The following is a 57,671-nucleotide window of genomic DNA, read 5'->3' on the forward strand; positions in this document are numbered from 1 at the left end:
CTCTTCCCTTCCCCTCAGACTCCCCATCCCATCACCCCTCCGCAAAATCTTTTGGCTGGGCGTTGCCCACGCTGATGGACCATTGTCCGGGCAAGGGCACCAGTCGGTTTGAGCGTTGGTCTGGTTAAGACAGTGTCCCTTCGTGGATTTCAGAACTCTTGGTTGGACGCGAAGCTCAGGCAAGGCCAAAGAGCATGCACACCGCGAAACCGCGCCGCAAAACCAAATTCGACATCGCAATCAGGAGACTCTTTATCCCCCTCACAGCCTATCCTCATAAGGCTTCTCAACACCATACCGTAACCATCGCCACCCGACTCCGCCGGACAGAAGAGGCCGCTGCGGGGACTGTCACGAAGTGCAGTTCTCGCAGCGGCCTCTTCTGTCCGGCAACCCAGGGATTGCAAAGGGGATTATCCCCTTTGCCGGGGTGCAGGGGCAGCGCCCTGCCCGCCGGAGGCATTAAAAAACCATCCCTACCCTTTCTTGGCGATCTTTGCCCAGCTGTCGCGCAGGGTTGCGGTTCGGTTGAAGACGAGCTTGTCGCCGGGTTTGTGGTCCTTGGCATCGGCGATGAAATAACCGGTGCGTTCGAACTGGAAGTGGGTTCCGGGCTGCATGTCGGCCAGCGCGGGTTCAACCCAACATTCGGTGCGAACTTCCTTGGAGTCGGGGTTGATGCAGTCGAGGAAGGTTTTGTCGCCGCCGGGATTGCCGGGGTTTTCCTCGGTGAAGAGGCGGTCGTAGAGGCGCACTTCGGCTTTGGCCGCGTGGCGGGCACTGACCCAGTGCATGGTGCCTTTGACCTTGCGGCCGTCGTCGGACCAGCCGCCCTTGGTGGCGGGGTCGTAGGTGGCGCGGATCTCGGTGATGTTGCCTTCGGCGTCTTTCTCGAAACCGGTGCAGGTCACATAGTAGGCGAAGCGCAGGCGCACTTCGCGACCGACGGACATGCGGAAGAACTTCTTGGGCGCGTCTTCCATGAAGTCTGCGCGCTCAATGTAGAGTTCACGGCAGAACGGCACCTTGCGGGTGCCCACGGACTCGTCTTCGGGGTGCAGGGGCATTTCGAAGACGTCTTCCTGATCTTCGGGGTAATTCTCGATGATGAGTTTGACGGGGTGGAGCACGCCGAGATAGCGCGGGGCGCGTTCGTTGAGGTCCTGACGCACGCAGTGTTCGAGCAGGGCGAAATCGACCATGGAGTCGGCCTTGGCCACGCCGATGCGGTCGCAGAAGTCGCGGATGGACTCGGGGGTGTAGCCGCGGCGTCTGAAGCCGGAGATGGTCGGCATGCGGGGGTCGTCCCAGCCGTCCACGTGGCCTTCCTGCACGAGCTGGATGAGCTTGCGCTTGGAAAGCACGGTGCCGGAGATGTTCAGGCGGGCGAACTCGTACTGATAGGGGCGCTCCTGCGGTGTTGCGCCGCCGCCGGTTACTGCGGTTGTGTCGTCGCCGCAGGCTCCGCTTCCTATGCATTCGATGAGGGCGTCGAGCACCCAGTCGTAGAGCGGGCGGTTGTTTTCGAATTCGAGGGTGCAGATGGAATGCGTAATGCCTTCGAAGTAGTCCGAGAGGCAGTGCGCGAAGTCGTACATGGGGTAGATGCACCATGCGTCACCGGTACGGTGGTGATCGGCGTGCTTGATGCGGTAGAGCGTGGGGTCGCGCAGGACCACGTTGGGCGCGGCCATGTCGATCTTGGCACGCAGGACGCGCTCGCCGTCGCCGAAATCGCCGTCGCGCATTTTGCGGAACAGCTCAAGGTTTTCTTCGGGCGTACGGTCGCGGTACGGGGAGTTCTTGCCCGGCTCCTTGAGGGTTCCGCGATACTCGCGAATCTCCTCGGCGCTCAGGTCGTCGACATAGGCCTTTCCGGCGCGAATGAAGAGTTCTGCCACTGCGTAGAAGCGCTCAAAGTAGTCGGAGGCGAAGAACTCGTTCTCTTTCCAGTCAAAGCCGAGCCAGTGGACGTCTTCCTTGATGGAGTCCACATACTCGGTGTCTTCCTTGACCGGGTTGGTGTCATCGAAGCGCAGGTTGCACCGGCCGTTGTAATCTTCTGCGATGCCGAAGTTCAGGCAGATGGACTTGGCGTGGCCGATGTGCAGGTACCCGTTGGGTTCGGGGGGGAACCGCGTCTGGACGCGGTCGCCGTACTTGCCGGTCTCGAGGTCCTTGTCGATGATCTGCCGGACAAAATCCTTGCCCTTTTCGGGTGCTTCGGGCTGGTTGCTCATGCGCTCTCCTGAAAAGCTCGTTGTTCTGCGTGAAATATCGGGGAAAACCGCCGTGGGGCGGGGAGATTCCGTTGCCCCGTGGATACGGGAAAACACCGTGTTGGTCAATGATGATGCGGGTTGCAGCCAAAGCCCGAAAGAGTTAGGGGGTGCTGCAAGAACGAACCAAGGAGTTTTCAATGACACTTTTCACCATAGACGAAAGCCTGTGCGCCCGGGACGGCCTATGCGCTCGGGAATGTCCCGTGTCGTGCATCGACTGGGAAAAGGGCGGCCTGCCTGCGGAGAACGAGCGTACCGCCTCGCGCTGCATCGACTGCGGCCACTGCATGGCGGTCTGCCCCAAGGGCGCGTTGCAGCTCACCACGTTCGGCAACCCGGCACGAGCATATTCAAGAAAGGATTTACCTTCTCCGGAGCAGGCGGAACTGCTGCTCGCCTCCCGCCGTTCGGTGCGGGAATATCGTGACGACCCGGTGGACCGCGACACGTTGACCCGCCTGCTGGACATCTCGGAATACGCACCTTCCGGGCACAACGCCCGCGTCGTGGACTGGAGCGTTGCCGACTCCCGCGAGAAGGTCGAGGCGGTGTGCGAATCTGTGGTTGAATGGATGGACATCGAGGTCAAGGCCAAGTCCGAAAAATCTCGCAAATACTTCCTGCCGGGACTTTTGCGGGCGTGGCGGCGCGGCAACGACCTCATCAGCCGGGGTGCGCCCGCGCTGGCGGTCTGTCATGCACCGGACGCCGGGGCCACACCGCTTGAGGATGCGGTCATCGCGCTCACCTACCTTGAGCTTGCCGCGCACTCCCACGGCCTCGGCGCGTGCTGGGGCGGACTCATAAACTTCGCCTGCGAAGGCCACGCCCCGCTTCGGGATATGCTCGGCGTTCCCGAAGGTAGCACCGTTCACGGCGTTCTGATGATCGGCCGCCCGAAGGTACGTTACTCGGCCGTGCCGCCACGACACCCCGCCGGAATCCATTGGCTTTAGCCGCACCATCAAGGGCCGCCCTTCGGGGCGGCCCTTTTTCTGTGCCATTATTTTTCACCAACCCGATACAGAAAATCATTCAGCAATATGCTTCCGTCGATTATTCATTGATGCATAACCGGAGAAAACACGACCGCACATCATGAAGCAGTATTGCAGATACACCCACACTCCCGAATTGGGCCCTGCCTTTCACCTCACCACATCCCCGATGCTCTGCTTCCGGGTGAACGAGGACGGCAGTCGCGGGAACATTCTTGCCATCAACGAAGCCTTCGAAAAACGCTACGGATACTCGATTGAGCAGGCCTGCGAGATGACCGTTGTGGATCTCGTTGCCCCGGAGTACCGGGTTGACTTACTGCCGCTTGATATCCGTTTCAGCGCTGACAGCATCCGCTCTTTCGAGACCATTCACGTGCTCGCTGACGGGACCCGGGTCAACGTCGCCGTACGGGCCAATCTTCTTGAAGACAGCGGACTCCACTACGTTCTCTACGCCATTACCATCCTAGGCGAAAGCGGGAAAAAGGATCAGAGCAGCAGCAACTTCGAAAGGCGCGTTCGACTTCGCACCCGAGAGCTTGAAGACGTCAACCAGACCCTTCGCGACAAGAACAGCGAACTGCATCGCCGGGAGATGCTTTTCGAGAGCGCACAGGAACTTGGCGGGCTCGGCAGTTGGTCATACAATTTCAGCACCGAAGAGCAGCTGTGCTCGCATGAGGTGTATCGCATCCTCGGCCTGCCGGAGGATACGCACCTCAGCCCTTCGCTCTTGCTGGACATGGTCCCGGAAGAGCAACGAAAGACCGTGTTGCAGGGGTTCAAACGCAGCCTGCAAACACGCGAGCCGACCGACATCCGGGTGTCCGTCGACGCGGGGGACGGACTTCGCAAGGACATCCACGTCCGGGGAATCGTGGAACAGGACTCCTTTGGCAGGCAAATGGAAATCCACGGATTCATCCGTGACCTCTCCGCCGAAGTGGAGCGTTCATCGCGGGCCCGGCTGGGTGAGGACATCTTCCGGTCCATCTTCCTGAGCAGCACCTCGGTAATGCTTATCATCGACGCGGACAGCAAGCAGATCGTCCGGGCGAACGAGGCCGCATGCAGGTTCTACGGCTACTCCCGTCAGCAGCTCGAAGGCATGCACATCACCTTCATCAACACCATGTCCAACGAGGAAATATGCAGGCGCATGACGCAGGCGAAAAAGCAGAAGCAGAACCATTTTTCCTTTATCCACCGCCTGAGCAACGGCGAGGAACGCGATGTAGAGGTCTACTCGGGGCCCGTGAACATGCTGGGCAAAAACGTGCTCTACTCCATCGTCATTGACGTCACCGAAAAACGCCGGGCCGAAGAAGCGCTTCTTCAGGCAAAGGCGGACGCGGAGCGGGCCAGCCATGCAAAGAGCCAGTTCCTTGCAAACATGAGCCACGAAATCCGGACCCCGCTCAACGGGGTGCTGGGCATGCTCCAACTCTTGCGGCAGACCGTAAAGAGACCTGAGGAGATAGGCTATGTGGACACCGCGCTGGACTCGGGCCGCAACCTGTTAAGACTCATCTCGGACATCCTCGACCTCTCGCGGGTGGAGGCCGGACGAATGGACGTGGACCGCGTCCGATTCGACATGAACGAACTGCTCCAGCGGGCCGTGGAGCTGTTCCGGCGCACTGCGGAAGAAAAGAATCTCACTCTCCGGCTCCGCACTCACAAGGACCTCCCGCCCTACGCCCATGGAGACGAGGTCAGAATCCGGCAGATTCTGTTCAACCTCATCGGCAACGCCATCAAGTTCACCCATGTGGGCGGCGTGTCGATATGGGTCGAAGTCATCCGGGACGGCAAGGGCCCCCTTCTGCTGTTCACTGTGGAGGACTCGGGGATTGGCATCCCGCCGGAAATGCTGGACGAAATCTTCAGCCCTTTCACGCAGGCAGACAACTCGCACACCCGGAAATATCAAGGATCGGGCCTTGGCCTCAGCATCGTCCAGCGGCTGGCGCATCTCCTTGGCGGAACACTCAGCGTTGAATCCGAGCCCGGTGAAGGCACCAGCATCGCATTTACCGTCCGAATAGACCTGCCCGAGGAGGACAGGAAGCGACCCCCAAAAAGCAGAAAGCATGTCAATGTGGAGCGCAAGACCCTGAACGTCCTGCTTGTGGAAGATGAACGCGTCAACCGCATCACTGCCCAGCGGATGCTTGAAAAAGCCGGGCATCAGGTCATCTGCGCGGAAAACGGGGAGCAGGCCCTGACCATGCTCAACGAAAACTGTGTGGATTGCGTGCTCATGGACATCCAGATGCCGGTGATGGACGGCGTGGAAGCCCTGCGGCACATCCGGGACGGCAAGACCACGGCGTCGCCCAAGATACCGATCATCGCCCTCACGGCCCATGCCATGGCCGGAGACCGTGAACGGCTGCTGGGCGAGGGCATGAACGCATACCTGACCAAGCCGATCTCGGCCGTGGAACTGCTCCGCACCGTGGACGAGTTCGGCAACGCCCCGTCCAACGGCAGCAGAAGCTAGGACTGCTTCCAGTACGGAGAGGACATGTCCTCAAACGCGCTCATGGCCGCGATGGACCCTTCGGCGATGGCCGTGACAATCTGCTGCAACCCGCCGGTGATGTCTCCGGCTGCGTACACCCTCGGGATACTGGTTCGCATCCTGCCGTCCACCTTCACGAAACCGCCCCCGTCCATGTTGAGGCCGATCATCTGCGCAAGCGCGTTGCCGGGCTCCTGCCCCACGGCCACGAACACGCCGTCCACGGCCATCTCGTCCGTGGCGTCGTCAAGCACGTTTCGCAGCTTGAGGGTCGTCACCTGACCGTCCTCGCCCACGACCTCTTCCACCACGGTGTTCCAGACCACCGGAATGGCCTGCTCCTCCAGCGATTCGACAAGCGCCTTCTGCGCCCGGAAAGTGTCGCGGCGGTGAATCACGGTCACGTCCGCGCCGAGCTTGGCAAGGTGCAGGGCATCGGTCAGCGCGGTATTGCCGCCACCGACCACGGCCACCTTGCGCCCTTTGTAGATGTACCCGTCACAGGACGCGCAAAAACTCACGCCGTTTCCGTAAAACTCGTCCTCGCCGGGGATGCCCAGTTTGCGGTACACCGCCCCGGTGGTCAGGATGACGCTCTTGCAGAGGTAGGTCCGACGGTCGGTGAGCACCTCGATATTGCGGCCAATCTTGATTTCTTCTACAGACTCGCTCTCGTGAACATTCACGTATTCACGGGCGTGCTGGGACATGATGTCCATGAGCTGCATTCCCGGCACGGAAGGGAATCCGGGATAGTTCTCCACATTCGGCGTCAGAGCCACCTGACCGCCCACGATGCCTTTCTCCAGCACCACGGCGCTCAACCCGGCGCGCTCTGCGTAAATTCCTGCGGTCAGCCCGGCAGGCCCGGCACCCACAATGACCAGATCGACCTCTTCCGCATGATCATGCGAGTGGTCATGTCTGGCCATGAGCTCGGACGCGTCCTGAAGCGTCACCAGTTCCGCCACGAATCGTTCCTCGGGGAACAGGCCGTCCATGCGATGTTCGCCATCGTTCACAACGGTCAGCGGCACCCCGCCCACGTTGTGTTTGCGGGCAAGCGCCTCGTTCTCGCCCGTCTCGATGCAGCGGGCGCTCACAAGCCCCGGCTTTTCGATGGCGCACTTGATGGCGGAGATGACCTGCCCCGGGCAGTACGGACAGGTGGGGCTGACGAAAACGTCCACCGAGCGAGGCTGGTCCAGTTCCGCAAGGATGCCCCGCGAATCCTCGGACAGGCCGCTCTGTCGCAGGGAAACAAGCATGATTGCGGTGATAAAGGACTGGCCCTCTTCGCCCAGCGGCGCACCCTGAAACCGGATGTCATACTCGTCGGGGTTGACCAGCAGCGTGGGCGAGGCGTCAACGCCGCGTTCCCGGGCCTTGTCCGAGTCGAGCTCGTACTGGTCAAAGGATATTTTTCCGCCGAGCCGGGAGAGATCGCGCAGGAACCGGACCGCGTATTCATTGAAATCCGGGTTCATGTCCTTGCTGGTGAAGACCTCGAAATGCACGTCGTACCGCATCTTCTCGAAATGTTCGGACAGATGCTTTCGGGACTCCTCAGGCAAAAGCCACTCTTCTTCCACCTTGCTGCTCTTGAAAAGATCCATGATTCCCACCGGCTAGTCCTTTTTATACCGATAGCCCATGACGCGGTCGAGGGCCTCCTGAACCTTTTCGGGGTTCATGAGTTCCGCAAACCCGCGCGCTGCGCTTTCCACGTCAATGACCTTTTCCTTCTGGGTCACGACCAGCGTGGGACGCCCCTTGGCGTCGCGCGCATACCAGAGCTTTCGCCGCACCACCGAGTCCTCCTCGGTAAGCAGTTGTGCGCCAGACTGGCCGAAGAAGCTCCCCGCAAAACGGTACTCGTGCTCGTGCCACTTGTAGAGAACGTCCTCATTTTCCGGCAATTGACCGTCCACCTTGGCGGTCCAGTCGCATTCTTCGAATATCTTTCTGAGTTTGGACATTTCATGCCTCCGTGCAAAAGTGAGAATCAGATGCATTCTGGCACAAAACCCCTTCGGCGAAAAGGGTGGATGCGTGCAAAATGTCACTGCAAATCATAAAAAAAGGGAGCCGCCCAAAACGACTCCCCTGATTGCCCTATCGCCAGCAACGCTACTTAACAAGCGCGGTGCATTTGACCTCGACCACGCCGCCCAGCGGCAGCCCGGCCACTTCGATGGCCGCCCGCGCGGGTTTGTGCTCGGAGAAGTATTCGGCGTATATTTCGTTGAACTCCTTGAAGCGGGCCATGTCGGTCAGGAAGACCTCCACCACCAACACCTTGTCAATGCCGGACCCTGCGGCGTCGAGGATGGCCTTCAGGTTCTCCATGGCCTGCACGGCCTGGGCCCTGAAGCCTTCTGCCAGCTTGCCTTCGGACGGGACCAAGCCGAGCTGTCCGCTCACGAAGACCATGCCGCCAGCTACGGTTGCCTGCGAATACGGGCCGACTGCTGCCGGGGCCGCTTCGGTATGAACGATTTCAATGCTCATGGCATTCTCCTTTTGATCGTATGGGTTCTATGTGGGCGTTCCCCACAGGTACGTATCACAGAAACGCGCCGAAAGTCTGCGCGTCAGTTGCACAAGAATGGCGGTCAGCAGCATGGCGAACGCAAGACGCCCCCAGAGCGCCCCCGAGATGTGGGCCCCCATGAGCAAAATGAGCAGCGTGTCCTCGATGAGCGCGTGCGCTATGCCCATGAAGGTCAGGGAGTAGAAGACATCCTCCTTGCCCAGGTTGCCGCTGCGCGTCTCCTTGATAATCAGCCCGGAACCGTAGGTGATGCCCAGCGTGAGGCCGATGACCGTAATGGCCGAGGCCTTTGGACCGATGCCGATGAGACGAAGCACCGGCTGCAGCAGCCTGTTCAGCAGATCAATCACGCCGATGGCCGAGAGAAGACGCATCATGACCATCAGGGTGAGGATGATCAGGAAGATGTATCCGAGATTCTTGAGCTCGCCCCACGCCCACTGCATGATGGTCGGGTCGGCCTTTCGGGTGGCCTCCACAAGCATTACCGCCGGTTCGGTAAGCACGCCGCTGGCGGAATAGGCCGCGTGCAGCGCCCAGCCGAGCACCAGTGCTCCGACGATGCGGATGACACTTTGGAACATGACCTTCGGGCCGGACTTTCTGGCCACGGCAGCCTCCAGCGGCACAGCATGCGCCACCAACATGAGCACGCCCAGCACGGTGGCCTGCGCCTGCGTCAACACCATGTCGGGCCAGAGCGAGATGGCCACCACCAGCGCGGTGTAGATGTTGTTGACCATGGCGAACGCCCACACCAGCCCGGCCTCGGCGGGCAGGCCGACCACCGCCATGAGCGGCTTGATGGGCATGGCCACGTATCGGATGAGGTCGAACTCCTGCAGCAGCTTGACCCCGATGAGGATGGGCACCATGACCTTGTAGAGATCGATGGCCGTCATCACGGCGTCGCGAAGTATACTGCGGACGAATTCGAGCGTTTTTTTCAAGAAAATTCATGCGACTCTCCAGTATTGCCGGGCAACTCTAGGAGATATCGCAAAAAAAAGAAAAGCGCACGCTGCCTCCAGCAGCATACGCAAAGGGGCGCTCCGGTTTCCCGGAACGCCCCTTTTCGAGCATCTTGTAAAGCCCCCGTGCGAATCTAGCCGCGTCGGTGGTAGAGTCCCTGATTGCTCTGAACGTAGCCCGCTCCGGCGCTGTAGCCCTTGAACTGGCGGCTGGTGTTTCGCACCTTGCCAAGTTCGCTCTGCAGCGAGCCCTTGAGCTTCCGGGCCTCGTCCACGATGGCATCAAGCTGTTTCCTGATCTCGTTGAGCTTGTCGGCATTGGCGGTTCTGGCGCTGTCGTCCAGCGAGGCAAACGCCTCGTTCATGGCTTTTTCCCGACGGGAAGCAATGTCCGCAGCAGCGTCCACGTTCCCTTCCCGAAGGCGATCAAGCTCTTCCCGTCCGAGCGCAAGGGTCTCATCCATGAGGCGGCAGGAATCGGTCATCACTACCCCTTGTATTCGCGGATGTCTTCACGCAGGTTGGCGATGACCTTCTTCCACAGCTCCACAGTGGGCAGGAAGTCATACTCCAGCAGGTCGGCCAACAGAATCCAGTCTTCGTTTTCCAGCACGTCCGACATTTCGGAGAACAGGTCGCTCATGACCGTCGAGGCCTTGGTGTATTCGACGTTATCCTTGAGCGAGTATTCGTCACGAAGCATGGAGACCATGTTCAGGAAGTGACGGGTGACGTCCAGCAGGTCCTGATAGGTTTCCAGCGCCTCGGCGTCGTCCGCGCGGCGGAACTGCTCGGAAACGCCCTCGGCACCCTTGGCCATCAGGTTCACGACCTTGTAGAGCTCCCGGGTAATCTCCACTGCCATGGAGTCGAAAGGAACGGTCTTGATCTCGATGGTCTCCACGTCGGACATCTCGATGTCTTCGGACTGGTTGGGATAGATTTCGCTGTAGGGTTCCTCGTTCAGGTAAACGTCGGTCACCACGCGGTTATCGAGGCGACCGTCTTCCACGACTTTGCTGAACACCTGTTCGAGGTTGTCGAAATTCTGATTTTCGAGTTCATACGGCTGTCCGTCAATAACGATCATGCTTGTATCCTCCTGAGTGATTGGGGGCTAAAAATTATTCCGCATAAAAGATGTCGACACTTCTTGATTCAAGATCGGTGCCAAATTCCTAGAGGCATTTGGCCAGCGCCTTGAGCAGGGCGTGGTAGCGGACGATGAGGCCGGACACAGCCTGCAGGTCGCGGCCATACTGATGCGCCTCGAACGTCCACAGGGCACCGAGCACATCGAACAATTCATCCTTCTGTAATACATGATTAAAACGCTCCCACCCGGCAAGAAACTTGGACTTGAGCGCCTCACGCGGATCATGGGCGAGGAGCTCGGCCTGACGGGCCAGCAGGAAGAGCATGTCAACACCGTCATTGATGGTGGCGAGAAGCCTCTCCCGGTCCTGCCCGGAAAGTCTTTCACACTGCGTTTCAATGCCTTCAAAGGGCGCTCCGTCAAGGAACCGACGGTAGGCTTCACGCTGGATTTCAATCCATCGGGCACGGAATCCGTCGCCGTGTCCCGACAGCGATTCAAGGCGCATGAGCCCGTCCTCGCCAAAGACCGTCCGCCATGCCCTTGCGCCGGGGAATTCGCCTGAAGCAAGACCCATGGCGGCCATGATGGCGCTGTCCATGGCCTCGACGCTCACGCTGTGGCGACACGCCTCGTCATGTGGGCAGCTCTGACCGAAGGTGCAGGGGTGGCAGTCCATGTCCGGTTCAAGACAGACCGCACCAGTGCGATACGGTCCGGTGTCCCACGGCTGGGCTGTGGCCAGAAAAACCGAGGCGATGGGCGTTCCCATGCCCGCAGCCAGATGCATGGTTCCGGTATCGTTGGTCACAAGCCCTTTGCAGCGGGTCAGCAACGCCGCCAGAACCGGCAGAGACGTAACACCCTGAACGGAAAGCGCGGGATACCCTGCGCCGTTCATGATTCGTTCGCCAAGGTGCGCCTCGGACTTGGTGCCAAGTATGACCGGCACCAGCCGCTCACGTTCCCAAAGGCTTTTTCCGAGCTTGCGGAAGCTGCCCACCGGCCAACGGCGACGCTCCTCGCTCGCTCCGGGCTGAAAGGCAATGTAGCCGCGCATCTCCTCGGGAGCACACCCTTCAAGCAGAGCATCGGCCTCGGCCAGCGCGTCAGGCGCCGGATCGGCAAGCTTCAGGTCGCAGCCCGACTCGGCAAGACCCGCAGTGCGCCGGAAAAGGTCGCAGACGTTGAAGGGACTGGCTCCGCGATTACCGCCCGCAGCCTGAAGAAAAGCGGCCCACGGAGTGGTATCCGCGTTGAAGCCGTGGCTGTCGATGCCGAATCCCTGCACGGGCGCGCCAAAACTCAGCTTCCTTGCCAGCAGACGTGACGACACCGAAGGCGTCAGGTTCACCACCAGATCGGGGGCAAAGGCCCGCGCCTCTTCGGACAGGTCTTCGGAGATCTGCACCGCTTCCCGCCAGTTGGTATCCAGCGCGGCAAGAATGCGCGCCCCGGAAAATGACAGCACCGCATCCACATTCCGCAACAGCCCGGCGGCAAAGGCGAAATTCTCCACACAGACAAGCCCGACGCGGGCCCCCTGCTCATGGAATCCGGTAATGACCGGCTGGGTTTGCAGCAGGTCGCCGAAGCGGGTCAGGTTGATTATCAGTACGTTCACGGCAAAGTCTCCCTTTGGCCGAGGCGTCGGAAACGCGACGGTCCGAGGACGGACTTGCATGATCGGGGCCAACGGAAGGGGGGCGATTAGAGCGCTGACCCGGCCTGCACCAGCCGCACCAGCTTCTCGGCGGCGCGGATGGCGTCCTTGAGGCGAGCCTTTTCGTCCGGCCCGAGGGTGCCGGGGTCTACACGACAATGGGGCGGCAGCCCTTCCCGGGCCAGTTCCAGCCCCTTGGCAAGCCGCACGCCCTGCAGATGGTCCCATGCGGCAAGGAGCGCGTCACCATGCCTGTTGCCAACGTGTCCGGCCTCGGCCAGCGCGCGCAGGCGGTCGCAGGTGTTGCTGTGGGGCAAGCCGTGCTTGAGGGCGAGGATACGGGCGGCGTTGGTGATGTGGGCGAGCACGGAGTGCTTGATGTCCAGCGTCCCGGCGTGCGGGCCGCTCTTTTCCGTGATGAATGACCCGAACAGACTGAGCGGCAAGCGGTAGTCGGTCAATTCATCGGCGAGACGGGCGATGGCCATGGGCCGGGCCTTGACGTAATCGCGAATCCTGCCGAGCAGGGCCAGCGCTTCACCGGAGGGGCCGTAAACGGGCAGAAAGTCCAGAAACAGCCCGGACTGCCACGGTCCTTTTTCACCGGGATTGGAGAGCCAGCCCGAGAGCCGTTCCAGCCACTCCTCGGAGTCGCCGCGCCATTCCGGGTTGCTTATCATGACCCCGCCGGGACAGAGCGGGATGCCCGCACCGTCGAGCGCTACCACTATTTCCTGTGCCGCCTGATCCAGATCGTCGGGATCGGGGTCGCCCCGCACGATGAGTCCGTTGTCCTGATCCGACCCGATAACGTGCTCATCGCGGCCGCCGGAGCCGAATTCGAGGAAGGTGCACTCCCTGAGCCACGGAAAGTCGCGCTCGTGCGCTTCAAGCACCGCGAGCGTCACCGAACGGTTGAAGGCGGTCAAACGGCGGCAGACAGTCTCGGCGTCCGGCTCGCGTTCCAGCCACTCCTCCACGAGATCAAGCCGCACGGCCCGAAGGCCGCGAAGTCGCCCCTCGGAGGCCATGACCCGAAGCTCGTCCACGGGAAACGGCAAGGCATTTTCACCCGAAAAACCGTTCACTCGCCCTCCTCTACCGCCTGTCTTCGCCCCTATCCGAGGCAGAAACGCCGCTTTCCGATCGGAAAACATGCCGTTCACCTGCGCATATCTCCCGTTCACCGAGTGTGCAGGAAACCAATCCCGTTCGTCGGCATGTTTCACGCCGTTCACCACATAGAGCATGCACGTACACTACCCTTACCGTAAAACAGGGACATCGTGAAACCCGAACAAGGGGGAAAAAAACTATGTCCAGCTCCAATGAAACAGTCAAACCAATCGGAACCGCCATCGACCGCATCCGTCGCAGGCAGCTGTCTCTGGCACTCAACATCGGCATACCGTATTTCGCGGCAATCATCGGCATGTTCCTCGTCGTGTATCTGGCGGGACCGTCCGTGGCCGCAGTGAACATCATGGGTTTCCCCCTGCATTACTGGCTGGTGGCCGTCGCCGTCTACCCCATCACCTGGGCCCTTTTCATCTGGTACGTGGGCAAAGCCAATCGCATGGAAGACGACATCGAACAGGAGGACATATAAATGCAAGCCGGATATGAAATCCCGATCACCGCGCTGGTCCTCATCGGCCTGATGCTGGCGTTCACAGTGTTACCACGTGGATGTTCAGAATCCAGAAAACCTCGGCCGACTATTACCTTGCCGGACGCAAGGTCAACAGCTTCATCAACGCCTCGGCCATTTCGAGCGATTACCTGTCCGCAGCGTCCTTCCTCGGCGTCGCGGGCGTGGCCTTCCTCTTCGGCTTCGACGGCATCATCTACGCCCTTGGCTTCTTTACCGGGTACATCGCCCTGCTGCTCTTTCTGGCAAGCCCGCTCAGGAAGTTCGGCCGGTACACGGTTCCCGACTTCGTCTCCGAGCGTTTCCATTCCAAAACCGCCCGCATCCTCGGCGTCATCGGCGTGCTTTTCGTCTCGCTGTTCTACATGGCTCCGCAGCTGCTCGGCGCGGGCAAGGTCATGGGCCTGCTGCTCGGCATGGAGTACCGCTCCGCCATCGTGGCCATCTCCATCATCATCACGGTCTACGTGGCCGTCGGCGGCATGAAGGGCACCACCATCAACCAGCTCGTGCAGTTCTGGATCCTCTTCGGAGCCATGTTCCTGCTGGCCTTCATCCCGTTCGTCATGAAGGGATACAGCTACACCGACGTGGTCAACTTCATCTCGTCCTTCAAGGGCACCGCCCCCGGCGGCAAGGTCTTTGACGGGGCGGCGTACACATCGCCAGCCTACTGGCTGACCAACCTCAAGGACACCATGAGCCTGCTGCTGGCCCTGATGTTCGGAACCGCGGGCCTGCCGCACATCCTCGTGCGCTTCTACACCGCGCCCGACGGCAAGGCTGCCCGCCGCACCGTCATCTACGTCCTGCTGCTCATCGGCATGTTCTACATCCTCAGCCCGTACGTCGGTCACGTGATCCGCTTCGCGTACCTGCAGGGCGAGCAGCTCGGTATCAGCCCGCACCTCATGCAGTGGCTCGCCGAGAACGGTAAGAACCTCGCGGTTCCGGTCGGCGGCTCCTACTTCGGCGGCCAGATCCTGCTCGGCATCGTCGTGGCCGGGGCCTTTGCGGCCATCCTGTCCACGGTGGCGGGCCTCATCATCGCCTGCGCCGGAGCAATCGGGCATGACCTCGTGGTCAACGTCTTCAACCCGAACATGCCGGAACGCACCCGCGTGACCATCGCCCGCATCGCCTCCCTCGGCATCGGCCTGCTCGGCATCCCGCTCGGCTTCATGGTCGAGAACATGCAGATCGCCATCCTCGTCGGACTGGCCTTCGCCATCGCGGCATCCACCTTCTTCCCCGTGCTCGTCATGGGCGTCTGGTGGCCGAAGATGACCCGCGCCGGAGCCATCGCCGGTCTCATCACCGGCATTGTCGGCTCCTTCGCCATGATCCTCGGCAAGGGAATGCTGCCCACGGTGCTGCAGTTCAAGAACCCCGGCGGATTCGTCATGATCCTGACCTTCGCGGCAATCTACATCGCCTCCAAGATGGAAATCGCCTCCAAGGGTGAAGACGCCCTGCCGCACGACATCGAGGAAGTCATGACCATCCTCCACGGACCCGAAAAGGCATAGGCGGCCCCAATCCCCCGACCTCGAAGGCCCCCGGTTCGCAAACCGGGGGCCTTTTCAATCCCCCCTGACCATAATCGCGCGGCTTGCAAAGCGGTTCCCCGTGACGTAGCGTCCCCGGCACACGCACAAAAGGAACTCCCATGCTCTTCGACTACACACCGGTCCACTGGGCCACGTTCTTCACCGCCGCCTTTCTGCTCAACATCTCGCCCGGACCGGACATGGCCTTCATTCTGGGCCAGACCGCAAAGGGCGGCCCGCGTGCGGGGTTCTCCGCCATGTTCGGCATCTGGAGCGGAGCCTTCATGCACGTGCTTTTCGCGGCGCTCGGTCTTTCGGCAATCCTCGCCACTTCCGCCACGGCCTTTTCCGTGGTCAAGTGGGCCGGAGCCCTCTACCTTGTCTGGCTCGGTATTCAGGCCCTGCGCTCCGGCGGCTCAATCTGCAAAACAGAAGAAACCGGCGCACCCATGTGCCTGAAGAGCATCTTCAAGCAGGGCGTGTTCGTTTCCGTACTCAACCCGAAAGTGGCGGTGTTCTTTCTGGCGTTCCTGCCCCAATTCGTTGAGCCGGGGGCAGGCCCGGCCGGACCGCAGCTTTTCCTGCACGGCCTTCTCATCATCGTGGTGGCCGGACTCATTGAGCCGCCGCTGGTCCTCATTGGCGGCAGGCTCACCGAGGCGCTGAAAAGCAACGTCCGCGTCAGCCGCTGGATGGACAGGGGGCTCGGTGCCCTTTTCATCGGCCTCGGCATCAAGCTTGCCACCAGCGACCGCTTCTAGCCTCCCGCAACAGGCCACACGACGGGCATTGCGCTTCGCCGGGATGTGATCTACCGTTTTTCCGGGAGACATCGCCTCGCGCCGAAACGCGCCCGATGCCCTGCCTCTCTCGCCCTCCGGACATCGAAAGCGCATCAGCCACCCGCAACGGCAACGCCGGACCGGTCCGGGAGCATTTCGTACAACCAGACACCGTCCCGGCAGGACCTGAAATCCTGCCACACGGGGCAAAGCGAAGACGACATGCAAGAGATTCACAAGTACATCCAAGGATTCAACGACTTCCGCGAGGAATACTTCTGCTGCGAAAACTCTCCGTTCGAGATCCTTCGCAAAGGACAGGAACCCAAGACCATGGTGATTGCCTGCAGCGACTCCCGCACCGACCCGTCGCTCCTGCTGCAGTGCGGCCCCGGAGAGATTTTCGTGGTCCGAAACGTGGCCAATATTGTCCCGCCCTATGAGACCAAGGCGGGGTATCACGGGGTATCCTCGGCCATCGAATACGCGGTCAAGGCGCTCAAGGTGGAGAACATCATCGTGCTCGGCCACAGCGACTGCGGCGGCATCGGCGCGCTGATGCGAAACGACGAGGTCAACGAAACCGAGTTCGTGGGCAACTGGCTCTCCATGCTGCACGACGTGCGTGAGGACGTGCTTGACCATTTCGGCGAGGTAAGCCCCCGCTCGTGCAAGGCCTGCGAGATGTCCGGGGTGCTCGCCTCCGTGCGTAACCTCATGACCTTCCCGTGGATTGCCGAACGCGTGGACTCGGGCGATCTGCATCTTCACGCGTGGTACTTCGACATGACCACCGGCCAGCTTCGCGGCTATGACCGCGATGGACAGAAATTCAAGACCCTTGAAATGCCGGTCCCCGGGGGGGCCACCCCCGGCGGCGACTAGCCCCGGGACGGGCTTTGCTTGACACTCCGGCGTCCAATACCTACTTAAGGACCCCACAAAGACAACACCCAAGGAGCTGTTTTAATGAGCTACGACATCAAACTCGCCAAGCTCGTGACCGGCGAGACGGTCATCGGCAAGGACGAGGACGGAAAAATCAAGGAACCGGCCATCATCCAGACCGTGCCCAGCCAGCAGGGCGTGCAGATCATGATCCTGCCCTACGGCTACCCCTTCGAACAGGAGATGGGCGGCGAGATCGAGGGCGAGCACGTCATTTACACCTATGAAAAGTGCCCTGAAGAGCTGAAGACCAAGTACATCGAAGCCGTGTCCAACCTGACCATCGCCTCCGGTGCCACGCTGGACAACCTTGGCGGCGCGGGCGGTTCCGGCGGCGCAGGCGGCTCCGGCCTCATCCTGTAGCATCCCGCACACACCGAAATTCACTGAGGCGGTTTCGAGCGGAAACCGCCTCTTTTTCCCCACAGGACACACACATGAAGGAACTCCTGCCCCTGCTTCCCCGCCCCACCCGCTACCTCGGGTCGGAATGGGGAGTGGTCAAGAAAGACCCCGAAGCCGTTCGCGTGCGCATCGCCGTCGGCTTTCCCGACCTGTACGAAGTGGGCATGTCCTACCTCGGACAGCGCATCCTGCTGCATCAGGTCAACCGGTGCGAGGGGTTCCTTGCCGAACGTGTCTACACCCCCTGCGAGGAGACGGCGGCGCTGCTCAGGGAAAAAGGCGTGCCCCTTGCCACCCTCGAGACCGACACCCCGCTGACCGAGGTGGACGCGCTCTCCTTCAGCCTGACCCATGAGCTTTGCTACACCAACGTGCTCTGGATGCTCGACCTCGCGGGCATCCCCCGGCGCACGGCCGACCGCGACGAGTCGCACCCGCTCATCGTGGCCGGAGGCGGCGCGTGCTTCAATGCCGAGCCGCTGGCCCCGTTCATCGACGTCATGATGATCGGCGACGGCGAAGAGGCCGTGGTCACCCTCATGGAGGAGCTGGACCGCGCCAAACGCGACGGCCTCTCCCGGCACGAACTGCTGCACGCGCTCATCAAACACCCCGGCTTCTACGTTCCGTCTTTTTTTGAGGATCAGGGTCCGGACAAACCGCTCAAGCCGCTTGTTGAGGGGTACGAAACCGTGGAGAAGGCCGTGGTCGAGGACCTCGACAGCGTCGGCTTCCCCACCCTGCAACCCATCTCCTTCGGCCAAGCCGTCCACGACAGGCTCACTGTGGAGATAGCGCGCGGCTGCACGCGCGGTTGCCGTTTCTGCCAGGCGGGCATGATCTACCGGCCCGTGCGCGAACGCAGCCTCGACGAGCTCAACCGCGTCATCTTCGACGGCCTTGCCGAGACCGGCTACGAGGAAACGAGCTTCCTGTCCCTGTCCACCGGAGACTTTTCCGCGCTGGACTCGCTCTTCAGCCACTCATTCGACCGCTGCGCCGCCGAACAGATTTCCATTGCCCTGCCCTCGCTACGGGTCGGCTCGCTTTCCGGGCCGATCATGGAGCGCATCTCCACCATCCGCCGCACCGGGGCCACCCTCGCGCCGGAAGCAGGCAGCCAGCGACTGCGCGACGCCATCAACAAAGGCGTCGACGAGCAGGGACTTCTCGACCACGTACTGATGCTCTTTGAAAACGGCTGGCAGTCCGTGAAGCTCTATTTCATGATCGGCCTGCCCACCGAGACCGACGAGGACCTCGACGCCATCCTCGACCTCTGCCTCAAGGTGCGCGACGCCGCAGGCAGGCACATCAAGCGGTTGCAGGTCACGGCCGCGGTCTCGCCCTTCGTGCCCAAGCCGCAGACCCCGTTCCAGTGGGACGCGCAGATCACACTGGACGAGATCGAACGCCGCATCGACCATCTGCGGGCCATTTTCCGGCCCCACAAGCGCGTCCGGCTGAGATTTCACATCCCCCGAATGACCTTCCTCGAAGGCATCTTCTCACGCGGTGACCGAAGACTGGCCGACGTGCTGGAGATCGCCACGGACAAGGGCGCGCTCTTTTCCAGTTGGAAAGACAAGCTCGACCTGCAGCCGTACATGGAGGCAATGGAAGCGTGCGGACTCGACCCGCTGCAGTACACCGGCCCGCGTGATCCGGAAGGGCCGCTGCCGTGGGACCACCTCAGCGCAGGGCTGACCAAGCGGTTCCTGCTCAAGGAGCGCGAGCGCGCACTCTCCGGCAAGATCACCGGTGACTGCCGCTACGAGGTTTGCCGCAACTGCGGGGTCTGCAATCACGACAACCGCCGCAGCATCCTTACGTCCCAGACGGAGTCCATGGACATCCACCCGCGCATGATCAACGAATCCCGCGATCAGGAAGGGGAACAACCGCCGTTCAGCGTGGAAAAACCGGACCTGACCATCAAGGGCGGCCATTACCGGCTGTGGTTTGAAAAAACCGGCCCCGCCGCCTATCTGAGCCAGCTCGAATTGCAGAGCGTTTTCGAGCGCGCCATGCGCCGGGCCGAGTTGCCCCTGACGTTCTCGGGCGGGTTCCACCCCATGCCGAGGCTTTCCTTTGGCCGCGCCCTCCCTGTCGGGGTTTACAGCCGATGCGAATGGCTGAACCTTTTTCTTCGGGAAGAATGGGAACCGGTGGACCTCATCAAGCGCCTCGCCCCGCAGATGCCGGAAGGATTCCGTCTGCTCAAGGCGGACGTGCTCGGCATGGGCAAGAAACAGCCCCAGCAGGTGGAAGAAGTCTTCGAAATCGCTTTCATCAACCGGGCTGACGAACTGCGCGAGCAATGGAAGGCGTTCAGGGAATCATCCGACTTGATGATCGAACGGACCAACAAGAAGGGCAAGGTCAAGCAAGTGAACCTGCGAGCTTTCGTTTCGGAAGTGGAAGATACCGACGAAGGCGTGCGGCTGGTTTTCGACTGGCGCAACGGCTACATGAGCCCCCTGCGACTGGCGCAGGAAGTCATGCCCGGCGCGACGCTGGTGGACTTTTGCATGACCAAGACCGCCCAGCGTTTCTGATCGGTCCCCGCGTTACTCCACTGTAACCGGCTGGCGCTGGTATTCCTCGGGTTCCTGTCCGGGACGGGCGATCTTGATGACCACCTCGGTCTCGCCCGTCTTCACGGCGCGGAACAGATAGTTGCGCGAGCCGAAATCGCCCATCAGGCCGGACTCCGGTTTCTGATCGTAAACCTTCACGAGATCCAGCACTGCAGGGTCGAACACCGTTCCGGAAAAAACATACCCCCCGCTGCCCGGGTCGCGCACGACCAGACGCAGGTATTCCCCCTGTTCCAGGTCGATGGGCTCGGGCGCGTCGCCGTATCCCAGCTCCTCCACCACTGCATCCACGTCTGATCCGGAAAACATGCCGCAACCGGACGAGAATGCGAAAAAAACAAGCATCAGCGTCAAAAACCAGACTTTGGGAAAACGGCCCGTATATTTCATTGTTAAACCGTCACGAATTTGTTGTTAAACATCCACTTAAAGTGTATGTAGGGAAGCGCTTTCAGGGACGAATCAGCCGACCGGTTTCTCGGTCGGAAGATTTTTCATGCAATCTCGCCGTCCCTGAAAACACCCTCATGGGTGGAGGGTATTGTGTTCGCCGATGTCGGCGATTGTCAACCGCAACACGGAGGTTCTTTCATGAAACGTTTTCACAGCGGGATCAAACACCTGATCCTGTTGGCTCTCGTCTTCGCCGCGCTCGTCCTGTCCGGCTGCGCCGACTCGAAGAAAGAAGAGGCCAAACCCGAAGCTGAAAAGGCTGAAGTCAAACAGGAAGAAGCCGGTCAGGAGCCGCTCATCCTCGCCTTTGACGCCGTTCCCGTCGCCATGGACCCGCACGTCCAGCTCTCCGGCGGCATGCTCCAGTACTCCCACATGGTGTTCGACCCGCTCGTTCGCTGGACTCAGGACATGGACATCGAACCCCGCCTCGCCAAGAGCTGGGAACAGATCGATCCGCTGACCCTGCGCTTCAAGCTGCGTGAAGGCGTGAAGTTCCACTCCGGCAACGAATTCACTGCCGAAGACGTGGCCTACACCCTCGAACGCCTCAAGAAGTCCGAAGACTTCAAGGGCCTCTTCGAGCCCTTTGACAAGGCCGTGGCCGTCGACCCCTACACCGTCGACATCAAGACCAAGGAACCCTACGGTCTGACTCTGGCCATGTGCACCTACATTTTCCCGCTGGACAAGAAGTTCTACGCTGGCAAGGACGAGATCGTGAAATCCGGTCCCTCCTTTGCCAACGAAAACGAGTCCGGCACCGGCCCGTTCGTGGTCACCAAGTACGTTCCGGGTGAACAGATGGCCATGAAGGCCAACCCGAACTACTGGACCGAGCGCGGCAACGTCGAAGAGCTGGTCATCAAGGCCATCCCGAACAGCCCCGCCCGCGTGGCAGCCCTGCTGTCCAAGGACGTGGACTTCATCATGCCTGTCCCGCCGACGGACATGAAGCGCATCGACGAAACCGAAGGCCTCAAGCTCACTACGCTCCCCGGCTCCCGCATCATCACTCTGCAGATGAACCAGGAACGCCGCCCCGAGTTCAAGAACCAGAAGGTCCGTCAGGCCATCGTGCATGCCATCGACAACCCCGGCATCGTGGAGAAGATCATGAAGGGCTTCGCCACCGCCGCCGGCCAGCAGGGCCCCAAGGGCTACGCCGGTTATGTTGAAGAACTCACCCCGCGCTACGACCTCGAAAAGGCCCAGCAGCTCATGAAGGACGCCGGTTACGAAAACGGTTTCGAGTGCACCATGATCGCACCCAACAACCGCTACGTGAACGACGCCAAGATCGCTGAAGCCGTGGTCTCCATGCTCTCCAAGATCAACATCACCGTGAACCTGAAGACCATGCCCAAGGCCCAGTACTGGGATCAGTTCGACGCCCGCACCGCCGACATCCAGATGATCGGCTGGCACTCCGACACCGAAGACTCCGCCAACTTCTCCGAGTACCTCATGATGTGCCCGGACAAGGAAACCGGCATCGGCCAGTACAACTCCGGCGAATACTGCAACGCCAAGGTCGATGAACTCGTCATCGCCTCCCGCTCCGAAACCGACATGGCCAAGCGTGCCGAGATGCTTCAGGAAGTTGAACGCATCCTGTACGAAGACGCTGCCTTCGTGCCCCTGCACTGGCAGGATCTGGCCTGGGCTTCCAAGGACAACATGAACACGGAAGTCATCGTCAACACCATGAACTTCCCGTACTTCGGCGACCTCGTCGTCAAGTAAGGGAGCCCATACATCCGTCTCAAAAGGGGAACCTCCATCGGGGGTTCCCCTTTCAAACCATTAACAAACGGATACAGATAGATCATGTTCGCCTTTATCGTTAAGCGAGTCGCTCAAGCCCTATTGGTCATGATGATCATCGGCTTCATCGGCTTCGCGATCAAACACAACTTCGGCGACCCGGTCCGCGACCTCGTGGGCGAGCGGGTCACGCCCGAAGAAAGGATGAAGATTCGAGAGAAGCTCGGGCTAAACGATCCCTTCATGGTCCAGTACGGCCGCTTCCTGAAAGCCGCGGTCCACGGCGACCTAGGCAGAAGTTTCTTTTTCAAAAAACCGGCCATGGAAGTCATCGTCCAGAAGGCCCCTGCCACGCTGGAACTCGTATTTGCAAGTGCCTGCATAATCGTATTTCTTTCCGTTCCATTAGGCATATTCTGTGCGATACGACCAAAGCACTGGTTCGCCAAATTCACCATGGGGGGCTCCATCGTCGGGGTCTCCATGCCCGTGTTCCTGACGGCTATTTTGCTCATCTACATCTTTTCAGTCGAACTCGGCTGGTTACCGTCATACGGGCGCGGGGAAACGGTGCTTCTTTTCGGCTGGTGGCGAAGCGGGCTTCTCACCGCAGACGGTCTGCTCCATCTCATCATGCCGTCCATCGCGCTTTCATCCATCATGCTCCCGCTCTTCATCCGCCTCATTCGTTCCGAAATGATGGAAGTGCTCGAGTCCGAATACGTCAAGTACGCCTGGGCCAAGGGCATCAAGCCCCGCCGCGTGTGGATCGTCCACGCCTTCAAGAACACCCTGCTGCCGGTCATCACCGTGGGCGGCGTGCAGCTCGGTATCATGGTGGCCTTCACCATCCTCACCGAGACCGTGTTCAACTGGCAGGGAATGGGAGCAATGTTCATCGAGTCCGTTGACCGCGCCGACACCTCGCTGATGGTGGCATACCTCGTGTTCGTCGGTTTCATCTTCGTTCTGGTCAACACCTTCGTCGACATCATCTACGGACTGGTCAACCCCATGGTCAGAGTTGCGGGGCGTAAATAATGAGATCCAAGTGGCAACGATTCAAGGAATCCTACTTCCTATACAGTTTCCTCCGGGACCCCATGGCGTACGTCAGCTTCGCCATCCTGCTGGTTCTGGTGGTATCGGCATTCGGCGCGCCCATCTTCGCACCGCACGATCCCTACGACCCGTCCACCATCGACATCATGGACGCGGAACTTCCGCCCGCATGGCTTGACGGCGGCAACAGCGAGTTCCTGCTCGGCACCGACGCACAGGGCCGCGGCATGCTCTCGACCATGCTCTACGGCATGCGCGTGTCCATCATCATCGGCCTCGGCGCGGTTGCCTGCAGGCCGTTATCGGCATCGTCGTGGGCCTGCTTTCCGGGTATGTGCGCAAGCTGGACAACATCCTCATGCGCATCGCGGACGTGCAGCTCTCCTTCTCCACATACATGGTGGCGATCTTCATCGGGGCGATATTCCAGACCGTCTTCGGCGTGGGCAACTACGCCAAGGTGGCCATCCCGCTGCTGATCATCATCATCGGTCTGGCAGAGTGGCCGCAGTACGCGCGCACCATCCGCGCCAGCGTGCTGGCCGAGCGCAAGAAGGAATACGTCGAGGCGGCCCGCGTCATCGGGCTCTCAAAACGGCGCATCATGTGGCGGCACATCCTGCCCAACTCGCTCTCGCCCATTCTGGTCATCTCCACCGTGCAGGTGGCGAACGCCATCATGAGCGAGGCCGCCCTGTCCTTCCTCGGACTGGGCATGCCCGTGACCCGTCCCTCCCTCGGCTCGCTGATCACGGCAGGCTTCGAGTACATCTTCTCGGGCGCATGGTGGATCACCATCTTCCCGGGCATCGTGCTCGTGCTGCTGATTCTGGTCATCAACCTTCTGGGCGACTGGCTCAGGGATTATCTGAACCCCAAACTGTACAAGGGGTAGACAGTGGAACATCTGCTCGACATCAAAAACCTCAGCGTGGAGTTTGCGCTCCGCACCGGCAACCTCTGCGCAGTGCGCGACGTGAGCCTGTCTCTGGACAGCGGCGAACGCCTCGGCCTCGTGGGCGAGTCCGGCGCGGGCAAATCCGTGCTCGGGTTCTCCATAATCAATCTGATCTCCAAGCCGGGCTTCATCTCCGGTGGGGAAGTCATCTTCAAAGGCGATGACATCTCCAAGTACTCCTACGAGAAAATGCGCCGCATCCGCGGCAACCGCATCTCCATGATCTTTCAGGATCCGATGATGACCCTGAACCCGGTGCTGACCGTCGGCACCCAGATGAAGGAGACCCTCAAGGCGCACATGAAAATCTCGGACAAGGAAGCCACCGAGATCTGTATCGACAAGCTCAAGAAGGTCTACATTCCCTCCCCGGAAAAGCGTCTTGAGCAATACCCGCACGAGTTCTCGGGCGGCATGCGCCAGCGCATCGTCGTGGCCATCTCGCTGCTGACCAACCCGAACCTGATCATTGCGGACGAGCCGACCACCGCGCTCGACGTGACCATTCAGGCCGAGATCATGGACCTGCTGCTGGAACTTTGCGAAACCGAAAACATGGGCCTCATCCTCATCACCCACGACCTCGCTGTCGTGTCCGAGGTCACGCAGCGCATCGCCGTCCTGTACGCCGGGCGCGTCGTGGAAATCGGCCCCACCGAAACCATCATCGCCAATCCGCAGCACCCCTACACGCAGGGACTCATCAAAGCCCTGCCCGAATGTGCCCCCGGAACCCGGCTGAACCAGATTCCGGGCATGATGCCTTCCCTCAAGGACATGCCCGACGGCTGTCCGTTCAGCCCGCGCTGCGAGTTCAAGAGCCCGCGCTGCGAGTCCGAGATTCCGCCGCTTCGGGAGACCATCTCCGGCGGATTCGTGGCCTGCTTCGAAAGGGAGGTGAAGCGTGGCTAACCTTCTGGAAGTCAAAAACGTCGACAAGCACTTCGACATCTCCGGTTCCCTCGTGGACCAGTTGAAGCTCGAAGGCGGCAAGATCAGGCGCAAACGCACCGTGGTCAAGGCGGTCAACAACGTGACCCTGAACATCCGTCAGGGCGAAACGCTCTCCGTGGTCGGCGAATCCGGCTGCGGCAAGTCCACGCTGGCCCGCACCGTCATCGGCCTGTACCAGCCCAACAAGGGCGAGATATACTACGGCGGGGACCGCATCGACACCGTGACCGGCACGGCGCGCCGCCCGTACCGCACCCGCATGCAGATGGTCTTTCAGGACCCTTACGCGTCCCTGAACCCGCGCATGACCGTGAAGCAGATCCTTGAAGAGCCGGTCCGGTTCCACAACCCGGCTCTCGACCGGCGCGAGGTGCGCGACATCATCCTGACCACCATGGATCAGGTGGGCGTGAACACCGACTGGATCGACCGCTTTCCGCACGAGTTCTCCGGCGGCCAGCGCCAACGCATCAGCCTTGCGCGCGCTCTCGTGCTCGACCCTGAATTCGTGGTCGCCGACGAGCCCATCGCAGCGCTCGACGTGTCCATTCAGGCCCAGATCCTGAACCTGATGATGGACGCGCAGGAGCAGCGCGGCCTGACGTACCTGTTCATCAGCCACGACCTTTCCGTGGTGGAGCACATCTCCACCCGCGTGGCCGTCATGTACCTCGGCTGCCTGTGCGAGGTTGCGGACGCCAAGGAGCTGTTCTGCAACCCGCAGCACCCTTACACCCGCGCCCTGCTCTCGGCCATCCCGCGCCTTGGCGGCAAGGCGGGCGGGCACATCCGTCTCTCCGGCGACGTGCCCACGCCCATCAACCTGCCTTCGGGCTGCGTCTTCCACGGTCGCTGTCCGCATGCGGACGACCGTTGCAGGCGTGAGATACCTGAAGATGTGACGCTGGAATCCGGAACCCGGGTTGCCTGCCACGGCATCGAGGAAGGCCGCATCTAGCAGCCTGCCAGATACGAACAAGAAAGCCCCGTCCAGAGACGGGGCTTTTTCTTTGGGCTACAACAAAACACTCGGTCCCGCTTTCGGGGAAGATGAAAGGAGCCGACCTGCCTGCGTCCCTGAAGTCCAGCTTTGAAGGCCTTCAGGATACCAGTCCGAGAGCCTCAATCCGGCCGCATGGCGACGTTTTATCCCGTGGGCAGGCAAATCGGCATTTGAAGCACGGGCGCTATACCCGCTACCTTCTAAAAAAACGGCATGCAACACACGGTCAAGAAATGCGCAGCCTACATTGCGGAATCGAGCTTGATGCACAGGGCTTGGCACACAGAACAAGTCCACCGCTTTCACTTTCCATGCTTAAATAGATAAGGCCCGGAACGACTGCGGCGTTCCGGGCCGGTTGGGGAGGCTCCGGGCCAAAGGCCCGGACATCGAGGTGATTAGAACCGCTCGAAATCCTGATCGGTATCGGAACCCATATCCAGCTCCAGTCCAGAACTCACGGAACGAGAAGACTCGGGTTCGCCTTCAGGGAGGGCTGCCGCGCTCCTGCCGCTTGTCACCGATGCGATTCGGGGCCGTCGCGAACCGTTGCCGTTTCCATTGCCATGCCCGTTGACGTGGAAGAAGGACATGGTCTCCTCAAGCTTGGAACTCTGGCCGGAGAGTTCCTCGCTGGTCGAGGCCATCTCTTCGGCTGCGGAGGCGTTCTGCTGAATTACGGTATCAAGCTGGCTTATTGCCATGGTGATCTGTTCCGCCCCGCTGTTCTGCTCATTGCTGGCCGCCGTGATGCCCTGTACCAGCTCCGCCGTCTTCTGAATGTTCGGAACAAGGCTCTGGAGCATGCTCCCGGCCTTTTCCGCAGCGTCCACCGTGGTGGTTGACAGTTCGCTGATCTCGCCAGCGGCTTCACCGCTCCGCTCTGCCAGCTTTCTGACCTCGGCGGCAACCACGGCGAACCCCTTGCCATGCGTTCCAGCCCGTGCGGCCTCAATGGCCGCGTTCAAGGCCAGCAGGTTGGTCTGCCGCGCGATTTCCTCGATAATTGCGATCTTTTCGGCAATATTCTTCATGGCACCCACCGCCTCGACAACGGCTTCACCACTTTGCTTGGCCTCTATTGCCGACTGCAGGGCTATCTGTTCGGTCTGCTCCGCATTTTCCGTATTCTGCTTAATATTGCCTGCCATCTCTTCAACGCTGGAGGAGACCTCTTCAATGGAGGCTGCCTGTTCGGTCGCGCCCTGAGAGAGTGCCTGCGCCGTGGCGGAAAGCTGCGAGCTGCCGCTGGCCACATTTGTGGAGCCTTCGCGAACATCCGTGACAACAGCGGTGAGTTGCTCTGCCATCTTCTTCATGGACGCATACACGCCGCGGGCATTCTCATCGAAGTGCATGTCCAGATCGCCCTCGGCAACCTGATCGGCAATGGCCGCGATCACCGCGGGATCTTCCCCGAGTTGGTTGCTGCAGGCGCGTATGATGATTGTCGCGGTCGCTGTGCCGATAAGCAGCGCCGCAAGACTGATGATTCCTGCCAGCATGATGGCCCGACTATTGGCCGCCTGCAGTCTGGGACCAAGCGTGTTCTGGTCTTCCATCACCGACAGCTTGACCTGTTCCATGTCCTGCGCGATCTCGGGACCAAGCCTGTCGAGCCTGTCGCTGATTATGCCGTTGCGCTGCTTTATGACCCCGACCACGGAATCGAACGCGGTGATATATTCGCCCTTCAACTCCTGCACTTCCTCAAGCAGCCCGCGACGCTCCGGATTCGTAAGACTCGAATCCAGCGCCGAAAGGTTGTTTTCCAGCGCGGTCACTTCATCCTGAACCCTGTCGGCTGCCGCCTGCTCGTTCGTTTCAAGAAACTTGGCAACATACAGCCGGGCCAGCAGAAGATTCCTGAGCGCAAGACCGCCAAGGTATGCCGCGCCCATATCGCCGTCGCGTTCGGCCGAATTCAGTATCTCGGTAAGCCGCTTCTCCATTGCCGGACCGCTCGCATTGAGCACCCCGTTCACAAGACCGTTTCGCTTCTCCCTCAGCTCCCGGACCTCGTCAAACGCGGCGCTGTAATCCTTGACGCGCTTGTCGGCAGCATCGATGAGCGCCGCTCTTTTTGGGTTGGCAATCTCCTTCTGGGCCTTGTCCATGAAGGAGTCCATGTCGGCATAATTGGTCTCATACGCCTTGATGTCCTCTTCGCTGCCGGTGATGATAAAGTCCTTCACGCTCATGCGCACCATGAGCATGTTTGCCTGCAGCCGACCGCTGAGATTGGTGTCGCGCGCGAGCCCCCGGTAATCCGTGAACCCTTGCGATGACTCATCAAGCGCCCAGTAGGATACTCCTGCCAGCAGCAGAAGCAGCACCAGCACACTTCCGAATCCCATCGTTAACTTAGTGGAAAGCCTCATTGTACCTCCCGGCAACCCGTGCCTTATGAACCGTGTCGATAGTAGCATTCAATGGTATCTAACATACGATAAAAAAGAGCACGGTTGTAAAGACTTTCGGGGCTAATTATAACCATACAACGTATTTGAAAGTCGAATTATAACCTGTTTCATGGTTCGATTATTGCAATCTATATACTCAAACCAACTATCAAGAAGACATGGGGGCGCAAGCTGGATGCCCGCATTGCAAACATACCGCGTGGCATTCACAGCACCGATTAGCGGTGCAAACTCTAGAGGGATTAAAGCACGTAAAAGCGCCCCGCCGAGGCGGGGCGCTTTTGCGTTAAAATGCCAGAACCGGATATCAGACCATATTGTCTAGGCGATCAAGGCCAGCCACTGTTCCAGTTCTTCCGCCCTTCCCTGCAACTCAAAGCGGTTGCGACATGCGCTCCTCGCATGCTCCTTGAGCGCAAGGATTTGCTCGTCCGGCAGGTTCAAGAGCTTTTCCAGCGCAGCCCGGAACTCCTCGGCACCAGCCTTGGGATGAAGAAGAAACTCGGCCAGCTCGTCCGGCCAGACTTCGCGCACGCCGCCAACATCGCGCGCGACGGGAATAAGTCCTTCGGCCATGGCCTCAAGAAGCGTGTTGGGTAGCCCCTCGCTATATGAGGGAAGCAGAAAAACGTCACACTCCCTCAGATGGCCGGGGACATCCGTGGTAAACCCCGTCCACTCGACCCTGTCGTTCAGCCCGAGATTTGCGGACAGGTCTTTGAGTTCCTGTTCGATCTTGCCTGTTCCAAGAATTCGGCACTCGAACCGGCCCTCAAGCTCCGCCATGGCGTTGAGGACATCCTTGTGCCCCTTGTCGTGATTGAGCTGCGAAGAGCAGACAAACCGAAGCGGTCGATTGAGACCGAGCGGGTGCGAGCTACAAGTCTTCCCGGAAAGGACGACCTTGGTCTGTTCCCGCGTCACATACGGCAGGCTCTTCACAAACCCATCCCGAATGTACTCGCAGGGGCAAAGAAAAACGGGCTTGATCCAGTTATGCAGCCTGTCCACCTTTTTGGTGTAGGGGATATCTCTGGGCAGGCCGATGCGCTGGACCACCGGGATGCCGAGCAGCTTTGCCGCCACTCCGGCCGTGGTCAGGTCCTTGCCCACGTTGATGATCACAACCTGAACCCTGCGGGACCGGAATTCCCACATGAACCGGAGAACAGCCACGGGGTTGAAATCCGGTCCGAAGCTCACGGACTCGCCGTGCCCGACACGCTCCCGCGCCTTTTCAACAAATGCGGGCTGACGGCCCCAAACGGCGACACTGTGCCCGCGCAGGGCGAGCTGCTCGGCAAAGCCGAGGACCCACGTCTTGACCCCGCCCCACTTGTGGGTGGAATTCACGAATGCGATGTTCATAGCGACTCGGTACAGGTTGAATATACTCGCTCCGGGCGGAAGCGACGGCCCAATCTGACACAGAAGCCGGAGCAGGGCAAGAAACCGGCCAGACGCAACAGGACAAAAGCCATTCGGACCGGAGCACCAGCCTTGCTCCCGGGCCCCGTCGCGAGTAAGCTTCTTTCCATGACCGAAAAAACAACGCTCTTCACCCGGCAGGAGCTTGAGGATTATGCAGAAGTCCTACTCTGGGCCGTGGAACAGTCCCGCGCAAAGCCGTTCAAGAACGGCGACATCGTGCTCATCAACTTCGACCACGACGGGCTAGCCCTGTGCGAATCCCTTTACTCCTTGCTCACGGACAAGCACCTGCGCCCCGTTCCGCTGATGCGGCCCACGCCGATCATGGAAGTGGAAAAGTACCTGAACTCCAGCTTCGCACAACTGACCTTCCAGCCGCCGGGATTCGAAGAACTGTACGCGCAGGCTTCGGCAGGCATCAACATCCTCGCCCCGGAAGCGCTCGACCACCTGCTTGCCGCCGACCCGCTCGTCATGGCCGAGGCGCGCAAGGCCGAAGCCGTGCCCAAGGCGGTGCTGGAACGCCGCAAGAAGTCCGGCGCGCTCGGCTGGACAACCTGCATCTACCCCACCAAGGCACTGGCGGACGCGGCCGGGCTGGACCTTGAAGAATACGCACGCCAGTTCAAGCGGGCCTGCTGGCTGAACATGCCATCGCCCATCAAGGAATGGAAACGGATCAGGAAGCGGCATCAGGAGCTCTCCGACTGGCTGTACTCCCTGAACATCAAGTCCCTGCGCGTGGAGTCGGAAAACATCGACCTGCGCCTCGTGCTCGGCGAGCACCGCCGGTTCGTGGGCTTTACCGGAAGCAACGTGCCGGGCTGCGAAATGTACGTGGCGCCCGACTGCCGGGGCGTGGACGGGGTCTTTTTCGCCAATCAGCCGAGCGTGCGTTCCGGCCATCTGGTGCACGGCACCACGCTGGAATTTCACGACGGCATCACCACGCGCGTTACCGCCCTCATGGGCGAGACCTTCCTACAGCGCGAGCTTTACGCAGACGCCGGGGCGCGTCGTGTCGGAGAGTTCTCCCTCACGGACAAGCGGCTCTCCCGCGTTGACACCTTCATGGCCCACACCCTGCTGGACGAGAACTTCGGCGGCGAACACGGCAACTGCCACATCGCCCTTGGCGGGGCCACGGCGGAATGCTTCGACGGGCCGCCGGAGGCCCTGACCCCGGAGCTGGAAGCCACCCTCGGCTTCAACTCGTCAAACATCCACTGGGACCTCGTGAACACCGAATCCAAACGCGTGACCGCAGCCACGCGTACGGGCGAGCCCGTGCTCATCTACGAAAACGGCGAGTTCAGATACTAGCTAGCGCGCCTTGGGAGCCTTTGGAAACCCGAGCACAATGCCGATGACGCCCATGACCGCCAGCGCGAAGCAGTAGTACATGTTGCCCACCACGGCCACGGGCGAGAGTCCGGCGATAGAGCCTGCAAGCAGAATCTGCGCGCCGTAGGGAATCAGGCCCTGCACCACACAGGAAAACACGTCCAGCAGCGATGCGCTGCGACGCGGGTCCACCCCGCTCTCCTCGGCTATTTCCTTGGCCATGCCGCCTGTAAGGATGATGGCAACGGTGTTGTTGGCGGTGCAAAGGTCGGCCACGGCAGCCAGCGCGCTGATGGAGACTTCACCGGAACGCTGCCCCGGCTTGCCGTCGCGGGTTGCAAGGCGCTGAATGGCCCGGATGACCCAGTCGATGCCGCCGTGGTAGCGGATGAGTTCCCCAAGGCCGCCAATGAGCAGCGAGAGCACGAGGATTTCCTGCATCCCCTGAAACCCTTTGTAGATGTCCTGCGAGAAGGCCAGCAGCGAGAAGTCAGCCACCGTGATGAAGCCCACAACACCGCAGAGCGCGATGCCCGATGCCAGCACCACGAACACGTTGATGCCCGAGACGGCCATGACCAGAATGGCCACGTACGGCAGGACCTTGAGCAGGCTGTACTCGCCGCCGCTCTGCACGGTGCCGGAAGCGCCGAGCGTGAAGAGCAGGGCCATGGTGGCCAGCGCGGCCGGGAGCGCGAGCTTGAAATTCATCTTGAACTTGTCGGCCATGGCGCACCCCTGCGTGCGGGTGGCGGCGATGGTGGTATCCGAGATCATGGAGAGGTTGTCGCCGAACATGGCCCCGGCCACCACGGTGCCCACCAGCAGGGCGGGACCGAGGTCGGAGCTTTCGGCAACGCCCACGGCAATGGGCGCGATGGCGGCAATGGTGCCCATGGAGGTACCCATGGCCGTGGCGATGAACGCGGCCACCACGAACAGGCCGGGCAGCACCATGGACGCGGGAATAATGGACAGGCCGAGGTGCACGGTGGCATCCACGCCGCCGATGGCCTTTGCCGTGGCAGCAAAGGCCCCTGCCAGCAGGTAGATGACGCACATGGTCACGATGTTGGAATCGCCCATGCCGCGTATGAAAATGTTGATCTTGTCGGAGAGCTTGTCGCGGCCCATGGCCAGCGCCCACACGATGGCGGGCAGGATCGCCACGGTGGCGGAGAGTTGATAGAAGGCCATCTCGGTGCCACCGGCGGTCAGCGCAACACCGGTTCCAATGAAGATTGTCAGGAAAAGAGCGAGGGGAGCAAGGGCCAGAGCTCTGGGTTCACGTTGTTTCATGGGTATATGTCCTTGTATATCGTCGCGTTCGCGGGCTGATGCCCAGAAGTGGTGTATGGCATCCGCGCGGCCCGGTCCAGCCCGCGATGCCCCGCTCTGCGGATATAATCTCCGTTTGGACCTGCCCTGCGGCACCGGACGGCCCTCATCATGCGCTTTCCGCCCTTTTCTGCACGATGCGGCGCTTTCCCGCACCGCGATACACCATTTACCCAAGCGAAGGAAAAGTATAGGATGCCCCGACGCTTTGAAGGGGTATCCGCATGACGAAAACGACCGGACTGGTGTTGACGCTCAATGGCGAGCGGCTGCTGGAGCGCTGCCTGCGCTCGATGGACTTCTGTGACGAAATTCTGGTGGTGGATTCCGAGAGCACGGACCGCACCGTGGAGATCGCCGAGCAATGCGGCGCACGGGTGCTTGTAAACCCGTGGCCCGGCCCGGTGGACCAGTTCCGCTATGCACTGGAGAACATCGACGACGGCTGGATCGTCAATCTGGATCAGGACGAGATATTCGATGATACCCTTCGTCGCAGCGTGCAACAGGCCATCGCCGATCCCGGCGGCAAGGTCGCGTTCGAGGCCGCGCGCTCCACATGGTACTTCGACCGTTTCATGCGCCACTCCGGCTGGTACCCGGACTATCAGTTGCGGCTCTTTCGCAAGGACGGGGCAGAGCTTCGCACCCATGGCCCCCACTACGGCTGGTATCCCCTCGGGCCGAGCGGACGGCTGGATGGAGACATCCTGCACTACAGCTACCGCAACTTCTCCGAGCACCTGCAGAAGATCGACTACTACGCGGAACAGGGCGCAGAGCACCTGCGCGGCAAAGGCCGCAAGGGCGGCGTGTTCCCGGCCATCACTCACGGCGCGGGCCGCTTCCTGAAACTCTACGTCTTCAAGCTCGGCCTGCTCGACGGTCGCGCCGGGTTCATCAACGCAGTCACCGGGGCATACTACGCTTTCCAGAAATACGTTCGCGTCGAGGAAGACGGATACTGGGGAGACTAGAAAGCGGCCCTTCCGGGCCGCCTGAAATCACGCCTCGCCGCGCTCCACTGCCTGAATATAATCGAGAGGGAAACCCGTCTGCTTGGAAACCTCTTCCGCGCTCACCCCTTCGCCGAGCATTCTCTTGACGACCAGCGGCAGCGGTTCGGCCACCTCGATAATATGCCCGTCCGGGTCATACACGCGAAAGCCCCGCTGTCCCCACGGGTGAACACGCACCGGGTGAATCGCCGCATCCCAGCTCGCGTCCACGCGTTCCCAGCAGGCATCCAGTTCAGCGCACTCAAAGTACAGTTCATAGTTTTCCTGCCCCAGCCGCTCCGGTCGGGAACCGCGGCCTTCGTGGATAATCTCGACCGCATGATCGGCCTGCCAGAGCGAGAAACCGCCCTCGTACAGCACATGCGGGCCATCGTCGGCCTGAACCTTCTGGCCCAGAACGTCCTCATAAAACTGTCTCGACACGCCCATGTCGCTCACAAACACGGCCGGGCCTTCAAACGAAATCTTCATGTGTATCTCCTTTTTCGCAAACACTAGGAAAGATCGGCCGGACAGTATTGTAAATATGCGACATCGCGCTGCTCCGCGAGCCATTCTCCGGGCGAGACGTTGCAAAGCGCTCTGAATTCGCGGTTGAAGTGCGGCTGATCGTTGAAACCGAGAGCGTGGGCCAGACGCACCAGCGGCATTTCGGGGAACCGGTTCAGAAGGCGTATGACCCGCACCAGCCGCAAGGCCCGGTGCATCTTTTTGGGTGAGAGCCCGGCGTGCACGGCCATGAGCCGCTCCAGATGGCGTGCGCTCATACCCATGGATGCGGCCAACTGGTCGATATCGTGAACATGCCCGGAGGCCAGCATCCGAACCGCATACTCAACAGCCGCAGTGCCGCGGTGCTGGTCATGCCTCGCCACACATTCCGCAAGAACTCGCTCCACGGCTGCCACCATGTCCTCAGCAGAGCCACACTCTCCTGCGTAGCTCATGGCGCGGGCGGCAACACCGGGCAGGATATCGGTAAGATCGACGCTGCATCCTGCGCTCTCGCACGCCGGAATACCGAGAACGTCAGCCGCGCGCCCCGGTCGCAGTCGAGCGCCCACCACGCGTGGGACTCCGGCGAACCCGACGACCTCCGGGGCCATGGAAACACCGGCCACGAAGGCCTTGGGGCGCAACTGCTCCAGACCGTGCATCCCGAGCGGCGCAAGCCCGCCAGTAAAGTCGAAGATGATGTCCATGCAGCCGTCTGGAACGACCCTGATGCGGGAGCTCCGCCTGCCGTTGCCCGCGCCAACCGTCCAGAAACAGACGACCGATTCCTTCAGCTCTGGTGATGGAGCGAAGACGTCGTACCGAATCGTCTGTTTTGACTGCGCATGAATACTCGTTGCCATTTTCCGTTTCTATATTCCTGACGGCGAAGCCGCAAGCTTATGCATGAAAAAGGCCGCCGGATGAATCCGACGGCCTTGAAAGTCTGAGTCAGGCAGCGGTTAGTGCTCGGCGATCCACTCTTCGGCTTCCTTGACGTCCAGCGTGCCGGTGTAGATGGCCCGACCGGAGATGGCTCCTTCAAGCCCTTTGGCGCAGAGAGGATGCAGATTACGGATGTCGTCCATGGTATGCACGCCGCCAGCGGCGATGACCGGAATGGTGGTGGCTTCGCAGAGCTTTTCCAGCGCCTCGAGGTTCACGCCGGTCTGCATGCCGTCGCGGGCGATGTCGGTGTAGACGATAAAGGCGACGCCGTTTTCCTCCATGCGCGGGAGCACGTCGAAGATGGTCTGGCCCGAATCCTCGACCCAGCCCTTGGTCTTGAGCTGGTTGTCCACCGCATCAAGCGACACCCCGATGCGGCCCGGAAGCGCCTTGCACAGTTCGGCAAAAAGCTCGGGTTCCTCAAGGGCCATGGTGCCGATGATCAGGCGCTCGACGCCCGCCTCAACATATTTTTCTGCCGTTGCGATGTCGCGGATGCCGCCGCCGAGCTGGACCGGAATGTCCAGTTCGGAACAGATGTCCTTGATGAGGTCGAAATTGCGCGGCAGGCCGGAAAAGGCACCGTCAAGATCGACCACGTGCAGGAAGCGGCAGCCGAGCGACTGCCAATGCCTGGCCATGGCCACGGGGTCCTTGCCGAAGACGGTGACTTCGTCTTCCTTGCCCTGCGCCAGCCGGACGCACTGGCCGTCCTTGATATCCACTGCGGGAAAGAGAATCATAATCCGAGTTCCAAAAGCTTTTCCTTGATGCCGTCTGCGGCCAGCCGTTCGGCAGTGACCCACTTGCCGCCGCGGTCCACGAACTTGTCGATGGTCAGCAGGTTGTCGGACAGGGCCACCTGGGTTTCGTCAAAGTGCGCGCGGATCAGGCTGCCGTCCTTGATGCTGATCAGGAACAGGTCGAGCACCACGGACGCGGGCTTGACCACGCCTCCGGAACTGCCGACGCGCTCCTCCCAGTGCAGCAGTTGCGGCACGAGCAGGTAGTCGGCTTCCATGCACTCGCCCACGCCCTTCCAGTACTTCCATGCGGACATGCGCGGAATGTTGTTCTGCTCCATGACCACGATTTCCTGGCACTGGCGGGTGACGCTGGCGGGCGTATAGTCGGTGACGCCGTGCTCCGCCAACGCGGAGGCGAGGGTGGCGTCAAGCTTGGTGAGCACTTCCTTGGAAACGCGTTTGCCCTCCTCCACCGGGATGTATCCGGCGAGCAGTTCCCACGTGTAAACGGGTTGGTAAACGTCGCCACGGCGAGCTTGCCGGTGGGCCGTTCCACGTTCGGGGCCTTTTTGCCGCAACCGGCCGAAAGAACCAGTGCCGCGAGCAGGCCGACGATGAACAGGGTGCGGGTGAGCATTCTCATTAATCCAGACTCCCCTTGGTGCTGGAGACGCCCTTGCGTCCCACGGTGACTGCATGGCCAAGCGCCATGCCGAGCGCCTTGAAGGCGGCTTCGAGAAGATGATGGCCGTTCTGGCCGTATTCGTACTTGATGTGGAGGTTCATGCCTGCGCGAAACGCCAGTGACTTGAAGAACTCGCGCCAGACGTCCTTCTCGTCGCCCGCGATGATGGCAGGCAACAGGGAATCGTCGTAGACGAGATACGGGCGGCCGGAGATGTCCACGACAACTTCGGCCAGCGCCTCATCCATGGGCACCTTTGCGGCCCCGACGCGGTTGATGCCCTCGCGGGAACCGAGCGCGTCGGCCAAAGCCTGACCGAGACAGAGCGCCACATCCTCAAGGGTGTGGTGGGAATCGATTTCCAGATCCCCCTTGCAGGAAAGCTCAAGGTCAAACCCGCCCCAGAAGCTCATCAGGTCCAGCATGTGGTCGGCAAACCCCACGCCGGTGTTGATGGCGGTACGGCCCTCGCCGTCCACATTCAGCTTCAGGCGGATGTCGGTCTCCTTGGTCTTGCGTTCCATGGACGCTTCGCGCTTGTTCACGGCTCCTCCCTTTTGAGGGGACTGTATAAAAAATCTCTAGAAAAGCAAAGTCCCGGTTTACCGCTAGGTTGCGGACTCTTCGGCCTTGCTTTCCTCTTCGTCCGATGCGGTCTGGCCCTGAGAGGCTTCGTCCTCGTCGGACTCCTGCTCGATTTCACGCTGGTGCCGCTTCTCGTTCTTGCCGAAGATGTAAGCGACCCATATCCCCAACTCATACAGCAAAATGAGCGGTCCCGCCATGAGGCACTGGGTAAACGGGTCCGGTGGCGTGAGAATGGAAGCCGCCACAAACGAGAGGAGCACGGCGTACTTCTGTTTTTTCCTAAGCCCGCGCGAGGTCACAAGACCCATTCGCGCAAGGAAAAGGATGAACAGCGGCAACTCGAAGACGATACCGAACGCAAAAAGGAGCTTCAGACAGAAGCTCAAATATTCATTGAGTTTGGGCGTAAACGCGATCTCGCTGTTGGCAAAACTGGCAAAGAAGTCGAACCCGAACGGGAAGACAACGAAATAGCCGAACATGCCGCCGCCGACGAAGAACATGGCCGAGATCACGGCCATGGGGATCACGTATTTGCGTTCGTGCGAATACAGCCCCGGAGCGATAAAGCCCCAAATCTGCGCGAACAGGTACGGGCTCATGAGGAATATGCCCGCGACGATAGCGATCTTGATGTGCGAGAAGAACGCCTCGGCCGGATACGTGTACTGGAAATGGCCGCCGACCATGACCGTGCTCATGGAGTCCTGCATGGCCTGAACGAACACGTCCAGCTTGTCGAAATACTTGAAATCCGTGCCCTGAAGCGACTGGGCAAGGCCTTCCTTCAGGTTTTGAAAGAAGTCGGCGGGGAGCACCATGTGTTTCTGGGCCACATCACGCAGGACTTCCTTCATGGGCTTCATGAGGATGTCGAACATGCGCTCGGCAAAGCTGTAACAGACCAGCATGCCCACGATGACAGCCAGCACGCAGCGTACAAGACGCTGGCGCAGTTCGCCGAGGTGATCCAGCAAGGACATGTGCCCGCCGAGTTCGGCCTCGTCGTCTTCCTCCTCGCTCTCGTCGAGGCTGGGGTCCTCATCCGGGTCAGCAGCTTCGGCGTCTTTCTCTTCGCCGTCCTGCTCCTCGCCCTCGGAAACGACAAGACCGGAGGCCTCCTCAGAGGCCTCCGGATTGTTCTTTTCGTCTTCGGGCGTCACACCGGAATCCGGGGTGCGTTCGTCCTTGTCGGCGCTCATGCCTTTTCCTTGCTCCCGTCTTCAGAAGTCCCGGCTTCGGCAGTTTCGGCCTTCGGCTCGGACGACGCGGAATCGTCCTCAGTGGAAGTCTGCTCGGCAGCAGCCTGCTCATTGGACGCCTCTTCGTTGGCCTTTTTCCGTTTGGCCAACTCAGCGTCCACTTCCTTCTTGCGGGCTTCGCTCTCGGCGCGCTCCACTTCCATGTCCAGCGTGCTCTTGACGTCGTTGCCCATGCGCTTGAACTCGGCAACGCCCTTGCCCAGACCCTTGAGCATCTGGGGGAGCTTCTGCGGCCCGATAACGAGCAGGGCCACCACGAGTATGATAATCAGTTCCGGTCCGCCGATTCCGAACATGGTCTATATCCTTGCCTTTCCTATTCCCACTCGATGGTGCTCGGGGGCTTGGAGGAGATGTCGAGGACGACGCGGTTGACGCCCTTGACCTCGTTGATGATGCGATTGGAGATACGCGCCAGCAGTTCGCTCGGCAGACGGCTCCAGTCTGCGGTCATGGCGTCGATGCTGTCAACGACGCGCAGCGCGATAACGTGCTCGTAGGTGCGGTCATCGCCCATGACACCGACGGTCTTGAGCGGCAACAGCACTGCAAACCCCTGCCAGACCTTGCGGTACCAGTCCGAGGCCAGCAGCTCGTTCTGCACGATGCGGTCTGCAAGGCGCAGGATTTCCAGCCGCTCCTCGGTGATTTCACCGATGACGCGTATGGACAGGCCCGGGCCGGGGAACGGGTGCCGCCAGATGATGTGATCCGGCATGCCCAGCTCGTACGCGGCGCGGCGCACTTCGTCCTTGAACAGCTCGCGGAGCGGCTCCACCAGCTTGAGGTTCATCTTTTCGGGCAGGCCACCCACGTTGTGGTGGCTCTTGATGACCGCCGAGGGTCCCTTGAAGGATTCGGACTCGATCACGTCGGGATACAGCGTTCCCTGACCGAGGAACTCCACGCCTTCGATGGCCTTGGCTTCACGATCGAACACGTCGATGAAGGTGTAGCCGATGATCTTGCGCTTCTGCTCGGGATCCTCGACGCCGTGCAGCTTGCCGAGGAATTCGTCGGCAGCGTCCACGACCTTGACGTTCAGGTCGAAGTGTTCCTCAAGGAAGCCGATGACTTCCTGACGTTCGCCCATCCTGAGCAGGCCGTTATCCACGAAGATGCAGTGCAGGTTCTTGCCGATGGCCTTGTGCAGCAATACGGCGGCCACGGTGGAGTCGATTCCGCCGGAGAGGCCGAGCACGACCTTGGCGTCGCCAACCTGCTTCTTGAGGTCTTCCACGCAGGTATCCACGAAGGAGGCCATGGACCACGAGGCTTCAGATCGGCCACCTTGAACAGGAAGTTCTGGATGATCTGTGCGCCCTCTTCGGTGTGGGCCACCTCGGGGTGGAACTGCAGCGCGTAGATTTTCTTTTCGTTGTTGCCCATGGCCGCGAACTCGATGGACTCGGTCTTTCCCATCCGGGTGAAGTCCGGGGGAATCGCTTCCACACGGTCGCCGTGAGACATCCAGACGGTCAGGTTGTCCGTGCCGTCGATGCCCTCAAACAGCGGGCAGTCGTTCATGGCCTCGAACTGGGCCCTTCCGTATTCCCGGTCCGTGGACGCCACAACCTTGCCGCCCAGCTTGTGCGCCAGAAGCTGCATGCCGTAGCAGATGCCCAGCGTGGGCAGGCCCCATTCAAGATATTCCGGGGCCAGATCAGGCAGCCGCCTTCCAGAACGCTGGAGGGGCCGCCGGAGAGGATCAGCGCCTGCGGATTGAGGGCCTTCACCTTGGCGGGGTCCACGTTGCAGGGGTGGATTTCGGAGTATACGCCAGCCTCGCGGATGCGCCGCGCAATGAGCTGGGTGAACTGGGACCCGAAGTCCAGAATAATGACTTTGTCTTGATTCAACATATGGTTTCCGTCGTTATCGTTGCGGGTGACGTAACAGGATAGCCTCGCGGCTAGGAAGATTCAACCCGATAGTTCGGGGATTCTTTGGTTATGCTCACATCGTGTACGTGAGACTCGCGCAGTCCGGCCGGAGAAATCTGCACCAGCTGGGACTTTTCCCTGAGTTCGGCCAGCGAGGCGCTGCCGGTGTAGCCCATGCCGGAGCGGACGCCGCCGATGAGCTGGTAGATGGATTCGCCCACCGCCCCGCGGTACGGGACTCGGCCGACGATGCCCTCTGGCACGAGCTTCTTGGATTTTTCCTGGAAGTAGCGATCGGAGCTGCCCTGCTTCATGGCGTCGATGGACCCCATGCCGCGATAGGTCTTGTAGGTACGGCCCTGATACAGAACCGTTTCGCCGGGGGACTCCTCGGTGCCCGCGAAAAGCGAACCCATCATGCAGGAATCCGCGCCCACGGAGAGGGCCTTGACGATATCGCCGGAGAACTTGATGCCGCCGTCCGCGATGATGCAGCCGTCGCATTCGGCTGCGCGCGGGAGGCTTCCATGACAGCCGTGATCTGGGGAACGCCGACGCCCGCAACCACGCGGGTGGTGCAGATGGAGCCGGGGCCGATGCCGACCTTGACGGTATCGACGCCAGCGTCGAAGAGCGCCTTGGCACCGTCGTAGGTGGCGATGTTGCCGCCCACGAGCTGAACGTCCGGGAAGGTGGAACGAAGCATCTGGCGGAATCGAGAATGTTCTTGGAGTGGCCGTGCGCGGAGTCGAGGACGATGAAGTCCGCCCCGGCGCGAAGCAGCGCCTCGGCACGGGCTTCGCAGTCCTTGCCCACGCCGACGGCAGCGCCCACCAGCAGGCGACCTCGATCATCCTTCACCGCCATGGGGTACTTCTTGACCTTGTTGATGTCCTTGATGGTGATGAGTCCCTTGAGACGGTTCTCGTCGTCGACCACAAGGAGCTTTTCGATGCGGTTCTGGTGCAGGTGACGCTTGGCCTCGTCAAGGCCAATGCCCTCGGGCACGGTGACGAGGTTTCGGCTGGTCATGACTTCGGAGACGAGCGTGGAGCGCTCGGTGACGAAGCGGATGTCGCGGTTGGTGACGATGCCCACGAGGTGCTCGCCGCGAACCACGGGCAGGCCGGAAATTCGGTACTCTTCCATGATGTCCATGACCTTGCCCAGCGTGTCCTCGGGGTGCACGGTGATGGGATCGTGGATCATGCCGGACTCGGACTTCTTGACGCGATCCACCTCGCGGGCCTGTTCGCGGATGGAAAGGTTCTTGTGGATGACGCCTGCCCCGCCGTGACGGGCCATGGCAATGGCCATGCGGGCTTCGGTGACGGTGTCCATGGCCGCCGAGATGAGCGGTATGTTCAGGGTAATTGAGGGGGTCAGCCTCGTGGACACGTCAACAGTGTCGGGAAGGACTTCCGAATAGGCCGGAAGCATCAGGACATCATCAAAGGTCAATGCCTTGTCCAGAATTTTACTCATGTCATACTCCCCAGATAGTTTTAAGGCCGAACCTCACGGTTCGGCCCATTCTTCGTATTACAGTCCGAGGTATGCGCGCTTCACATCCTCATTCGCAAGAAGCGTCTCGCATGAGTCTGTCAGAACGATCTTTCCGTTTTCCATCACGTAACCTCGGTGGCCGATCTTTAACGCAAGGTTGGCGTTCTGTTCAACAAGAAAAATGGTCGTTCCTGATTCTTTGTTAATTTTCTTAATAATCTCGAATATCTGTCGCACAACAAGAGGCGCCAAACCCATGGAAGGTTCGTCCAGCAGCAGCAATCTGGGCCGGGCCATGAGCGCACGGGCGATGGCGAGCATCTGCTGCTCCCCGCCCGAGAGGTTGCCGCCCTGCTGGTTCCGGCGCTCTGCCAGAATGGGGAACAGGTCGAAGCAATACTCCATGTCACGGGCTATCCCGGCTTTGTCGGTTCTCAGAAACGCGCCCATGTCGAGGTTTTCCTTGATGGTCAGCTCCGGGAAGATGAGCCGTCCTTCGGGAACCTGCGAGATGCCAGACGCCACGACCTTGTCCGCGCTCTGGCCGCGGATGGACTCGTTTTCGTAGATGACGTCGCCGGTTCTGGGGGTCAGCATGCCGCAGATGGTCATCAGCGTGGTGGACTTGCCCGCGCCGTTGGCGCCGATCAAGGTGATGATCTCGCTGTGGTCGATGTGCAGACTGACATCGTAGAGCGCCTGAATGTTACCATAGAAGGTGTTGACGTTCTTGAGCTCGAGCATTTTAGTCATCTTCGTCCTCCCCGAGATACGCCTTGATGACGGTCGGATTCTCGCTCACTTCCTTTGGCGTGCCGCTGGCGATGAGGCGACCGTAATCGAGAACGAAGACGCTGTCCGAGATGCTCATGACCATCTTCATGTCGTGCTCGATGAGCAGGATGGAGAGGCCGTACTCGTTTCGCAACTTGATGACCAGCTCCTGCAGGTCGTAAGTCTCCTGCGGGTTCATGCCCGCTGCCGGTTCGTCAAGCAGGAGCAGGAAGGGGTCGGTGGCCATGGCCCGTGCGATTTCCAGACGGCGCTGCTTGCCGTACGGCAGGTTGCAGGCCAGCTCGTTGGCGTAGCGCTCAAGCCCGACAAGCTCCAGCAGGTGGTAGCTTTTTTCGATAATGGCCTGCTCTTCGCCCCGGGCCTTGCCGTTGCGGGAGATAGCGCCCCAGATGCCGCTCTTGGTGCGGCAATGCGTGCCGATCATGACGTTTTCCAGCGTGGTCATGGACGGGAACAGCCGGATGTTCTGGAACGTGCGGGCCATGCCCAGCTCGGTGACGTGGTTCGGCTTCATGCCGTTGACGCGCCTTTCCGAGCCGTCCTTCGGATTTACCAGCACGTCGCCGCTTGTGGGCGTGTAAATGCCGGTTATGCAGTTGAAGAATGTCGTCTTGCCCGCCCCGTTGGGACCGATCAGCGCGGCGATCTCCTTGGAACGCACGTTGAGACTGACATCGTCCAGCGCACGGATTCCGCCGAAGTCCTTGCATATTTCATTGACGTTGAGAACGGATTCACTCATTTGCCGCTCCCGCTACTGTCGATTTGTCATAAGTGTAGACCTTGCGCTTGGCACGAATGAGCCCCTGCGGCCTGAAGACCATGACCAGAACCATGGTGGCCCCGAAGATGAGCATTCGGAACTCGGAGAAGGCGCGGAGATATTCGGGCACAAGAATGAGGATGATGGCACCGGCGATGACCCCGCGAATGGAGCCCATGCCGCCGATGACGACCACGGACAGGATGATCGCCGATTCCCAGAAGGTGAAGCTTGCCGGGTTGACGAAGGTGGTTTTGGCAGCAAAGACCACCCCGGCCATTCCGGCCCAGGTCGCGCCGAGGGCAAAAGCCATCAGCTTGGTCTTGGTCTTGTCGATGCCCATGGCCTGACAGGCGATCTCATCCTCGCGAAGCGCCAGCCACGCGCGCCCGATGCGCGAGTTCTGCAGCCGGTTCACGCAGAAGATTGTCAGCACTATCAGCGCCAGCATAATGTAATACATGTAATTGATGGAATCCATGACCCCGAACTCGATGCCGAAGAAGGTCGGCCGGTCGATGCCCGCGATGCCGCTGGGTCCCATGGTCACGTCACCCCAGTTTTCCAGCACCAGCCTGATGATCTCCCCGAAGCCGAGGGTCACGATGGCCAGATAGTCGCCGCGAAGGCGCAGGACCGGGAAACCGAGCATGATGCCGAAGAGCGTGCCGAGCAGCGCGCCGATGGGCAGGATGGTCCAGAACCCGATGCCCCAGTGCATGTTGGCCAGCGCGTAAGCATAAGCGCCCACCGCGTAGAAGGCCACGTAGCCGAGGTCGAGCAGTCCGGCCAGACCGACGACGATGTTCAGCCCGAGGCCGAGTGCGATGTAGGTCAAGCAGGAGATCATGATGTTGGTCTGATACATGCCCGCCATGTGCGGAAACGCCAAGGCGATCCCGGCAACGACGACCAGCAGGCCCAAACGTGCGCTCGGGATGGTGCTGGCCTGTGTCAGCAGCCGTTCCACCACGCTTTCGCGCGCGGCCTGCCCTTTCATGAGTTCCTTGCGCTCCAGAAGCCAGCGCCACAGGAAGGAGAGCACGAACGAGCCGACGCCCACGAAGGCGAGGTTCATCCAGCGCCAGTCGATGGTGTTTTCAATGGTATCCACGCGGATGACCATTATTGGGAATGTCAGAAACATGAACCACAGGGCCACCAGCACGGATCGCTTCAGCGAATCGGCATACCCGTCGCATCCGGCCGTGAGAATGAACCTGAGGGTGCTCTGCGCTCCCTTTTCATCCATTACGGTGTTGCTCACGATAGTTCCTTGTATAGCTTGCGTCCCGAATGCGGGACCGATTGGTTACACTTTCTGCACCGGCTCCTTGCCCATGATTCCGGCGGGCCTGAAGATCAGGATGAGCACCAGAAGGGCAAAGGCGAACACGTCCTCGTAGTCCGAGGAGACGTATCCCGTGGCAAAGGCCTCGGTCTGGCCGAGAATGAGCGCGCCGAGCATGGCTCCGGGAACGCTGCCGATGCCGCCGAGCACTGCGGCGGTGAACGCCTTGATGCCCGCGATGAAGCCGATGTAGTAGTTGATCTGACCGATGTGCGAGGCGATAAGCACGCCGCCCACGGCCGCAAGGCTCGAGCCGACAACGAACGTGGCCGAGATGACCGTGTTGACGTTGATGCCCACGAGCATCGCCATCTTGCGGTTCTGGGCCGTGGCGCGCATGGCCTTGCCCAGCCGCGTGAACTTGATGAACAGGGTCAGCCCGATGCAGACAAGGATCGTGACAACCACGATGATGAGTTCCGAACTGCTGATGATGTGTCCTATCCAGGGCACCTTGAATTCGGGTATGAGGCTGGGGAACGGCAGAAAGTCGGAGGTCTGGGCCAGCATCACGTAGTTCTGCAGGAAGATCGACATGCCGATCGCGGAGATGAGCGGAGAGAGCCGCTGCGCGCCACGAAGGGGCTTGTAGGCGATCTTCTCGATGGTATACCCGTACGCGGCCGAATAGAGCACCGCGCCAAGGATTGCCAGAACGAAGATGGCGGCCGCGGGAAACCCTGCCGCGCCGAGCACACCGGCGATGATAAGGCCGGTGAACGCACCAATCATGTAAATCTCGCCGTGGGCAAAGTTGATGAGCTCGATGATGCCGTAGACCATCGTGTAGCCCAGCGCGATCAGCGCATAGATGCTGCCGCGCGTCAGCCCGCCGAAGAGAATCTCAAGGAAATATTCCATCGGTTTCCTTTCCGTATTCTACGCAATCAGGGGGCAGGCTCGGGCCTGCCCCCTGTTGGATACGTTATGCTGCTGTGATTACTCGACTTCCACGTACTGGCCGTTCTTGACCTGGTACACGGAGAAGCCGACGCCTTCCGCGTCGCCGCGTCCGTCGAACTTGATCTTGCCGAGCGGGGTTTCCACGTACTCGGTGCGCAGGGCGTTCACGACCTTATCGTAGTCAGTGCCACCAGCCTTCTCAACGGCGTTGAGCAGGGCCTGTGCGGCAGCGTAGGCCTGATAGTAGAACGCGCCCGGATCAGTTCCGAACTCTTTCTTGTGAGCTTCTTCGGCAACGGCGTAGAGCGGGTTGCCGGAGATGTCGCGGGGGCCGGTGGCGTAAACGCCTTCAGCATACTCGCCGGCGACCTTGATGAAGGTGTCATCCTTCACGCCGTCGTCGGAAAGGAAAGGAATGTCGATGTTCTTCTTGCGCATGGCAGTGACGATCTTGGAGGCTTCAGGATGATAGCCGCCGAAGATGACGCCGTCAGCGCCGGAGTTCTTGATCTTCTGCACCACTGCGGAGTAGTCCACGGCACCGGGGGTGACGCCTTCAAAAAGGGCAACGGACATGCCGCCGTCCTCTTCGATGAACTGCTTGCAGAAGGAGGCGAAGCCCTTGCCGTAGTCACCCTTGTCGTGAATGACGGCGATGTTCTTGAGACCAAGATTCTTGGCAAAGTCCACTTCAAGCTGCGCCTGCGCGTCGTCGGAGGCGATGGTGCGGAAGAAGTTGGGGTAGTCGCCGCTTTGGGTCAGCGGCGGGTTTGTGGCGGACGGCGACATGCAGACGATGTTACCATCCTTGTAAATTTCGAGGGCGGCCTTGGTGGCGCCGGAGCAGATATGGCCGAGGACGATCTTCACGTCTTCGGACAGAAGCTTGGTGGCCGCGTTGGTGGCCATTTCAGGTTTGCACTGGTCGTCCTGCGAAAGGACTTCCACCTGCATGCCGAGCACTCCGCCCTTGGCGTTGATGTCGGCAGCAACAAGTTTGGCCGCGTTGACGGTGGGCAGGCCGTAGGATGCCAGGTCTCCACTGTGCGCACCGGCTACGCCGAGCACCAGTTTTTTGGCCTCATCTTTCTTCCCTTCGCCACAACCGGCGGCGAACAGGGCCACAACCGCGAGCACAAGCGCGAGAAGTTTCCAGTTTCCTCTCATCAGTTCCTCTCCTGAAGGTATGGGGTTGCAACACATTATGAGATAGGCCGCGAAACCATCCCATTATTGCGAAACGGCTTTCCGGGACACCCCGGAGTACCGCATTATGCGAAGTTTCAGATTCTATTGACTTTCCCCATATTGTCAACAAGAACCCGCCCGTAGGGCTAATGGTCGAGGTGCTTCATCTCCTCTCTGGCGCGCTCGAGCATCTCCTTGTCATCCCCGGCATTTTCGATCACCTTTTCAAACCGTTGCACCGCAGCCTCCGGCTTGTTCAGGAAGTGCGTGTAGAGGATGCCGAGGTTATAGTTCACCAACGGATCCTCGGGGGCTTCCTCAAGGAGGTTTTCATAGATGGCGGCGGCTGCGGGATAGTCCTTCTGCTGGAAGCGCACGATGCCGAGGCTCATGCGGATTTCCGGGTCTTCGGGACGCACCTTGCTGGCGCGCTCAAGAAACGGCGCGGCGCGCTCCCATGCGCGCATCATCATGAAGGCGTTGCCCAGCTCGCGCAGGGCCTCGAAATTCTCGGGGTCCTTCTCCAGAAGGGCCATCTTGTCCTTCAGTCCGGCCATGCCGCCCGGCATGCCCTCGCCGCCCATGGCGGGCGGCATGCCACCGCCACCGCCACCGCCGTGGCCTTCCTGCTTCACGTGTTTTTCCAGACCGGGATTGGTCATGCGGTAGCCCACGGAGGCCGCAAAAATACCCACAAGCATGATGATGCTGACCGCCAGAACGGTCTTTCTGCCGAGGGCGCTATTATTCGTCATCGCCGTCTCCAAGAAGTTCGAGTTGCTGCACACGGCGGGAAAGGCCGAGGGTCCGGCTGCCGAGAAACGCGATGTACCCGGCAACGCGACCCAGACCAGCGCGTTGGCAATGAAAAGATACTGTTCGGCGGACATGGGTCCTCCTTGTCGGTTGCTATTCGTCATCCCAGACGAGCAGCGCGTCGAGGCGCGCCCGCAGGGCAAGCTGTCGTATACGCACACTCATCATGCTCAGCCAGAGGAAGCCGAAGGCTGCCAGTCCGGCAAACACGGTGTGCCACATCTTCGGGGCCATGCCGCCGCCCTGCCGGGCCAGTCCGTCGGGATGGGCGCTGCCCCAGAGCTTTGCGGCAAAGAACACCAGCGGCACGTCGAGAAAGGCCACGATGCCGAGCACCGCGCAGATGAGCGCCTTGCGCTCCCCGCCCACGGGTGATGCCCGCAGCACGAGATAGCCCGCATACACGTACCACATGATGAGGGCCGTGGTCAGTTTCGGGTCCCAGACCCACCAGTGACCCCACTCCGCACGGGCCCAAACCGAGCCGGTGGCCAGCGACAGGGTGCAAAACAGCACGCCGATCTCGGCGGCGGCTCCGGCCACGCGGTCAAAGGAGTCCTTGCGGGTGATGAGATACCCAAGCCCGGCCAGCGCCACGGTCAGGAAGCTGACCAGCGCCCACCAGGAGCACGGCAGGTGCATGTAGAAAATTTTCTGAACCGGCCCGGACTGGGCATAGGGCGCGTAAAACCAGATCATCACCTGATGTGCCAGCAACAGGATTCCGGCTGCGAGCGCGAAAAGCGCGGTTCTGTTCATCAAACCTACTCCAGTATTAGTCTTCCGCACCGTACACGAACGGGAACAGGAACAGCCCGGCCCCGGCAAACAGCGCATCGAACGCGAAAATCAGCCCCACCCAGTCCATGGCCGCGTCAACACCCTCGCCCGAAAATGCGGCGGCAAAGAGCGTGATTCCGGCCAGCAACACCGGCAGCAGCAGCGGGAAAACGATGACCGAGAGCAGCGACTCCCGTGCGGTCTGCCCCTGAGAGAGCGCGCCGAGCAGCGCACCGAGCACGCACAGGCCTATGTCGCCCCCGAAGAGTGAAACGAAAAAGAGCCACGACGGGCCGTTCACGCTCTGGCCGAGAAAAGCCACCACCGCCGGAAAGAACACCAGTTGCGAGACCACCAGCAGGCAGAATCCCGCAGCGCCCTTTCCTATCCAGACGGAATGCGTCTGCGCGGGCGAGGAAAGGATGCCGAACCGTGCGCCCTCGGCCTCCTCAATGCTGAAGAGGTCGTTGAAAACCAGCACGAGGCAGAACGCTGACGCCAGCCAGAAGATGGCCCCGGCCGCCTGCGCCGAGATCGTGCCGCCCAGCGGCTTGGACAGGCTGAAGAGAAAAATGAGGATCAGGCCAAGCAGCACGGCCTGCACCGGTCCCTGCCCGCCGCCCACGGCGAGCCTGAGGTCCTTGGCTGCGATCAGTGCGGCGCGCTTCAGCATGACGGCGCCTCCGGTTCATAGCCCGATGCCGGGCCGTAGTATTCGACCTTGCGGTTGCCGATGGCCAGCACGGTGTCGGCAAGGATGCTGTCCTCGTGAACGTGGTGACTGATCCAGACCACGGCGGTGCCCCGGTCCCTGAAGCTCACGATCTCGTTTCGCATCATGGCCATGGACCGCGAATCCAGCCCGGTGCCCGGCTCGTCGAGAAAGACGAGGTCCGGATTGACGAGAAAGACCCGCGCAAGGTTCAGGCGCTGCGCCATTCCCCGCGAGAAACCGCCCGCCTTTTCTTCTGCGGCGCGGGTCAGGCCCACGCGCTCCAGCACTGCGGCAAGGTCCTCGTCAGTGATGTCCAGTCCGTACATGCCAGCCCAGAAGCGCAGGTTGGCCGTGGCGGTCAGGCCCGGATAGATGAACGTCGCGTGCCCGAGATAGGCGGTCTTTTCCGGTTCCACGCCGAGGGTCACGGTGCCTGCGGACGGACGGCCCAGCCCCGCCATGATCTTCATGAGCGTGCTCTTTCCCGCGCCGTTGCGTCCGGCGAGCAACAATATCTCGCCGCGCGCCACCTCGCAGGACACGTTCTTGAAGACCAGCTTGCGACCAAAGAACTTGGCCGCCTTGCTGACGGTGAGGACCGGTTCGCCGCTCATGCGCTACACGCCCCCCCGGCCGCGCCGGAACAGGGCCAGACCCATGACGCACATGACCGTGCCGCCGATCCAGACCCAGTTCACCAGCGGGTTGACGCTGATCTGGAAGCTGACCTTCCCGTCCTCGGTAATGCCGAGAACCGTGGCATACAGCTCGTCGCCGAGCGAGGGAACCACCGAAACCTCCGCGAACTGCTGGCCCGGATAACTACGGTAAATACGCTTTTCCGGGTGCATCACGGCCAGAGGTTCGCCGTCCTTCTTGACGGCAAGCCGGGCGGTCAGTCGTGCGGAGAACTCCTTGGTCTCGTCCTGCACGTGGTCGATGTAGGTGAAATCGAATCCGCCGAGACGAACAGTCTCGCCCTTCCCGAGCACGGCCTCGGTCTCGACCTTGTAGGGACCGGAGAACGCGATGCCGAGCGCCAACATGGCCACACCGAGGTGGATGCCGTACTGACCCCATGCGGTGAAGTTTTTTCGCGTGGCGCTTGAAAGGAGGAAGAGCAGGACCACCGTGGCGATGGCCGCCACCGCCGACGCGGCCGAGAAGACCGCCAGCGGCTTGTGGTAGCCCATGAACCAGAAGGCTCCCGCAGAAAGCACGAAGATGACGATGACGGCCACGAAGCCGCGCATGTCGCGGATACCGCTCTTCCAGCCGAGCCACGGGCATACGGCGAACATGAGCACCAGCAGGCTCAAGAACGGCAGGGTCACGCGGTTGTAGAAGTCGGGCCCGAGACCAACGGACTGGGTGCTCCAAAGCTGGCTGATGACCGGCCACATGGTGCCGAGGGTCACGACGAGGCCAAGGGCCAGCAGGAACCACGCGCAGGCGACCAGCAACCCCTGACGGCTGTTGAGGTCGCTCAGGGAGCGGGTCACGTGCTTCTCGCCGAAGAGCACCACCATGACGGTCAACACGGCCTGTGCGACCATCCCGATGACCAGCGGCAGGGCAACGGCGCTCTTGCCGAAGGTGTGCAGAGACTCAATGACACCGCTTCGGGTGAGGTAGGTGCTGAACACGCACAGGAGCAGCGTCATGGAGATGAGCACCACGTTGGTGCGCTGCAGCGCGCCCCGGCGGGCCTCGATGACTGCGGTGTGCAGGAAGGCCGTTCCCGCAAACCACGGAATAAGGGATGCGTTCTCCACCGGGTCCCAGGCCCAGTAGCCGCCCCAGCCGAGTTCCATGTAGGACCACCAGCCGCCGAGCACGATGCCTGCGGTGAGGAAGACCCACGCGAGGATGGACCAGTTGCGGGTCAGCTTGACCCAGCTCTTGGGCTCGCCGGCGATGTAGGCGGCCAGCGCGGCGCAGGCCGGGACCGTGTATCCGGCGAATCCGAGGAACAGAAGCGGCGGATGGAAGATCATGCCCGGGTTGCGAAGCAGCGGGTTGAGGCCGCGGCCGTCCAGCGGCGTGGGGGTGAGCTTGATGAACGGGTTGCTCCAGCAGGTGAGCAGGAGCAGGAAGAACGCCTGAAACATCAGGAAGAAAACCCAGAAGTACAGTTTGGTGCGGTCTCCCAGCGCCCTGTAGCGCGGGGAGAGGGAGAACAGCACGCCGCTCACGGTAATGATGAGTTCCCAGAAAAGCAGCGATCCGGCCCGTCCGCCCCAGAAGCCGGTGATGGTGTACATGAAGCTCAGGGTCTCATCCACGTTCTCGTAAACGTACTGGAAGGAGTAGTCCCGCGTCATGAGCGCGGCGAGCAGGATGACGGACGAGGCAATCACGCAGCCGGCGGCTCCGTAGCTGCCGAGCTCGACGGGGCGAAGCCCCTCGCCCGAGTCCTGCCATGCGCTACGGGCGGCCCATGCGGCAGAGAACAGGGAGAGAAGCAGTCCGGCGAGCAGAACGGCGTAGGCAGTCAGGTGCATGCAAACTCCTTAACGCACAAAAGTGCGGGTCAGGGATAAAAAGGTGGCCGCTTGTAGGCTTTCGGCGGGGTTTTGGCAAGCATGTGAAAGATATTTCACGCTTGAATCAGGCTTTTTCTTCCATTTCTTCGCTCTGCTCCTTGTACTTGGAGGGACACTTGGTCACGAGCGTCTTGGCCTTGAACACCTTGGCGGACGGGTCCATGCGGCCTTCCACGATGACCTCAACGCCCGGCTTGAAGGTGTCGGGAACGGAGCCCTTGTAGTCCACGCGGATGGCCTGTCCGGGCTTCATCTTGTCCACGAGGTCGAAGGCCACGCCCACGCCGCCGTTGGGGTCGACGTTGTCCATGGCCACCTTGCCGAACAGCCGGGCCTGCTGCAACACGCCCTCTTCTGCGGCCAGCGCCTCGTTGACGTTCAGAAAATAGACGGAATCCTCGCTCAGGCCGGAATAGATGAGGTATCCGAACCCGCCGAGGAAAAGGAGCACCGCCGCGAGATACACGGCCTTGGAATTCTTTTTCGCCATTGATTTTTTCTCGTATATGATCGTTTGTTAATCGGTTTCGCACTCGCTCCGGGAGCGGGTCAGCTCGTCCCGGCGCTTCCGCGCAAGTTCGCGCATGTCAACGACCTGATCGGTCTCGTCCACGATCTCGCTGCCGAGGATTTCCTCAAGGACATCCTCCAACGTGACCACTCCGGCCACCCCGCCGTACTCGTCGAGCACGATGTAGAGGTGCACCCTGCTGCCGAGGAACTGCACCAGCAGCTTGTCCAGCGTCAGCGTCTCCAGCACGAATCGCACCGGCCGCATCAGGTCCTGCATGGTGCGCTCGTCCTGATTGTTGGCAAGCGCCTCGAAGACCTGCCTGCGGTACACGACGCCCACGATGTCCTCGGGGTCGTCGCCGTAGACCGGAATCCTGCTGTGCGGCCACGAGGCCTGCGACTCCCTCGCCTCCGCCACGGTCATGTCGGCGGGCAGCGAGAATACCACGGTCCGGGGCGTCATGATCTGCTCCACCGTCTTGGTATCAAGCGAGAGGATGTTTCGGATGGAGACTTCCTCGTACGCCTTGATGGTCCCGGAGCGGCGGGTCAGGCTCACGATGGCCCTGATGTCGTCTTCCGTGTGCCCCGGCCCGCCGTCACGGCGGCGAACCAGCCGCGCCATGGCTCCACAGAACCAGATGGCGGGCTTGAGCACCCAAATCAGCCCTTGCAGCGGGCGGGCCAACAACGGCGCAATGGTCTCGTTGTAGTCCACCCCGATGGTCTTGGGCAGTATTTCAGATATTATAAGTATGAAAAAGGTAAAGGCAACAGTGAAAAGCCAGAGCGTGTCCTCGCCATAAAGCTCGGCCCACGCCCAGCCAGCCACGGCCGCCCCTGCGGTGTGGGCTATGGTGTTGAGCGTGAGGATGGCCGTGATCGGCTCCTCCACGTTGAGACGCAGCTTTTCCAGCGCCCTCGCGCCCCGGCGTTTTTCCCTCTTGAGCTTTTCTATGGTGCTCGGCGAAAGGGAGTACAGGGCAGCCTCGGCCACGGAGCAGTAGGTGGACACCACCAGCGCCACTCCGACGGCAATTATCAGTTCGAGCATGTCGGTTCCTTGCAAAAAATCCGGCCGCAAGCCGTAACGGCGCAAATAGTAACAAATGCGTGTTTGCCCTGCAACCGCCTCACATCTTGACAATGCAAGGGATTCCGGCACACTGCGGAAATGGGTTCCAAACGCGTGATGAACGGTGACAAGGCGGTCGTGTTCCGGCTCGGCCATCTCGGAGACGTGGTGCTCGCCACCGGCGTCCTCGAATGGTGGCGGCGCAGCCACGGCCTGTCATTCGTGTTCGTCACCCGCCCCGGCAACGCCCGGTGCTCGAAGGCCACCCGGCCGTGGCAGACATCGTGGACGTGGAGCCTTCCGGCATGAGCGCCGCCCAGTGGATCCGCGAATGCAACGCGCTGGCCCGCACCTACTCGGACATGCCGCTCATCGACCTGCACGGCGTACTCCGGGCCCGGATTCTTGGTCAGTGCTGGCACACCAGGGTCTATCGCTACCCCAAAAAAGGCATGCTGCGCCGATTCTACGACCGCACCGGCTGGTCAATGTTTTCAAAAAGGCTGGAGCGCACCAACGTACCGCAACGCTATGCCATGGCGCTGGACGCCGCCCCCCCGGAGAGGCAGCAGGTTCTGCCGCGCATCTTTCTTGACGACAGCGACCGCTACGGCGCGCTCGGCGCGCTCAAGGGATTGCAGGGTCGCGCCCCACTCGTGGCGCTGCACCCATACGCCACGCATCCCTCCAAGCAGTGGCCCGCCGAACACTGGGACGAACTCACCAACCAGCTCACGCAGGCCGGGTACGACTGGGTTTGCGTCGGCCGCGACGACGTGCCGCTTTTTACCGACCACGAACGCGACCTGACCAACCGCACCGGGCTTCGCCAGACCTGCGCGGTGCTGGAACGCGCCGACGTGCTCATCACCAACGACTCCGGTCCCATGCACCTTGCTTCTGCCGTGGGAACGCCTGTCGTTGCCCTCTTCGGCCCCACTGCTCCGGCATGGGGATTCTATCCGGCTGGCGCGAAGGACATCGTTCTGGAGCGGGAACTGCCCTGCCGACCCTGCTCGCTGCACGGCAAACGAAGCTGCTCGCGCGGGCTGGAATGTCTCGCCTCCATCACCCCGTATGAAGTGGTCAAGGCCGTGGATACGGTGCTTGCTCCGGAGCGCGACTGATCACGTATTGGTCTTGGTTCCCTTGTACGTAAAAGCACCCTTGTTCATCTTGTAGAAGGTACCCTTGTCAATGCCCACGGCGTTGCCGCAGGCACAATGGACCTTGCCGTCACGCTCCACAAGGTTCCACACCTTTCGGATGCGATCCTTGTGGCAGCGCAACAGCTCGCCCTGTCCTATCTTGTAGTATTTCCAGAGCTTGCCGCGGCAGGCGGCGCATTTGAGGGTCAGCATGGGCACACTGTGCCACAAAGGCGCGGCAAAATCAGTTCTCTTCGAAGCGCACGGTATCCACTGCCGGGAAGTCCTGAAGATTCTTTGATATTCCCGCCTGCAGGAATGAATCAACCCACCAGTAGATGTTATGGCCCCGGACATGCTCACGCAGTTCGTGCATGGATTCGCGCCGCTCCTCCACGTCCCAGTGCAGGGCGCGGTGGATGGCCTTGGCAACGCCCTCGAAGTCGTAGGGGTTCACCAGATAGGCCCACTCCTGCATCTGGGCGGCGGCACCGGCGAACTCGCTCAGGATGAGCACCCCCGCCTCCTTCATGTTGCAGGCGCAATATTCCTTGGCCACAAGGTTCATGCCGTCCCGGAGGGGCGTCACCAACGCAATGTCCGCCGCCGCATAGTAGGAGGCAAGCTCGCGCTGGGGAAGACCACGGTAGTGGTAATGCACCGGCACCCAGCCGGGAATGGAGAACTCCCCGTTCACCCGGCCCACAAGCAGTTCGATCTCGTCTCGAAGGTCCCGGTACTCGTCCACGTCCTCGCGGCTGGGCACGGCGATCTGAATGAAATTGATCTTGCCTCGCAGGTCCGGGTAGTGCCGCAAAAGCTCTCGGATGGCGAGGATTCGCTCCGGGATACCCTTGGTGTAGTCCAGCCGGTCAACGCCGATGATGATCTTGCGGTGCTTGAGGGCCTCGCGGATCTGGAACGCTTTGTGGGCCACTTCCGGGTCCCCGGCCATGTCGGCGAACTGGTTGAAGTCGATGGAGATGGGGAACGTTCCGGCCTGAAATTCCCTGCCGCGCAACCGCACGGAGACGACCGCGCCTTCGCCTTCCACCTCGGCTCCCGGCGAGAGCATGTTGAGAGATTTGATGAAGTTGTCCCGGTCCTGCGTAGTCTGAAAACCCACGAGGTCGAACTCGGTGAGGGCCAGAATGAGCTTCTGCCGCCACGGCAGCTTGAGAAAAATGTCCGGCGGCGGAAACGGGATGTGCAGAAAGAAGCCGGTGCTGCGCTTGATGCCCATGCTCTTGAGGAAAAAGGCCTGGTGCATGAGATGGTAGTCGTGCACCCAGATGAAGTCGTCGGACGAGGTCATGCGTGCCACGGTCTCGGCGAAACGGAAGTTCACGTCCAGATAGCTCCGCCAGTATTCCGGATCGAACCGGCAGCGGGTCTGGAGATCATGAAACAGCGGCCAGATGATCTCGTTGGAAAAGCCGAAGTAGTATTTCTGTACGTCTTCTTCACTCAGGGGCACGGACTTGAGGTCGTACCCGGCGTCGGCGGAAAAATCGTCCAGCAGGCGCTGGGAATCCTCGCCCGCACCCGACGCGCCGTCCCAGCCGATCCAGAGGCCGCCGCGATTCTTGAGGACGGGCGCAAGGGCCGTGACAAGCCCTCCGGCGCCGCCCTGAACAGTCCACTCGCCGTCAATCTGCTTGAGTGCCACGGGGAGTCTGTTGGATACGACGACAAGTCGTCTCATTCCGGTGTCCGTCATTATTTCTCCTTGGCATTCTAAAAAAAACTCTTTCTTCTCAATATCACCAATAGCGTTTCGGACAGGTGAAGGCAAGGGTGCCATCCGGTGAGAAAATTCCGGACACACATATTGACATTGAGTGAGCGGGGCTTATCTTCCAGCCCGGTTTCCAAGAACAAGCAAGCCCCCTTTCGGGCAAATTCATTTTCACAAGGAGTAGAACCATGGCTCTCAAACCCCTGCACGACCGAGTAATCATCAGGCGTCTCCCCGAAGAGGAAAAGACCTCCGGCGGCATCATCATCCCCGACGCGGCCAAGGAAAAACCCATGGGCGGCGAAGTTGTCGCGGCCGGTCCCGAGTGCAAGACCATCGAAGCCGGACAGACCGTTCTGTTCGCCAAGTATGCCGGCACCGAGTTCAATGCTGAAGGCGAAGACGTTCTCATCATGCGTGAAGACGACATCATCGCCGTCGTCGAAAAGTAGCGGAAAAGGAGCCCTGAAAAATGGCAAAATCCCTGGATTTCAAGGAAGAAGCCCGTCTCAAACTCAAGTCCGGCGTCGATCAACTCGCTGACGCCGTGAAGGTCACGCTCGGTCCCAAGGGCCGCAACGTGGTCATCGAAAAGACCTGGGGCGCACCGCAGATCACCAAGGACGGCGTTACCGTTGCCGAAAAGATCGACCTCGAGGACAAGCTTGAGGACATGGGCGCGCAGATGGTCAAGAAGGTGGCCTCGCAGACCAACGAAATCGCCGGTGACGGCACCACCACCGCCACCGTGCTGGCGCAGGCCGTCTACAGCGAAGGCGTGAAGCTCCTCGCCGCCGGACACAATCCCCTGAGCCTCAAGCGCGGCATGGACAAGGCCGTGGAAGCCGTGATCGAAGAGCTTGGCAAAAAGGCCAAGAAGATCAAGAGCAACGACGAGATCGCCCAGATCGCCACCATCTCCGCCAACAACGACCACTCCGTCGGCGAGATTCTCGCCAAAGCCGTTGACAAGATCGGCCACGAAGGCGTCATCACCATCGAAGAGTCCAAGTCCACCACCACCGAGCTGGACATCGTGGAAGGCATGCAGTTCGACAAGGGCTGGTCCTCCCCGTACTTCGTCACCGATCAGGAAAAACAGACCTGCGAATTCGAGGAACCGCTGATCCTCATCTCCGAGAAGAAGATCACCAACCTCAATCAGATTGTCCGGCTGCTTGAGAGCGTGCTGAAGACCGAACGCCCGCTGCTCATCATCGCCGACGACTACGAGAAGGAAGCCCTCTCCGCTCTGGCCGTCAACGCCATGCGCGGCAACCTGAAAGTCTGCGCCATCCGCGCTCCGGGCTTCGGCGACCGTCGCAAGGAAATGCTCCGCGACATCGCCATCCTCACCGGCGGGCAGGTCATCTCCGACGACACCGGCGTGGACTTCGAGAACTTCCCCATCAGCCAGTTCGGCACGGCCAAGAAGGTCACTGTCG

The 57,671-nt window shown here is 60.8% G+C and carries 51 protein-coding genes and 4 pseudogenes (1 of these 55 running past the window's edge); 19 read left to right on the forward strand and 36 right to left on the reverse strand.

Annotation, left to right across the window (positions count from 1 at the left end; genetic code table 11):
• Positions 1–476: 476 nt before the first annotated feature.
• Positions 477–2,240: a glutamine--tRNA ligase/YqeY domain fusion protein gene (locus JCM12178_RS02590; protein ID WP_054648505.1), complete on the reverse strand. Its 1,764-nt coding sequence runs from the start codon at positions 2,238–2,240 to the stop codon at positions 477–479.
• Positions 2,241–2,419: 179 nt separating this feature from the next.
• On the opposite strand from JCM12178_RS02590, the gene JCM12178_RS02595 reads away from it, so the two are divergent.
• Together JCM12178_RS02595 and JCM12178_RS02600 are read left to right on the forward strand one after the other, a co-directional pair.
• Positions 2,420–3,238, forward strand: a complete 819-nt coding sequence (locus JCM12178_RS02595) for a nitroreductase family protein (protein WP_054648507.1) — start codon at positions 2,420–2,422, stop codon at positions 3,236–3,238.
• A 142-nt stretch (positions 3,239–3,380) separates the two neighbouring features.
• The gene (locus tag JCM12178_RS02600) at positions 3,381–5,789 is read left to right on the forward strand and encodes an ATP-binding protein (protein WP_054648510.1); all 2,409 of its coding nucleotides are present in this window, start codon (positions 3,381–3,383) and stop codon (positions 5,787–5,789) included.
• Here the strand turns inward: JCM12178_RS02600 and JCM12178_RS02605 are convergent.
• The 8 genes from JCM12178_RS02605 to JCM12178_RS02640 form a co-directional block, all read right to left on the reverse strand.
• Positions 5,786–7,426, reverse strand: coding sequence for an FAD-dependent oxidoreductase (locus JCM12178_RS02605; RefSeq protein WP_054648631.1), 1,641 nt, complete (start codon positions 7,424–7,426; stop codon positions 5,786–5,788). The genes JCM12178_RS02600 and JCM12178_RS02605 overlap by 4 nt on opposite strands.
• Positions 7,427–7,438: 12 nt before the next feature.
• Positions 7,439–7,789 carry a hypothetical protein gene (locus JCM12178_RS02610; RefSeq protein ID WP_054648512.1) on the reverse strand — a complete coding sequence of 117 codons (351 nt, stop codon included), beginning with the start codon at positions 7,787–7,789 and terminating at the stop codon, positions 7,439–7,441.
• Positions 7,790–7,940: 151 nt separating this feature from the next.
• Positions 7,941–8,321: a Rid family detoxifying hydrolase gene (locus JCM12178_RS02615; protein ID WP_054648514.1), complete on the reverse strand. Its 381-nt coding sequence runs from the start codon at positions 8,319–8,321 to the stop codon at positions 7,941–7,943.
• Positions 8,322–8,348: 27 nt separating this feature from the next.
• Positions 8,349–9,314, reverse strand: a complete 966-nt coding sequence (locus tag JCM12178_RS02620; protein ID WP_369404450.1) for a nucleoside recognition domain-containing protein — start codon at positions 9,312–9,314, stop codon at positions 8,349–8,351.
• Positions 9,315–9,469: 155 nt separating this feature from the next.
• Complete coding sequence (gene fliT, locus JCM12178_RS02625; protein WP_054648516.1) at positions 9,470–9,820, reverse strand: flagellar protein FliT; 351 nt, start codon at positions 9,818–9,820, stop codon at positions 9,470–9,472.
• A 2-nt stretch (positions 9,821–9,822) separates the two neighbouring features.
• Entirely contained in the window at positions 9,823–10,425 is a 603-nt protein-coding gene (locus JCM12178_RS02630; protein ID WP_054648518.1) for a DUF8043 domain-containing protein, read from the reverse strand.
• Between the two features lie 88 nt (positions 10,426–10,513).
• A complete protein-coding gene (locus tag JCM12178_RS02635; protein WP_054648519.1) occupies positions 10,514–12,055 on the reverse strand; it encodes a glycosyltransferase family 9 protein in 1,542 nt (513 codons plus the stop codon).
• An 86-nt stretch (positions 12,056–12,141) separates the two neighbouring features.
• Entirely contained in the window at positions 12,142–13,182 is a 1,041-nt protein-coding gene (locus JCM12178_RS02640; RefSeq protein WP_054648521.1) for a putative nucleotidyltransferase substrate binding domain-containing protein, read from the reverse strand.
• A 227-nt stretch (positions 13,183–13,409) separates the two neighbouring features.
• Between JCM12178_RS02640 and JCM12178_RS02645 the strand changes: the two genes are divergently transcribed.
• From JCM12178_RS02645 to JCM12178_RS02670, 6 genes are all read left to right on the forward strand, one after another.
• Positions 13,410–13,703, forward strand: coding sequence for a sodium/substrate symporter small subunit (locus JCM12178_RS02645; protein WP_054648524.1), 294 nt, complete (start codon positions 13,410–13,412; stop codon positions 13,701–13,703).
• Between the two features lie 80 nt (positions 13,704–13,783).
• The gene (locus tag JCM12178_RS02650) at positions 13,784–15,274 is read left to right on the forward strand and encodes a sodium/solute symporter (protein ID WP_245628575.1); all 1,491 of its coding nucleotides are present in this window, start codon (positions 13,784–13,786) and stop codon (positions 15,272–15,274) included.
• Positions 15,275–15,414: 140 nt separating this feature from the next.
• Positions 15,415–16,056, forward strand: coding sequence for a LysE family translocator (locus JCM12178_RS02655; protein ID WP_054648526.1), 642 nt, complete (start codon positions 15,415–15,417; stop codon positions 16,054–16,056).
• 243 nt (positions 16,057–16,299) lie between these two features.
• Positions 16,300–16,962: a carbonic anhydrase gene (locus JCM12178_RS02660; protein WP_054648528.1), complete on the forward strand. Its 663-nt coding sequence runs from the start codon at positions 16,300–16,302 to the stop codon at positions 16,960–16,962.
• A gap of 84 nt (positions 16,963–17,046) precedes the next feature.
• Positions 17,047–17,388 (forward strand): hypothetical protein, encoded by a 342-nt coding sequence (locus tag JCM12178_RS02665; protein WP_054648530.1) that lies wholly within the window; start codon positions 17,047–17,049, stop codon positions 17,386–17,388.
• Between the two features lie 74 nt (positions 17,389–17,462).
• Positions 17,463–19,988, forward strand: coding sequence for a TIGR03960 family B12-binding radical SAM protein (locus tag JCM12178_RS02670; RefSeq protein ID WP_054648532.1), 2,526 nt, complete (start codon positions 17,463–17,465; stop codon positions 19,986–19,988).
• A gap of 12 nt (positions 19,989–20,000) precedes the next feature.
• Here the strand turns inward: JCM12178_RS02670 and JCM12178_RS02675 are convergent, their stop codons facing one another.
• Positions 20,001–20,339, reverse strand: coding sequence for a protease inhibitor I42 family protein (locus JCM12178_RS02675; protein ID WP_172677059.1), 339 nt, complete (start codon positions 20,337–20,339; stop codon positions 20,001–20,003).
• Between the two features lie 282 nt (positions 20,340–20,621).
• On the opposite strand from JCM12178_RS02675, the gene JCM12178_RS02680 reads away from it, so the two are divergent.
• From JCM12178_RS02680 to JCM12178_RS02700, 5 genes and pseudogenes are all read left to right on the forward strand, one after another.
• A complete protein-coding gene (locus JCM12178_RS02680; RefSeq protein WP_172677060.1) occupies positions 20,622–22,229 on the forward strand; it encodes an ABC transporter substrate-binding protein in 1,608 nt (535 codons plus the stop codon).
• A gap of 84 nt (positions 22,230–22,313) precedes the next feature.
• Positions 22,314–23,291, forward strand: coding sequence for an ABC transporter permease (locus JCM12178_RS02685; RefSeq protein WP_054648535.1), 978 nt, complete (start codon positions 22,314–22,316; stop codon positions 23,289–23,291).
• Positions 23,291–24,207, forward strand: a pseudogene (locus tag JCM12178_RS02690) (ABC transporter permease). The gene JCM12178_RS02685 and the pseudogene JCM12178_RS02690 overlap by 1 nt, the downstream one beginning before the upstream one ends.
• Before the next feature lie 3 nt (positions 24,208–24,210).
• On the forward strand, positions 24,211–25,182 hold the full coding sequence (locus tag JCM12178_RS02695) for an ABC transporter ATP-binding protein (RefSeq protein ID WP_054648537.1): 972 nt from the start codon (positions 24,211–24,213) through the stop codon (positions 25,180–25,182).
• Complete coding sequence (locus JCM12178_RS02700) at positions 25,175–26,182, forward strand: ABC transporter ATP-binding protein (protein WP_054648539.1); 1,008 nt, start codon at positions 25,175–25,177, stop codon at positions 26,180–26,182. Before JCM12178_RS02695 ends, JCM12178_RS02700 begins: the two co-directional genes overlap by 8 nt.
• 443 nt (positions 26,183–26,625) lie before the next feature.
• Here JCM12178_RS02700 and JCM12178_RS02705 read toward each other — a convergent pair whose 3' ends face one another.
• Both JCM12178_RS02705 and JCM12178_RS02710 read right to left on the reverse strand, forming a co-directional pair.
• Positions 26,626–28,584 carry a methyl-accepting chemotaxis protein gene (locus JCM12178_RS02705; RefSeq protein WP_245628576.1) on the reverse strand — a complete coding sequence of 653 codons (1,959 nt, stop codon included), beginning with the start codon at positions 28,582–28,584 and terminating at the stop codon, positions 26,626–26,628.
• A 387-nt stretch (positions 28,585–28,971) separates the two neighbouring features.
• Positions 28,972–30,018, reverse strand: a complete 1,047-nt coding sequence (locus JCM12178_RS02710; protein WP_054648544.1) for a glycosyltransferase — start codon at positions 30,016–30,018, stop codon at positions 28,972–28,974.
• A 168-nt stretch (positions 30,019–30,186) separates the two neighbouring features.
• Between JCM12178_RS02710 and JCM12178_RS02715 the strand changes: the two genes are divergently transcribed.
• A complete protein-coding gene (locus JCM12178_RS02715) occupies positions 30,187–31,404 on the forward strand; it encodes an aminopeptidase (RefSeq protein ID WP_054648637.1) in 1,218 nt (405 codons plus the stop codon).
• Here the strand turns inward: JCM12178_RS02715 and JCM12178_RS02720 are convergent, their stop codons facing one another.
• Entirely contained in the window at positions 31,405–32,724 is a 1,320-nt protein-coding gene (locus tag JCM12178_RS02720; protein ID WP_054648546.1) for a Na+/H+ antiporter NhaC family protein, read from the reverse strand.
• Between the two features lie 263 nt (positions 32,725–32,987).
• Here JCM12178_RS02720 and JCM12178_RS02725 point away from each other — a divergent pair, with 263 nt between their 5' ends.
• Positions 32,988–33,740 carry a glycosyltransferase family 2 protein gene (locus JCM12178_RS02725; protein ID WP_157054698.1) on the forward strand — a complete coding sequence of 251 codons (753 nt, stop codon included), beginning with the start codon at positions 32,988–32,990 and terminating at the stop codon, positions 33,738–33,740.
• 27 nt (positions 33,741–33,767) lie between these two features.
• Here JCM12178_RS02725 and JCM12178_RS02730 read toward each other — a convergent pair whose 3' ends face one another.
• The 21 genes and pseudogenes from JCM12178_RS02730 to JCM12178_RS02830 form a co-directional block, all read right to left on the reverse strand.
• Complete coding sequence (locus JCM12178_RS02730) at positions 33,768–34,253, reverse strand: VOC family protein (RefSeq protein ID WP_054648550.1); 486 nt, start codon at positions 34,251–34,253, stop codon at positions 33,768–33,770.
• Between the two features lie 23 nt (positions 34,254–34,276).
• Positions 34,277–35,140, reverse strand: a complete 864-nt coding sequence (locus tag JCM12178_RS02735) for an AraC family transcriptional regulator (RefSeq protein WP_083465699.1) — start codon at positions 35,138–35,140, stop codon at positions 34,277–34,279.
• A 99-nt stretch (positions 35,141–35,239) separates the two neighbouring features.
• Complete coding sequence (hisA, locus tag JCM12178_RS02740) at positions 35,240–35,968, reverse strand: 1-(5-phosphoribosyl)-5-[(5-phosphoribosylamino)methylideneamino]imidazole-4-carboxamide isomerase (RefSeq protein WP_054648554.1); 729 nt, start codon at positions 35,966–35,968, stop codon at positions 35,240–35,242.
• Positions 35,965–36,444, reverse strand: a complete 480-nt coding sequence (locus tag JCM12178_RS02745; protein ID WP_245628577.1) for a DUF4823 domain-containing protein — start codon at positions 36,442–36,444, stop codon at positions 35,965–35,967. The genes hisA and JCM12178_RS02745 overlap by 4 nt, the downstream gene beginning before the upstream one ends.
• 169 nt (positions 36,445–36,613) lie before the next feature.
• Positions 36,614–37,201, reverse strand: a complete 588-nt coding sequence (gene hisB, locus JCM12178_RS02750) for an imidazoleglycerol-phosphate dehydratase HisB (RefSeq protein WP_054648556.1) — start codon at positions 37,199–37,201, stop codon at positions 36,614–36,616.
• A gap of 63 nt (positions 37,202–37,264) precedes the next feature.
• A complete protein-coding gene (gene tatC, locus JCM12178_RS02755; RefSeq protein WP_083465700.1) occupies positions 37,265–38,446 on the reverse strand; it encodes a twin-arginine translocase subunit TatC in 1,182 nt (393 codons plus the stop codon).
• Positions 38,443–38,802, reverse strand: a complete 360-nt coding sequence (tatB, locus tag JCM12178_RS02760; RefSeq protein ID WP_054648558.1) for a Sec-independent protein translocase protein TatB — start codon at positions 38,800–38,802, stop codon at positions 38,443–38,445. The genes tatC and tatB overlap by 4 nt, the downstream gene beginning before the upstream one ends.
• Before the next feature lie 20 nt (positions 38,803–38,822).
• Positions 38,823–40,368, reverse strand: a pseudogene (guaA, locus tag JCM12178_RS02765) (glutamine-hydrolyzing GMP synthase).
• A gap of 50 nt (positions 40,369–40,418) precedes the next feature.
• Positions 40,419–41,874 (reverse strand): annotated as a pseudogene (gene guaB / locus JCM12178_RS02770) (IMP dehydrogenase).
• Between the two features lie 57 nt (positions 41,875–41,931).
• Complete coding sequence (locus JCM12178_RS02775; protein WP_054648560.1) at positions 41,932–42,639, reverse strand: ABC transporter ATP-binding protein; 708 nt, start codon at positions 42,637–42,639, stop codon at positions 41,932–41,934.
• Position 42,640: 1 nt separating this feature from the next.
• Complete coding sequence (locus JCM12178_RS02780) at positions 42,641–43,432, reverse strand: ABC transporter ATP-binding protein (RefSeq protein ID WP_054648562.1); 792 nt, start codon at positions 43,430–43,432, stop codon at positions 42,641–42,643.
• Positions 43,425–44,600, reverse strand: coding sequence for an ABC transporter permease subunit (locus JCM12178_RS02785; RefSeq protein WP_054648639.1), 1,176 nt, complete (start codon positions 44,598–44,600; stop codon positions 43,425–43,427). The genes JCM12178_RS02780 and JCM12178_RS02785 overlap by 8 nt, the downstream gene beginning before the upstream one ends.
• A gap of 165 nt (positions 44,601–44,765) precedes the next feature.
• On the reverse strand, positions 44,766–45,665 hold the full coding sequence (locus JCM12178_RS02790) for a branched-chain amino acid ABC transporter permease (RefSeq protein WP_054648564.1): 900 nt from the start codon (positions 45,663–45,665) through the stop codon (positions 44,766–44,768).
• Positions 45,666–45,743: 78 nt separating this feature from the next.
• Positions 45,744–46,874, reverse strand: a complete 1,131-nt coding sequence (locus tag JCM12178_RS02795; RefSeq protein WP_054648566.1) for a branched-chain amino acid ABC transporter substrate-binding protein — start codon at positions 46,872–46,874, stop codon at positions 45,744–45,746.
• A 167-nt stretch (positions 46,875–47,041) separates the two neighbouring features.
• Positions 47,042–47,785, reverse strand: coding sequence for a tetratricopeptide repeat protein (locus JCM12178_RS02800; protein WP_054648568.1), 744 nt, complete (start codon positions 47,783–47,785; stop codon positions 47,042–47,044).
• Positions 47,786–47,804: 19 nt separating this feature from the next.
• Positions 47,805–48,470: a cytochrome c biogenesis protein CcsA gene (gene ccsA / locus JCM12178_RS02805; protein ID WP_054648570.1), complete on the reverse strand. Its 666-nt coding sequence runs from the start codon at positions 48,468–48,470 to the stop codon at positions 47,805–47,807.
• A gap of 16 nt (positions 48,471–48,486) precedes the next feature.
• Positions 48,487–49,164, reverse strand: coding sequence for a heme exporter protein CcmB (locus JCM12178_RS02810; protein ID WP_054648572.1), 678 nt, complete (start codon positions 49,162–49,164; stop codon positions 48,487–48,489).
• Complete coding sequence (locus JCM12178_RS02815; RefSeq protein WP_054648574.1) at positions 49,158–49,820, reverse strand: ABC transporter ATP-binding protein; 663 nt, start codon at positions 49,818–49,820, stop codon at positions 49,158–49,160. Before JCM12178_RS02815 ends, JCM12178_RS02810 begins: the two co-directional genes overlap by 7 nt.
• A gap of 3 nt (positions 49,821–49,823) precedes the next feature.
• The gene (locus tag JCM12178_RS02820; RefSeq protein WP_054648576.1) at positions 49,824–51,710 is read right to left on the reverse strand and encodes a heme lyase CcmF/NrfE family subunit; all 1,887 of its coding nucleotides are present in this window, start codon (positions 51,708–51,710) and stop codon (positions 49,824–49,826) included.
• A 106-nt stretch (positions 51,711–51,816) separates the two neighbouring features.
• Positions 51,817–52,242 carry a cytochrome c maturation protein CcmE gene (locus tag JCM12178_RS02825; RefSeq protein ID WP_054648579.1) on the reverse strand — a complete coding sequence of 142 codons (426 nt, stop codon included), beginning with the start codon at positions 52,240–52,242 and terminating at the stop codon, positions 51,817–51,819.
• Between the two features lie 27 nt (positions 52,243–52,269).
• Positions 52,270–53,319, reverse strand: a complete 1,050-nt coding sequence (locus tag JCM12178_RS02830; RefSeq protein ID WP_054648581.1) for a hemolysin family protein — start codon at positions 53,317–53,319, stop codon at positions 52,270–52,272.
• 120 nt (positions 53,320–53,439) lie between these two features.
• On the opposite strand from JCM12178_RS02830, the gene JCM12178_RS19220 reads away from it, so the two are divergent.
• Together JCM12178_RS19220 and JCM12178_RS02835 are read left to right on the forward strand one after the other, a co-directional pair.
• Positions 53,440–53,649, forward strand: a complete 210-nt coding sequence (locus tag JCM12178_RS19220) for a hypothetical protein (RefSeq protein WP_245628578.1) — start codon at positions 53,440–53,442, stop codon at positions 53,647–53,649.
• Complete coding sequence (locus tag JCM12178_RS02835; protein ID WP_245628579.1) at positions 53,613–54,467, forward strand: glycosyltransferase family 9 protein; 855 nt, start codon at positions 53,613–53,615, stop codon at positions 54,465–54,467. Before JCM12178_RS19220 ends, JCM12178_RS02835 begins: the two co-directional genes overlap by 37 nt.
• On the opposite strand, the gene JCM12178_RS02840 is transcribed toward JCM12178_RS02835, so the two are convergent.
• Positions 54,468–54,701, reverse strand: a complete 234-nt coding sequence (locus JCM12178_RS02840; protein ID WP_054648583.1) for a hypothetical protein — start codon at positions 54,699–54,701, stop codon at positions 54,468–54,470.
• A 31-nt stretch (positions 54,702–54,732) separates the two neighbouring features.
• Positions 54,733–56,208: an alpha,alpha-trehalose-phosphate synthase (UDP-forming) gene (locus tag JCM12178_RS02845; RefSeq protein ID WP_054648585.1), complete on the reverse strand. Its 1,476-nt coding sequence runs from the start codon at positions 56,206–56,208 to the stop codon at positions 54,733–54,735.
• A 206-nt stretch (positions 56,209–56,414) separates the two neighbouring features.
• Here JCM12178_RS02845 and JCM12178_RS02850 point away from each other — a divergent pair, with 206 nt between their 5' ends.
• On the forward strand, positions 56,415–56,678 hold the full coding sequence (locus tag JCM12178_RS02850; protein WP_054648587.1) for a co-chaperone GroES: 264 nt from the start codon (positions 56,415–56,417) through the stop codon (positions 56,676–56,678).
• Between the two features lie 20 nt (positions 56,679–56,698).
• Positions 56,699–57,671 (forward strand): annotated as a pseudogene (gene groL / locus JCM12178_RS02855) (chaperonin GroEL); it runs 613 nt beyond the window's last position.

Origin of the sequence: Salidesulfovibrio brasiliensis JCM 12178 (genome assembly GCF_001311825.1) — a bacterium.
GTDB lineage: Bacteria > Desulfobacterota > Desulfovibrionia > Desulfovibrionales > Desulfovibrionaceae > Pseudodesulfovibrio > Pseudodesulfovibrio brasiliensis.

Bases quoted from the DNA above. Each gene is read 5' to 3' on its own strand.
- JCM12178_RS02590 (WP_054648505.1), bottom strand. From the start codon at position 2,240: ATGAGCAACCAGCCCGAAGCACCCGAAAAGGGCAAGGATTTTGTCCGG.
- JCM12178_RS02595 (WP_054648507.1), top strand. From the start codon at position 2,420: ATGACACTTTTCACCATAGACGAAAGCCTGTGCGCCCGGGACGGCCTA.
- JCM12178_RS02600 (WP_054648510.1), top strand. From the start codon at position 3,381: ATGAAGCAGTATTGCAGATACACCCACACTCCCGAATTGGGCCCTGCC.
- JCM12178_RS02605 (WP_054648631.1), bottom strand. From the start codon at position 7,426: ATGGATCTTTTCAAGAGCAGCAAGGTGGAAGAAGAGTGGCTTTTGCCT.
- JCM12178_RS02610 (WP_054648512.1), bottom strand. From the start codon at position 7,789: ATGTCCAAACTCAGAAAGATATTCGAAGAATGCGACTGGACCGCCAAG.
- JCM12178_RS02615 (WP_054648514.1), bottom strand. From the start codon at position 8,321: ATGAGCATTGAAATCGTTCATACCGAAGCGGCCCCGGCAGCAGTCGGC.
- fliT (WP_054648516.1), bottom strand. From the start codon at position 9,820: ATGACCGATTCCTGCCGCCTCATGGATGAGACCCTTGCGCTCGGACGG.
- JCM12178_RS02630 (WP_054648518.1), bottom strand. From the start codon at position 10,425: ATGATCGTTATTGACGGACAGCCGTATGAACTCGAAAATCAGAATTTC.
- JCM12178_RS02645 (WP_054648524.1), top strand. From the start codon at position 13,410: ATGTCCAGCTCCAATGAAACAGTCAAACCAATCGGAACCGCCATCGAC.
- JCM12178_RS02650 (WP_245628575.1), top strand. From the start codon at position 13,784: ATGTTCAGAATCCAGAAAACCTCGGCCGACTATTACCTTGCCGGACGC.
- JCM12178_RS02655 (WP_054648526.1), top strand. From the start codon at position 15,415: ATGCTCTTCGACTACACACCGGTCCACTGGGCCACGTTCTTCACCGCC.
- JCM12178_RS02660 (WP_054648528.1), top strand. From the start codon at position 16,300: ATGCAAGAGATTCACAAGTACATCCAAGGATTCAACGACTTCCGCGAG.
- JCM12178_RS02665 (WP_054648530.1), top strand. From the start codon at position 17,047: ATGAGCTACGACATCAAACTCGCCAAGCTCGTGACCGGCGAGACGGTC.
- JCM12178_RS02670 (WP_054648532.1), top strand. From the start codon at position 17,463: ATGAAGGAACTCCTGCCCCTGCTTCCCCGCCCCACCCGCTACCTCGGG.
- JCM12178_RS02675 (WP_172677059.1), bottom strand. From the start codon at position 20,339: ATGTTTTCCGGATCAGACGTGGATGCAGTGGTGGAGGAGCTGGGATAC.
- JCM12178_RS02680 (WP_172677060.1), top strand. From the start codon at position 20,622: ATGAAACGTTTTCACAGCGGGATCAAACACCTGATCCTGTTGGCTCTC.
- JCM12178_RS02685 (WP_054648535.1), top strand. From the start codon at position 22,314: ATGTTCGCCTTTATCGTTAAGCGAGTCGCTCAAGCCCTATTGGTCATG.
- JCM12178_RS02705 (WP_245628576.1), bottom strand. From the start codon at position 28,584: ATGGGATTCGGAAGTGTGCTGGTGCTGCTTCTGCTGCTGGCAGGAGTA.
- JCM12178_RS02710 (WP_054648544.1), bottom strand. From the start codon at position 30,018: ATGAACATCGCATTCGTGAATTCCACCCACAAGTGGGGCGGGGTCAAG.
- JCM12178_RS02715 (WP_054648637.1), top strand. From the start codon at position 30,187: ATGACCGAAAAAACAACGCTCTTCACCCGGCAGGAGCTTGAGGATTAT.
- JCM12178_RS02720 (WP_054648546.1), bottom strand. From the start codon at position 32,724: ATGAAACAACGTGAACCCAGAGCTCTGGCCCTTGCTCCCCTCGCTCTT.
- JCM12178_RS02725 (WP_157054698.1), top strand. From the start codon at position 32,988: ATGACGAAAACGACCGGACTGGTGTTGACGCTCAATGGCGAGCGGCTG.
- JCM12178_RS02730 (WP_054648550.1), bottom strand. From the start codon at position 34,253: ATGAAGATTTCGTTTGAAGGCCCGGCCGTGTTTGTGAGCGACATGGGC.
- JCM12178_RS02735 (WP_083465699.1), bottom strand. From the start codon at position 35,140: ATGGCAACGAGTATTCATGCGCAGTCAAAACAGACGATTCGGTACGAC.
- hisA (WP_054648554.1), bottom strand. From the start codon at position 35,968: ATGATTCTCTTTCCCGCAGTGGATATCAAGGACGGCCAGTGCGTCCGG.
- tatC (WP_083465700.1), bottom strand. From the start codon at position 38,446: ATGAGCGCCGACAAGGACGAACGCACCCCGGATTCCGGTGTGACGCCC.
- tatB (WP_054648558.1), bottom strand. From the start codon at position 38,802: ATGTTCGGAATCGGCGGACCGGAACTGATTATCATACTCGTGGTGGCC.
- JCM12178_RS02775 (WP_054648560.1), bottom strand. From the start codon at position 42,639: ATGCTCGAGCTCAAGAACGTCAACACCTTCTATGGTAACATTCAGGCG.
- JCM12178_RS02780 (WP_054648562.1), bottom strand. From the start codon at position 43,432: ATGAGTGAATCCGTTCTCAACGTCAATGAAATATGCAAGGACTTCGGC.
- JCM12178_RS02785 (WP_054648639.1), bottom strand. From the start codon at position 44,600: ATGTTTCTGACATTCCCAATAATGGTCATCCGCGTGGATACCATTGAA.
- JCM12178_RS02790 (WP_054648564.1), bottom strand. From the start codon at position 45,665: ATGGAATATTTCCTTGAGATTCTCTTCGGCGGGCTGACGCGCGGCAGC.
- JCM12178_RS02795 (WP_054648566.1), bottom strand. From the start codon at position 46,874: ATGAGAGGAAACTGGAAACTTCTCGCGCTTGTGCTCGCGGTTGTGGCC.
- JCM12178_RS02800 (WP_054648568.1), bottom strand. From the start codon at position 47,785: ATGTCCGCCGAACAGTATCTTTTCATTGCCAACGCGCTGGTCTGGGTC.
- ccsA (WP_054648570.1), bottom strand. From the start codon at position 48,470: ATGAACAGAACCGCGCTTTTCGCGCTCGCAGCCGGAATCCTGTTGCTG.
- JCM12178_RS02810 (WP_054648572.1), bottom strand. From the start codon at position 49,164: ATGCTGAAGCGCGCCGCACTGATCGCAGCCAAGGACCTCAGGCTCGCC.
- JCM12178_RS02815 (WP_054648574.1), bottom strand. From the start codon at position 49,820: ATGAGCGGCGAACCGGTCCTCACCGTCAGCAAGGCGGCCAAGTTCTTT.
- JCM12178_RS02820 (WP_054648576.1), bottom strand. From the start codon at position 51,710: ATGCACCTGACTGCCTACGCCGTTCTGCTCGCCGGACTGCTTCTCTCC.
- JCM12178_RS02825 (WP_054648579.1), bottom strand. From the start codon at position 52,242: ATGGCGAAAAAGAATTCCAAGGCCGTGTATCTCGCGGCGGTGCTCCTT.
- JCM12178_RS02830 (WP_054648581.1), bottom strand. From the start codon at position 53,319: ATGCTCGAACTGATAATTGCCGTCGGAGTGGCGCTGGTGGTGTCCACC.
- JCM12178_RS19220 (WP_245628578.1), top strand. From the start codon at position 53,440: ATGGGTTCCAAACGCGTGATGAACGGTGACAAGGCGGTCGTGTTCCGG.
- JCM12178_RS02840 (WP_054648583.1), bottom strand. From the start codon at position 54,701: ATGCTGACCCTCAAATGCGCCGCCTGCCGCGGCAAGCTCTGGAAATAC.
- JCM12178_RS02845 (WP_054648585.1), bottom strand. From the start codon at position 56,208: ATGACGGACACCGGAATGAGACGACTTGTCGTCGTATCCAACAGACTC.
- JCM12178_RS02850 (WP_054648587.1), top strand. From the start codon at position 56,415: ATGGCTCTCAAACCCCTGCACGACCGAGTAATCATCAGGCGTCTCCCC.